We start from the raw sequence: 55601 nt of genomic DNA on the forward strand, positions 1-55601 counted from the left end.
CCTCCAGCATGTCGGGGTCGTTCCACCGCCCGGGACCGGCGTACTGCGTGAGCGGCAGGTTCTGCTTCATGATCGAGAGCATCGAGCCCCAGTTGTCACTGATGTCCCCGGTCGTACGCCACAGCTGGCCGACGTCCGCCGCCCACTCCCAGGGCTTGTTCTCGCCCCACTCGCAGATGCTGTAGACGATGGGGCGGCCGGTTGTCCCGGAGGCGGCCTTCAGGGCGTCGCGCATCGTCGTGTAGCGCTGCTTGGCGTCCACGCCCTGGTTGTTGCAGTTGTCGTACTTCAGGTAGTCGACACCCCAGTCCGCGAACTGCTGGGCGTCGCTGTACTCGTGGCCGAGCGAGCCGGGGAAACCCGCGTCGTTGCACGTCTTCGTGCCCGCGCTGGTGTAGATGCCGAGCTTGAGTCCCTTGGCGTGTACGTAGTCCGCGACCGCCTTGATCCCGCCCGGGAAGCGGGCCGGGTCCGGCACCAGCTTGCCGTTGGCGTCACGGGCGGGCAGCGCCCAGCAGTCGTCGAGGTTGACGTACTCGTACCCGGCGCTCTTGAGCCCCTTGTCGACGAAGATGTCCGCGATCCCCTTGACCATGTCCTCGTTGAACTCCGCACGGCAGTGCGTGGAGTTCCAGTTGTTGAAGCCCATGGGCGGGGTGAGGGCGAGGCTGTCGTCCGCGGCCGGTGCGGCCAGTGCCGCTGACGTGACGGTCGATGCTCCGGTCGGTGCTTCGGCGTTGGCGGTCAGGACCGGGCCGGTCAGCCCCAGGGCGCCGAGCAGCCCCGCGGTGAGCGCGCCGACCGCTCTTCGGCGAGTCGTGCGGGTGGGAAGGTGACGCATCGTTACGTTCCTCCGTACTCGCGAAAGGTTGGATGTCCGCATGTCCGCGTCATCCGTGCGCGGTTATGGTAGGAGGTGTTGCACTGTGGTGGAAGGGGTGCGGTAGTGGTTGTTCGATATCCCGTCAAAACCCTTGACCCTGCGCCAATTAGGGTGTGAGATCCAAGTCGCGCGTGCGGTTGTGTTGAGTTGGGCCAGGGGAGGGCTCTCGGCGTCGTCATCGTCCGAGGGCGGCCGTGGTGGCTGACAGTGCGTCAGGACATCGGATGTCGCTGGGCTCGGCGACAGGATGACGGTGGGGCCGGAAAGCTCGACCGTGACCCATGGGCGGCTCGGCAGTTGAACCGGGCATGAAGAAGCGCAGCATGCTCGCCATCGCCTCCCTCGCCGCCGGATTCGTGGTGGCGGCCGTCACGCCGTCCCACTCCGCGGAGACCGACGCCCTCGGCAGCCTCGACGTACAGGACACCCTCAGCGCCGTCGACCAGACGGTCAGTGACGGCAGTCCGGCCATGGACGACAAACCTCAGGAGGAGCGGGGCTGACCTACGGGCCCGTCTGTCCCGACCAGCAGCCCGGCCCTGCGAGGGCCGGGCTTTCGCATGCGTCCGACCCGTCGAACGCGACCTCTTCACGGCCTGGTTTCCGTGGCAGGGTGGAGCGGGCAAGCCTCAGGGGGCCAACAGCAGAGGGGGAACCGTGATCGTTTGGATCAACGGTGCGTTCGGTGCGGGGAAGACGACCACCGCACGGGAACTGATCGACCTGATCCCGAACAGCACAGTCTTCGACCCCGAGTTCATCGGTGCCGAGCTGACGCAGCTCCTGCCCGCCAAGCGCCTCGCCGAGGTCGGCGACTTCCAGGACCTGCCGATCTGGCGACGGCTCGTGGTCGACACCGCGGCCGCGATGCTCGCCGAACTCGGGGGCGTACTCGTGGTCCCCATGACACTGCTCCGTCAGGACTACCGCGACGAGATCTTCGGCGGACTGGCATCCCGCAGGATCGCGGTGCACCATGTGCTCCTCGCCCCGGCGGAAACGATCCTGCGGGCGCGAATAGCCGACCGGGAGATACCGCCCGACCTCCCCGACGGGGAGATACGGGTGCGGCAGTGGTCGTACGACCACATCGAGCCCTACCACGCCGCCCTGGCCGGCTGGCTCACCGCCGACGCCCACCCGGTCGACACCAGCGCGCTCACTCCCTACGAGGCTGCCGTGCGCATCGCCGAGGCCGTGAGCGGCGGAACCGTCCCCGTCTGCGACATCGTGCAGACCCCCGAGCCCACCTCGGAGACCGTCGCCGCGGGCGTACTCCTCTTCGACGAGCAGGACCGGGTGCTGCTCGTCGACCCGACCTACAAGGCCGGCTGGGAGTTCCCGGGCGGCGTCGTCGAATCCGGCGAGGCACCCGCGCGCGCGGGCATCCGCGAGGTCGCCGAGGAGACGGGCATCCAACTCGTCGACGTACCAAGCCTGTTGGTCGTCGACTGGGAGCCTCCCGTACCGCCCGCCTACGGCGGACTGCGCCTCCTCTACGACGGCGGCCGGCTCCAGGGCGATGAGGCCCGGCGGATGCTGCTGCCGGGCCCCGAACTGCGCGCCTGGCGCTTCGTCACCGAGGAGGAGGCCGCCGGACTGCTGCCGCCCGTCCGCTACGAGCGACTGCGCTGGGCGCTGCGCGCACGGGAACGGGGAGCCGCGCTGTACCTGGAAGCCGGGGTTCCCAAGGGGTAGCTCTGTCCCGGCGACGGTCAGGGACGTAGGGCGTACGAGAAACGCGGGGTGTACGAGGGACGCGCGGTGCAACGCGCGGTGTAAGGGGACGAGGGGCGGACGAAGGACGTAGGGCGTGCCCCGGTTGTGTTGTGGGGCGCGCCCGCCGGGTCAACTCGGTCAGCTCGCCGCGTAGTTGCGCAGGAACAGCGCCTCCGCGACGGACAGCCGCTCCAGTTCCTCGGGCGACACGCTCTCGTTCACGGCGTGGATCTGCGCCTCCGGCTCGCTCAGCCCGATGAGCAGGATCTCCGCCCGCGGATACAGGGACGCGAGGGTGTTGCACAGCGGGATGGAGCCGCCCTGACCGGCGTACTGCATCTCGGCACCGTCGTACGCGACGCTCATCGCCTTTGCCATCGCCCCGTACGCGGGGCTGGTGGTGTCGGCGCGGAACGGCTGGCCCTGGCCGATCTGCTCGGTGCGCACCCGCGCGCCCCACGGCGTGTGCGCCTCCAGGTGGGCGTGGAGCAGCTTGGTCGCCTCGACCGTGTCCACGCCCGGCGGCACCCGAAGGCTGACGAGCGCGCGGGCGCCCGCCTGCACGGACGGGGTGGCACCGACCACCGGCGGGCAGTCGATGCCGAGCACGGTCACGGCCGGACGCGCCCAGATGCGGTCGGCGACCGTGCCCGAGCCGATCAGCTCCACACCGTCGAGCACCTTCGCGTCCTTGCGGAACCGTTCCTCGTCGTACTGCAGGCCCTCCCACCGCGTATCGCTCGTGAGCCCGTCCACCGTCGTCGAGCCGTCCTCGGCACGCAGCGAGTCCAGTACGCGGATCAGCGCGCCCAGTGCGTCGGGGGCGGCGCCGCCGAACTGGCCGGAGTGCAGGTTGCCTTCGAGGGTGTCGACCCGGACGCGGACCAGGGTCATGCCGCGCAACGCGGTCGTCACCGTGGGGACGCCGACCCGGAAGTTGCCCGCGTCGCCGATGATGATCGTGTCGGCGGCCAGCAGCTCGGGGTGCTCCTCGGCGTACCGCTCCAGGCCGCCCGTGCCCTGCTCCTCCGAACCCTCCGCGATCACCTTGACGTGGACGGGGACGCCGCCGTTCGCCTTGAGCGCGCGCAGCGCCAGCAGGTGCATGACGAGGCCGCCCTTGCAGTCGGCGGACCCGCGCCCGTACCAGCGGCCGTCCCGCTCCGTCAGTTCGAACGGCGGTGTCACCCAGCCGGCCTCGTCGAGCGGCGGCTGCACGTCGTAGTGCGCGTACAGGAGGGCGGTCTTGGCGCCCTCGGGGCCGGGCAGGCAGCCATACACCGACTGGGTGCCGTCGGGGGTGTCGAGCAGTGCCACGTCCTGGAAGCCCTCGGTGCGCAGCGCGGCGGCCACCCAGTTCGCGGCGGCCTCGCTCTCGCTCCTGGGGAACTGGTCGAAGTCCGCCACCGACTTGAAGGCCACCAGCTCGGTGAGCTCCGCCTTCGCCCTGGGCATCAACGAGGCGACGGTCTCGGCGACCGGATTCGACGGCATGGGGCACGCTCCTCGTGGGTGCGACGTTGTGCGGATGGGTACGTCTGGGATGCACGCGCGTACGGGGGTGCGCGGTTGCATACGCTGCAGATCCTCCCACAGTGGTCCTCACCGGACGCGGCCGTAGGATGCGTGGAATAGGTGCGGCAGGCGGCTGGATCGGAGCAGCAGACCATCGTGAGCAGCGAGAACTCTTCGGACGACGCACAGCGGGTATGGGACGTCGTCGTGGTCGGCGCGGGGCCCGCGGGTGCCTCGGCCGCCTATGCGGCGGCGGTCGCGGGGCGCCGCGTCCTGGTGCTGGAGAAAGCGGAGTTGCCCCGCTACAAAACGTGCGGGGGCGGCATCATCGGACCCACCCGCGACGCGCTGCCGCCCGGTTTCGAGCTGCCGTTCCGGGACCGGGTGCACGCGGTGACGTTCTCGCTCGACGGCAGGTTCACGCGCACGCGTCGCTCCAAGCAGATGCTCTTCGGGCTCATCAACCGGCCCGAGTTCGACCAGCAACTCGTCGAGCACGCGCAGAAGGCGGGCGCCGAACTGCGTACGGGCGTCACGGTCGCGCGGGTCGAGCAGCACGGCTCGGCCGTCCCCGACCGGCGCACGGTGGCCGTCGTCCTCCAGGACGGCGAGACGGTGCTGGCCCGGTCCGTGGTCGGCGCGGACGGCAGCGCCAGCCGGATAGGGGCACACGTCGGGGTGAAGCTCGATCAGGTCGACCTCGGCCTTGAGGCGGAGATCCCGGTGCCGGACACGGTCGCGGAGGACTGGAAGGGGCGGGTCCTCATCGACTGGGGTCCCCTTCCCGGCAGCTACGGATGGGTGTTCCCCAAGGGCGACACGCTCACCGTCGGAGTGATCTCGGCGCGCGGTGAAGGCGCCGCCACCAAGCGGTACTTGGAGGACTTCATCGCCCGGCTGGGTCTCGCCGGGTTCGAGCCGAGCATCTCGTCCGGGCATCTGACGCGCTGCCGCGCCGACGACTCACCGCTGTCGCGGGGGCGGGTGCTGGTGTGCGGGGACGCGGCGGGGCTCCTGGAGCCGTGGACCCGCGAGGGCATCTCCTTCGCGCTGCGCTCGGGGCGGCTCGCGGGGGAGTGGGCCGTGCGGATCGCGGAGGCGCACGACGCGGTGGACGCGCGACGGCAGGCGCTGAACTACGCCTTCGCGATCAAGGCGGGTCTCGGCGTCGAGATGAGCGTCGGCAAGCGCCTGCTCACGATCTTCCAGCGGCGGCCCGGTATGTTCCACGCCGCGCTCACCGGTTTCCGGCCCGCCTGGAAGGCGTTCGCGGGCATCGCCCGCGGATCCACCTCGCTGGGCGAGATCGTGCGGACGCATCCGATGGCCGGGCGCGCTCTGACCGCGCTCGACCGGTGACGGCCCGAGCGCGGTGCGAAGGACCTGCGGGACGGACCTGAGGGGCCTGAGCGATCCAGGGGATCCGGGGGGTCCGGGGGATCCGGGGGATCCGGGGGGTCCGGGGGATCCGAGGGATCCGGGGGATCCGAACGAGACTGGCGGCTTCGGTTCAGCCCGCGGCGAAGGGCTTCACGCCGCGCGGCGAAGGGTCTGAGGCACGCCGAGGGTCTCGGCTCAGCTCTTGACGGTGATCCGGAAGACCGGGTGGTCGGGGGCGATGCGCCGCAGCTCCTCGTTGGACGAGTCGGGGCCGACGCCGTTGAAGAACACGCCGACCTCGGCCTTCCAGCGCTTGAGGTAGGCGCGCAGCAGCGGGACCTTGTCGTTGTCGGCGACCTCGACCGCGGTGAACGTGTCCACCTTCTTGCCGAGATGCAGCTCGCCGCCGCCCGCGGCCCGCATGTTGTGCGTCCACTGGACGTGGCCGCGCGGCGCGACCAGGTACTGCAGGCCGTCCACGGTCAGGAGGTTGACGGGGGTGGTGCGCCACTCGCCGCTCTTGCGGCCGCGGACGGCCAGGACCCGGGAGCCCCAGACGCTGAAACCGCGGCGGGTCAGCCAGGCCACGGTCCGGTTGAGGACGTTCACGGTGAACCAGCCGGGCTTCTTCACATGCGTGGACGTGGCCATGGTGACTTCCTCCTGGAAGCGGAAAGTGTGAGCACTGCTCTCGCTTGCGAGCAGTGTGCACGAGATCGGTGATCCAAAGCAAGAGCAGTGCTCTCGATTGAGTGCGGCGCTCATATTTGTGTGCGCCGCTCTTGTTTGTGTGCACTGCTCTGAAAACGTGGGACACTGCCTCGCATGAGTACCGCACGAGGAGCCCGCGCCCGAGCCCGGATCGAGGTCACCGCGGCCATCAAGGACGAGGCACGCAGGCAGCTCGCCGAGGAAGGCGCGGCCAAGCTCTCCCTGCGGGCCGTGGCCCGCGAGCTCGGCATGGTCTCCTCGGCGTTGTACCGCTACTTCCCCAGCCGCGACGACCTGCTGACCGCGCTCATCATCGACGCCTACGATTCGCTCGGCGCCTCCGCCGAGGCGGCGCACGCCAAGGTGGCCGACGCCCGCCCGATCCGCCGCTGGACCGTGGTGTGCGAGGCGGTACGCGAGTGGGCGCTTGCGCACCCGCACGAGTACGCGCTGATCTACGGCTCGCCCGTGCCCGGCTACACCGCACCCGACACCACCCTGCCGGCGGCGTCCCGCGTCGGGCTGCTCCTCATCGCCATCGTCCGCGACGCGCACCAGGGCGCAGGCGTCGCCCTTCCTCCGCTGCCCGCCGAACTCGGGCCCGAAGCGAAGAAGTTGGCCCAGGAGCTGGCCCCGGACCTGCCGCCCGCGGTGATCACCGCGCTCGTCGCAGCCTGGGCGCAGCTCTACGGGCTTGTCGGCTTCGAGCTGTTCGGACAGTTCAACCGCATGGTCGCGGACCGCGCGACGTTCTTCCGGCACGCCGCCGCCCAACTCGGCCATGGCGTGGGCCTCGTGCTCCCTCAGGACACCGGCACGGGCGGCACGAGCGGCCGGGGCAGCAGATCGGGATCCTGACGGAGCATCCGCGCGTGCAGTGACCGCAGCGGTGGCCCCGGGTCCGCGCCCAGCGCCTCGGCGAGCCGCTGCCGTGCGGCCTCGTAGGCGGTCAGCGCGTCCGAGGAGCGGCCCGTCCGGTACAGCGCGAGCATCAGCAGCTCCACGAGCCGTTCCCGCAGCGGGTGCGCGGCGACCAGCCTGACCAGCTCATGGACGTACCCGAAGGACCTGCCGAGTTCGATCGCGCCGGCCAGCCGGGCCTCCAGCACCGTGAGCCGCTTCTCGGCCCAGCGCAGCCGTTCCGCCGCCAGGTAGGGCGCCCGCAGGCCCTCCGCGAACTCGCCGCGCCACAACTCCTCGGCCCGCTCGACCAGTTCACCGGCGCGCCGCAAGTCACCCGCGTCGCGCGCGGCGAGCGCCTCGTCCACCCACCGCCGCCGTTCCCGAAGGTCGTCGGCGTCTGCGCCGGTGAGCCGGTAGCCGCTGCCCGTCCACACCAACTCCGCGGCGCCGCCCAGGGATCGGCGCAGCCCGGAGACGTACTTCTGCACGAGGTTGCGCACATACAGCGGCGGGGAGCCTCCCCACACGGCCTCGACCAGGGCGTCGTACGAGATCGGGCGCCCCTCCTGGAGGAGCAGTACGGCGAGTACGGCGCGCTGCTTCGGCGGGCCGAGCGGCACCTCGACTCCGTCGCGCAACGCCCTGAGCGGGCCGAGCAGTTCGAAGCGCAGGCCGTCGCGCGCTCGTCCTCGTCCGCCTCGAAGGCAGTGCCACCGAAGCGCGCGAACAACTCGCCACCCTCTCACCGCGGTTGACGCGCACGACCGACGAACTCACCGTCCAGGCCGGCGGTCAGGAGGAGATCTCACGCCAGGTCGGCGAACAGGCCCGCACCGACTTCCTGCGCGCCGGACTCTTCGCACTGCCCGCCGTCCTGCTCCTCCTCTTCCTGGTCTACCGGCGCACCACGGCCGCCCTGCTGACCGTCGCGGTCGGTGTGATGTCCGTACTCGGCACACTCGCCGGGCTGCGGGCGATCGCACAGTTCACCGAGGTGTCGACGTTCGCGGCGAACCTCGCCCTCGTCCTGGGCCTCGGACTCGGCATCGACTACGGCCTGTTCGTGATCAGCCGCTACCGCGAGGAACGAGCGGCCGCCCGCCCGCAGCCCGACGCCGTCGTGCGGGCGACCGCGGTCGCCGGGCGCACGGTGGTGTTCAGCGGAATGACGGTGGCGGTGTCGCTGTGCGCGCTGCTGGTGTTCCCGTTCTTCTTCCTCAGCTCGTTCGCGTACGCGGGTGTCCTGGTCGTGGTGACCGCGGTGGCCGGAGCGGTGGTCTTCCTGCCCGCGGCCCTGGCTCGCTGGGGCCACCGGGTCGAACGGCCCGCCGCACGCACGTCCGGCTTCTGGCACCGCACGGCACTCGCCGCGATGCGCCGCCCGCTGCTCGCCGGTGCCGGAGTGCTCACCGTGCTGTTCCTCGCCGCCTCGCCCCTCCCGGGGCTGCGCTTCGGACTCCCAGACGAGCGGACCCTCCCCGAAGGGACGTCTTCGCGGACCACCTCCGAGATCGTGCACGAGGAATTCCCTGCCGAGCCGACCGACACCATTCAGGTCGTCCTCACGAAACCGCCAACGACCACCAGTGCCACAACCACGGCCGCCACGCGCGCCTACGCAGCTGAACTCTCCTCGATCCCGGGCGTGTTCCAGGTCGACGCACCCTCCGGCACCTACCGCGACGGGCAGCGGACCGGTGCGCCGGAGGAGCGCTCGGCTTCACGCCGACCGGTTCCATCGAGCCGAGCATCCCGGTGCTGATGTTCTGCGTGGCGTACGGCCTCTCGATGGACTACGAGGTGTTCCTGCTGTCCCGTATCAAGGAGGAACACGACCGCACCGGTGACACCGGAATCGCGGTCGCCGAGGGCATCCGGCGCAGCGCCCCGCTGATCACGGCGGCGGCCGGCATCCTCGCGCTCTCCTTCCTGTCGTACGCCACCGGAGGCGTCGTCTTCCTGAAGGAGCTCGGCATCGGTACGGCCCTGACGATCCTTGTCGACGCGACCCTCATCCGGGTGGTCCTGCTGCCGGTGACGATGCGACTCGCGGGGCGCGCGAACTGGTGGGCGCCGAAGCCGCTGCGCCGCTTCCGGATCAGGGAAGCCACCGAGCCCGAGCCGGAGCGGGTACTCCGCGGGGAGTACGTGTGATCACCACGCTCGGCTGACGTCTCCGGCGGTCCGCGGCGTCTAGCGTGGCAGGCATGGAAGAGCAGTGCACACGCCGGTGGGGTGGACCCCCCTGGGCCGGGGGCGGCCCGCCGCGGGGCCGGTGGCCCGGGCCCCCGTGGTGGAACCGCCGCGACGAGGAGGAAGAGGGCGGCGGCCGTCCGCGTTGGCCGTGGCGTTCGACGCTGCTCCTCACCGTGTTCGTCCTCGCCGGCAGCAACTTCGCCGCGCAGGAACAGCCCGATCGGGAACAGCTCGGCGTCCTCGCGCTCCTGCTCCTCTTCGGGGGCGCCGCTCTGCTCCTGTGGCGGCAGCGGTATCCCGTGGCGGTGGTGTTCGGCACCGCGGCCACGGCCCTCGTCTACTTCAGCGCCGGATATCCGTACGGGCCGATTTTTCTGACGGTCGCGCTCTCCTGCTTCAGCGCGATCGTCGCCGGGTACCGCTGGGCGGCCTGGACCGCGCTCGGCACACTGTGGGTGGTCCATCTCCTGGTGGGGCACTGGCTCTACCGCTGGCTGCCGCCGAAGGGGGACCCGGTCTCCTCGTGGGGCGAGGAGGTCGCCATCGCCGCCTGGATGATCGCCATCCTCGCGGTCTCCGAACTCGCCCGCGTACGCCGTGAACAGTGGGACCGCGACCGGGCGGAACGCCGGCAGGCGGCCAAGCGGCGCGCCGACGAGGAGCGGCTGCGGATCGCCCGGGAACTGCACGACGTCCTGGCGCACAGCATCTCCGTCATCAACGTCCAGGCGGGTGTCGGCCTCGCGCTGCTCGACTCCGACCCGGAACAGGCACGTACCGCGCTCACCACCATCAAGGCCGCGAGCAAGGAGGCACTGGGGGAGGTGCGCCAGGTGCTCGACACGCTCCGTACGCCCGGAGACGCGCCGCGCGCGCCGGCCCCTGGCCTCGACCGGCTCCCCGAGCTCGTCGAGCAGGCGGCGGGCGCCGGACTGACGGTCGCCATCGAGACCCGGGGCGAGCGCAGGGCCCTGCCGCCCGGCGCCGACCTCGCCGCCTTCCGCGTCATCCAGGAGGCGCTGACCAATGTCGTACGGCACTCCGGATCGCGGCACGCACGCGTGCGGGTCGATTACGCGCGCGACGCGTTGACGCTCCGTATCGACGACGACGGACCCGCGACCGGCGAGGACGCGGGCGGCAGCGGCAACGGGCTGGCCGGAATGCGGGAGCGGGCCGCGGCCCTGGGTGGCACGATCGAGGCGGGCCCGCGCGAGGACGGCGGCTTCCGGGTCCTGGCCCTCCTGCCGCTCAGGAACACGCGTGGGCCGTCAGGCGCGCAGGCCGGGGCGTCCGGCGGGCCCGAGGAATCCCTCAAGCTCAAGGAGGACCGGTGATCCGCGTACTGCTCGCCGACGACCAGGCACTCGTCCGCGCAGGCTTCAAGGCACTCCTTGACGCCCAGCCGGACATCGAGGTGGCCGGAGAGGCCTCCGACGGCGAGCAGGCGCTGCGCGCGGTGCGCGAACTGCGGCCCGACGTCGTCCTGATGGACATCCGCATGCCCCTGCTCGACGGCCTCGCCGCGACCCGTCGTATCACCGACGCCCCGGACCTCGAGGACGTCAAGGTGGTCATGCTCACCACCTTCGAGCTGGACGAGTACGTCTTCGAGGCCATCCGCTCCGGAGCGTCCGGCTTCCTCGTCAAGGACACCGAACCGGAGGAACTCCTGCGCGCGGTGCGGGCGGTGGTCGAGGGCGATGCACTGCTCTCACCGGGCGTGACCCGTCGGCTGATCGCCGAGTTCGCGGCCCGCTCGAAGGAGCCCGCGGCCGCCGGAGCGCTCGCCGAACTCACCGAGCGGGAGCGGGAGGTGATGGCGCTGGTCGGCATCGGACTGTCGAACGACGAGATCGCGCGCCGACTCGTCGTCAGCCCGCTCACCGCCAAGACCCACGTCAGCCGGACCATGGTGAAGCTGGGCGCCCGCGACCGGGCCCAACTGGTCGTGCTCGCCTACGAGTCGGGGCTCGTGCGGCCGGGCTGGCTGGGCTGAGGCGCCTGCCGGAAACGGATCAGCACACTCACCACCCGGAAGACGAAGAGCACGGCCGCGACCGAGGTACCGGTGGCGAGCTGGACCTTCTCGACGGTGACCGGCAGTTCGAAGAGCAGTGCGGGACCGGCCAGCGCCCCGAACACCACCGCCGCGGCGAACGCGGCACTGAACAACGCGTATCCGATCTCGACGGTCATCGCGTCCCGTGCGGACTGAGTCCGCCGCCCCCTGTTCTGTTCCATACGCGGAGTGTCACAGGGGTACGCCCGGCGAGGCAAGGGAGCCCGCCGGGCGTACGTCGTCGTGAGGGAGGGGGTCGGTCGTGGTGACAGCCGCCGGGTCAGTCGTGGGTCGCCATCCGCTCGTCCATCCGCTCGTCCACTCGCTTGTCCTCCTGCTCCCGCTCGTTCTCCCGCCCGTCCTCGGACTTGGCGACCAGGATCGTCGTCTGCGGCGTACGCTGCCCGCGCAGCCCGGTGGCCGTGATGAGCAGGCCCAACACGCCGATCGCGGTGACGACGGCCAGACCGGGGCGGTAGCTGTCGAGGACCGCCTGGGGCGAGGAACTGTCGGAGGAGTTCGCGGTCACGACGGCCGTCACGATCGCGAGGAAGATCGCGCCGCCCACCTGCACCGAGGTGTTGAGCAGACCCGAGACCATGCCCTGCTCGTGGTCGTCCACGCCGTTGGTGGCCTGGATGTTGAGTGAGGGGAAGACCAGCGCGCAGGCCGCGCCGATGAGCAGCATCGACGGCAGGATCACCGCCGCGTACACGGGGTCCAGGTCGACCCGCAGGAACAGCGCGTAGCCGACGACCATCAGGGCGAAGCCGGCCACGAGCAGCCGCGGCGTCCCGAACCGGTCGACGAGCGCGCCCATTTTCGTCGAGGACAGCGCCACCAGTACGCCCGCGGGCAGGAAGGCGAGCGCGGTGTGCAGCGCCGACCAGCCGAGCAGCGACTGCATATAGAGCGTGACCAGGAACTGGAAGCTGACGTACGAGCCGAAGAACGCCATCGCCCCCAACTGTGCCCGGATCTGGTTGCCGGAGCGCAGTACGCCGAGCCGGATCAGCGGGCTCGGGCTGCGCAGTTCGACGCGTACGAACACCGCCAGCAGGACGGCCACCGCGAGGAACGACAGCAGCGTACGGGCCGTGGCCCAGCCCACCTCGGGTGCCTGGACGACGGTGAAGACGAGCAGCAGCATCGAGACGGTGCCGATGATGGCGCCCGGTATGTCGTAGCCGTGGTGGGTGCGGTCGCGCTCGCTGCGCGGGATGAGCTTCAGACCGGCGACCAGGGCGATGACCGCGATGGGCGCGGGCAGCAGCATCGTCAGCCGCCAGCTCGCCTCGGTGAGCAGCCCGGACAGGACGAGGCCCATCGAGAAACCGGTCGCGGCACAGGTGACGTAGATGGAGAGCGCGCGGTTGCGCAGCGGGCCCTCCGGGAACGTCGTGGTGATGATCGACAGGCCCGCGGGAGCGGTGAACGCGGCGCTCAGGCCCTTGATGAACCGGCTCGCGATGAGCAGCGGGCCCGAGTCGACGAGTCCGCCGAGCAGCGAGGCGAGCGCGAAGACGCCGAGCGCCACCAGGAAGACCTGGCGGCGGCCGAGGAGGTCGGCGGTGCGTCCGCCGAGGAGCAACAGGCCGCCGTAGCCGAGGATGTAGCCGCTGACGATCCACTGCAGGGTCGAGGTGGAGAGGTCTAGTTCGGAACCGATGGACGGCAGCGCGACGCCGACCATCGACACGTCCAGCGCGTCCAGGAACATCGCGGCGCAGAGCACCACGAGGGTGCCCCACAGGCGAGGCGTCCAGCTTCCCTGGGACGCGGAGGTGGTGAGCGGAGAGGTCATGCGCCACACGGTACATGCACATGCATTCAATGCAACCGCATTTAATGTAGATGCAACAAAGTCGGTTTTTTGCTAAAGTGCGGGCCATGGCGGCTGTCGAGAAGGCCGAGCAGGGCCTCGTGGACCAGTGGCGCGACATCCTCGCGGTGCATGCGCGCACGTTGTGCGAACTCGACCGTGCCCTTCACCAACACGGCCTGGGCGCAAGCGACTTCGAGGTCCTCGACGTGCTGGCCGCGACCACGCCGGACGGCGACGGCGGCCTCTCGTATCGCGTCCAGGAGATCGCCGAGCGGGTGCATCTGAGCCAGAGCGCGCTGTCCCGCCTGATCGGCCGCCTGGAGAAGGACGGCCTCGTGGAGCGGTGCATGTGCCCGGAGGACCGGCGCGGTGTACGGGTCGCCCTCACGCCGAAGGGGCGCGGGCTGCACGGCGAGGTGCTGCCGGTCCAGCGCGCGGTGCTGGGGCGGATGTTGGCGGGTGGCTCCGCCGGGTGAACGGCGTCCCCGGGGCCGGGGCCGGGGATGGTCCGGGCCGGTGAGTGGCCGGTCCGGCGTGCCGCCCGTCCGCTGTTGTCGGCTGTCGCTCAGCTTCAGGTGACCCCGGACTTCTCCCGCCACAGTGTCGCGATCGACGAGTCTCCCGTCACGCTCGGGAACGGGCGGCGGTTCCACAGCGCCAGGTAGAGCTGAGCGGCCGGCCCCGCGAACTCGCAGTCAGCGTCGGCCACTTCGGCGCGCTCACCGGCCGGGGGCGCGGGCGACAGCCGTACGCTCCACACGGTGTCCGAGTCCGACGCCCGCACCCTCAGGACGCGCGGCTCGTCCGTCCGTACCCCGCTCCTGCCGCGGGCGTGGAAACCGAGCAGCAGTTCGTCGATGCCGTCGACCGCGAAGTCGACGGGGATCGCGCTCGGGGCACCGCCGCGCGCGGACTCCGCGTCGACCCGGTGCACGGTCGTCTCGTGGGCCTGGCGCCGCGCCCAGAAGGCGAGCGGCGAAGGGGCGGGCAGGAAACTCCAGCACTCCACGTCGGGAGGGGCGGCTGCGAGCGCGTCGACGAGCCTGAGATGCCCGTCCCGGAACCAGGTCAGCAACTCCGGGCCGTCCAGCTCGGGCAGGCCGCCGTCGGGATGGTACGAGGTGTGCCCCTCGGCGATGAACGCCGTGGCCCAGCGGTGGACCATGCCGGTGTGCCGCACCAGGTCCCGCACCTGCCAGTCCGGGCAGGTCGGCACCTTGGCGTCGGTCCCGGCCTCCGCCGCGGCCTCGACCAGCAGCTTGCCTTCCCGGTCCAGGGTTCGAATGAACTCGGCAATCTCCATGTGGGGAGTGTGCCGGATGCCGAACGTGTAGAAGTGCGGCTTCAAGTATTGCTGGCGCGGTGTTGGTGATGTCGTCACGTCGTCACGTGGTGACGTGGTGACGTGGTGACGTGTCCGTGAGCAGGGGCGCAACTGATCAAGGGCGTGGCGATGGGTGCGGTGCGGCAGGTGCTGGACGCCATCGCCCCCCCGCGCCGTACTGCGGCTCGGCGAGGCCGACATGGGCGGTCGCGAGCCTGACGAGGGCGACTGGGAGAACGGGTTCGCCGCGCGCGCCGCCCTGTGGATCCGCCACCTCGCCGACCGGGGTCACACCTGCATCGCCATGGCGCTGCCGGACCACGAGTTCCCGCTGACGAGGCGCGCCTGCGCTTCGCCCGCGAGACCGCGCGGCGGCTGGGACATCCGGCGCCGGCCCCCCTCGTCGTACCGCGGCCGAGGGCGGCCGGCACCGAGGCCGTTCGCGTGTTCCTCGCCGCGCACGACACCGTGACGACGGTCGCCGCCTTCGACGACGACGTGGCGCTGCGCACCCTGACCGCCCTTCAGGACCCCGGCGTCGTCGTACCGATGACGTGGCGGTCATCGGGTACGACGACACCGAGTAAGGCGCCCTGGTCACGCCCGCGCTCACCACGGTCCACCTCGACGCCGAGGCCCGCGGCCGCCGTGAGGCGCGGGCCGTGCGCGGCCGCGACGCCTCGGACATCGCCATCCATGACGCCGGGGCGGGTCGTCGTGCGCGACTCGACGTGATCCGCACGGCGATTCGCACGGCGATTCGCCACCGCTGGGCCCGCGGCGCCCGGGGACGGCCGCTTCCTGGCCCGCTCGTACGCGCGCGCAGCGGCCCGCGTCGTCAGCCCTCGGTCTTCTCGTCGAAGCTCGCGAAGTAGGCGGCGGCCATGTCCTCGTCGGCGTGGCCCTGGGCGGCGGCGCGGGCGAAGCGTTCGGCGCTCGCGGCGGCGACGTCGAGCCGGACGCCGTACCGCTCGCCCGCCTCGACGATCAGCCGGGCGTCCTTGGCGGCGGTGGACACGGCGAAGGAGGCCGGTGACAGCTGGTCGTTGAGGATGATCCCGGCCTTGGCGCGCAGATAGCCCATGTCCAGCGGGCCGCCCGCGATGGTGTCGAAGAAGCTCTGCGGGTCCACGCCCAGGGCCTTGGCCAGGGCCAGGACCTCGCCGGTCGCGTTGGTGGCGGCGAGGACCCAGCTGTTGGCCACGAGCTTGAGGCGGGTCGCGGTGCCCGCCGCGCCGTCCTCGCCGGTCCACACCGTACGGGCTCCGACGGCGTCGAAGACCGGCGTCACGGTTTCCCGTCCGGCGCTCGGGCCGGCGGCCAGGACGAGCAGCTGACCGGCCTCGGCGGGCTGTCGGGTGCCGAGAACGGGCGCGTCGTAGAAGACGAGGCCCTTCTCACGGGCGAAGTCGGCCAGCTCGCCGACGGCCTCGATCCCGGCGGTCGTCGACTGCACCCACGCGGCGCCGGCGCGCAGGGCGGGCGCGGCCTGCCGCATCACGTCCAGCGCGGCGGGGCCGTCGTACAGGATGGTGAGGACGACATCGGCGCCCTCGACCGCCTCCGCCGGGGTGTCGGCGACGTGCGCGCCGTCGGCGGTGAGGGGTTCGGCCTTGTCGCGGCTGCGGTTCCAGGCCCGGACGGTGTGTCCGGCGCGGGCGAGGTTACGGGCCATCGCGGCGCCCATGATCCCGGTGCCCAGGACACTGACGGTGAGCTTGTCGGTCATGACATCAACTTCCTGATCCGTGCGGTGCGTTGGTTACCACTGTGCCGTGATGTGTCGGGAAGGGCACAACCGGGGCTCCTCGCCTCGCGGGTTTCACCCGATGGCGGCGATGGCGGCTCCGGCGGGGCCGCCGAGCCGCTCTCCCGGCTTGCCGTCCTGCTTGCCGCTCTGTTTGTCGTCCTGTTTGTCGTCCTGCTTGGCGTGCGGTGGCGTGGTCGTCAGTCGGCCGTTGCCCGCCGTGTCCCGTATCCGATGACGGCGGCCACCGCGGCCAGCGTCGCCACGCTGGTGAGGGCGGCGGGCAGGGAGTACCAGTCGGCCATGAAGCCGATGGCGGGGGGACCGAGGAGCATGCCGCCGTAGCCGAAGGTGGAGGCGATGGCGACGCCGCTGGGGCCGGCGAGGGCACCGGCCCGTTCGACGGCGATCGGGAAGATGTTGGCGAGGCCGAGCCCGGTGACGGCGAAGCCGAGCAGGGCCGCCCACATGGAGGGGGCGAGCGAGCCGAGAAGCATGCCGACGGCGGCCATGGCGCCGCCCGCGACGACCGTCCGGGTCCGCCCGAGCCGTTCCAGGAGCGTGGTTCCGCCGAGTCGGCCGATCGTCATGGCGAGCGCGAAACACGAGTAGCCCGCCGCCGCGAGGCCCGGGTCGGCGTCCAGGTCCTGCTCCAGGTGCAAGGCGCCCCAGTCGGCCAGGGTCCCTTCGCCGTAGGCGGTGCAGAGGGCGATGAGACCGAAGGTGATGACGAGACCGCGGGTACGGGCGTCCAGGCGGCGTGGCGCGGTCTTCTCCTCTGGTGCGTTCTCGGGCGGTGCCGGGGGCTGGAGGCGCAGCAGGGTACGGCCGGCCACGGCGGTGACGAGCAGGCCGATCACCGTGAGGCCGAGCAGGTGCCGCGTCGGCGACAGCACGCCGGCGACGAGTCCGCCGAGTCCGGCGCCGATCATGCCGCCGAGGCTGAACGCGGCGTGGAAGCTGGGCATGATGGGCCGTTGCAAGGCCCTGACCAGGTCGACCGCCGCGCTGTTGAACGCGACGTTGATTCCGCCGTAGGCCGCGCCGAAGATCAACAGGACGGCGCCGAGGGTGAGTGGCGAGTGGGTGAACGGGGGGAGTGCGACGCTCAGGGACAGGAGTACGGCGCAGACGACGGTGATGCGGTGGTTGCCGTAGCGGTGGCAGAGCCGTCCGGTGAGCATCATCGTGACGACGGCACCGGCGGACACGCCGAGGAGCGCGAGGCCCAGGGTGCTGGCGGAGGCGCCGGTCTGCTCCTTGATGGCGGGGATACGGACGACCCACCCGGCGAAGACGAAGCCGTCGAGGGCGAAGAAGACGGTGAGGGCGATACGGAGCCGGGTGAGGTCGCTGCTGCTGCCCGGCACGGCGTTGTGCGATCGGGTTTTGTTTATGAGCGGCACAAAGTCAGGTTAGGTGGGTGCCGGTGGCTGGGCAAGGGAGCCTTCGTGGCGCTCACCGACGCGGGTCCGGCCGTAGGCCGGGACGTACCCGGCGAGCGCGGGGTTGGCGCCCCCGTAGGGCGAGGCAATTGTCGCGAGAGTCCCAGCGACACGCCGGGTTCACGGCGTGTCGCTGGGACTCACAACCCACTTGCCGGGGATCTGGCGGGATTCGCCGACGGCGTCAGTGCGGTCCCGGGGACTGCCAGGGCTGGGGCACGTCAGCCCGGTCGGCCAGCCCCGATCAGTCAGTCCAGTCAGTCCAGTCAGCCCAGTCGCCTTGCGGCTCGCTGGAGGAGTGTCCGCAACAGGGCCGTCTCTTCGGCGCCGAGGGCGGTCACGATGTGTTCCTGTTCGCGTTCGACCGCTGCCGTCCAGCGGGTCAGCGCTTCGCTGCCCCGCTCGGACACGAAAGCCAGTACCCGCCGTCGGTCCGCGTCGTCCACCCGGCGCAGGACGAGGTTGAGGGACACCATGCGGTCGACGACCTTGGTCAGGGTCGGCGCCGTCAGCAGGGCGAACTCGGCGATCTCGGTCATGGGGCGGCCCACGCCGTCGCCGAGGAACGACAGCACCCGCCACTCCTCAAGCGTCGCCCCCTCCTCTTTGAGGGCCCCGCCGAGCCTTTGGACGACGCTCCGCTCGGCGAGCGTGAGGGCTCGTGCCAGGTCGAGATCGGATACGGCCGCCGCGGTCGTCGTGGTCATCGCCCTGCCCGGTGTCGTCGTGATCGTGGGGGTGTACCGCCGCGGTCGCGGTCGTGCGGGCTTGCACGGCGGACGAGGATCGCGGAGAAGTGGGTTCCACGATACAGTCATTTCCTTATCGCCGTGAAATATTTTCGTAGCAACCAATCGCTAGTGTGAGCGCCTATGATCGAGAAGGCGTCTGTCCGGCTCGGCTCTCCGGCAGGCCGGACCCGTGACGCGTTGGATGTCGCCCTTGTGGTCCCGCTCCAGGGCCCCGCCGGGATCTTCGGCCCGTCCTGCGAGTGCTGCGCCCAGCTCGCGGCCGAGGAGGTCAACGCCGAGTCGGGTGTGCTGGGCAGGGAGCTGCGGCTGGTGCTCGTCGACGGCGGAGCGCCGCCCGAGCAGGTGGCGACGGAGATCGACGCGTTGATCTCCGGTGGTGTCATCGACGCGGTGGCCGGCTGGCACATCTCCGCCGTCCGCGAGGTCGTCGCCCCGCGAATCGACGGCCGCGTGCCGTACGTCTACACCGCCCTCTACGAAGGCGGTGAGCGGTCCCCGGGCGTGTTCCTCACCGGCGAGACCCCGAACCGCCAACTGCGGCCCGCGCTGCGGTGGTTCGCCGGCGAACTGGGCATCCGGCGCTGGACGATCGTCGGCGACGACTACGTCTGGCCCCGCTCCTCCGCCCGTGCCGCCCATCGCTACCTGCGCGAACTCGGCGGCGAGGTCTGCGACGAGATGTACGTGCCCCTCGGCACCGAGGACTTCGGCCCGGTCCTGGCCCGGGTCGCGGCCAGTGGGTGCGAGGCCGTCCTCATGCTGCTGATCGGTGACGACGCCGTGCTCTTCAACCGCGCGTTCACCGCGGCCGGGCTCGACCGCGACCACATCCGGTTCAGCTCGCTGATCGAGGAGAACGTTCTGCTGGCGACCGGGCCGGAGAACACCCGGGGCCTGATGACCTCGGCCGGCTACTTCGAGGACCTGCCGACCGCGTCCGGCCTCGACTTCGCCGCCGTCTACGGACGCCGGTTCGGGCCCCGGGCGCCGGTGCTCAACAGCCTCGGCGAGTCCTGCTACGAGGGCGTCCGTATGCTCACCGAGCTGCTGCGCAGGGCCGGAGACGTGGACGTGCCCCGGATCCAGGCGGCCGCCGAGGGGCTGGAGTACGAGACCCCGCGCGGCACGGTCCAGATACGGGACCGTCATCTCCATCAGCGTGTGTTCCTCGCCGCGGCCGACGGACTGCAGTGGGACGTGCTCCAGCAGCTGCCGTAGCCGGCTTCTGGTCGAGAGACCCCTTTTACCTGCATGTAACACGCCTACCTCTGGTCAATTGCTTCGGTTGGAAATACTTTTTTCTCGAAGCTTTTGGAGGTTGATTGTCCATGGCCACCTACCAGTACCGCTGCACGAACTGCGGAGCCTTCGACGTGATCCGTCCGATCGGCCGCGCCCTCCCCGAAGAGCCCTGCGCCGCATGCGGCGACCAGGCCCGCCGGGTCTTCACCGCCCCGCTGCTCAGCCGCACCCCGGCTCCGCTGGCCCGCGCCCTGCACGCCCAGGAGGCCAGCGCCCACGAACCGCGCGTCGTCACCGGGGTGCCTCCCATCCGCCGCCGGCCGACCCCGGCCGCCGATCCCCGGCACGCCCAACTACCCAAACCCTGAGCCCAGTTGTTCGGCCCCGAGCCCCATTGCCACACCCCTGACACGAAAGGCCGCCCCATGCCCGATGTCGTCTTCAGCGTCGACCAGGCCATGTCCATGCGCGATCAGAAGGTCCCCGGCCACAACCGCTGGCACCCCGACATCCCGCCCGCCGTCACGGTGAAGCCGGGCACCGACCTCCGTATCGAGTGCCGGGACTGGACCGACAACCAGATCGGCAACAACGACTCGGCCAACGACGTCCGCGATGTCGACCTCACCCACGCCCACATGCTCAGCGGCCCCATAGCGGTCGAGGGAGCAGAACCCGGCGACCTCCTCGTCGTCGACATCCTCGACCTGGGACCCGTGCCGCAGTCGGTGGGCGAGGGCTCCGGGCAGGGCTGGGGCTATACCGGCGTCTTCGCCAAGAACAACGGTGGCGGCTTCCTCACCGACCGTTTTCCCGACTCGTACAAGGCGGTCTGGGACTTCCACGGCCAGCAGGCCACCTCGCGTCACATCCCCGGCGTCCGCTACACCGGCATCACCCACCCCGGTCTCTTCGGTACCGCACCCTCCGCCGAGCTGCTGGCTCGCTGGAACGCTCGCGAGCAGGCCCTCATCGACACCGACCCGCACCGGGTGCCCGCGCTCGCCCTGCCCCCGCTCGCCGACAACGCGCTGGCCGGGACGGCGACCGGCGAGGCAGCCGCCCGCATCGCCGCCGAGGGCGCCCGCACGGTCCCGGCCCGGGAGAACGGCGGCAACCACGACATCAAGAACTTCACCCGCGGCTCACGGGTCTTCTACCCCGTCCTCGTCCCGGGCGCCCTGCTCTCCGGCGGCGACCTGCACTTCAGCCAGGGCGACGGCGAGATCACCTTCTGCGGCGCCATCGAAATGGGCGGCTTCATCGACCTGCACGTCGACCTGATCAAGGGCGGCATGGAGAAGTACGGCGTCACGACCAACCCGATCTTCATGCCCGGCAACGTCGCACCGCAGTACACGGAGTTCATCTCGTTCGTCGGCATCTCCGTCGACCACGAAACCGACACCAACCACTACCTCGACGCGACGATGGCCTACCGCAACGCCTGCCTCAACGCCGTCGACTACCTCACGACCTTCGGCTACAGCGGCGAGCAGGCCTACCTCCTGCTCGGTTCCGCCCCGATCGAAGGCCGGATCAGCGGCGTCGTCGACATCCCGAACGCGTGCAGCACCCTCTACCTCCCCACGGCGATCTTCGACTTCGACATCCGGCCGACGGCCGAAGGACCGAGGAAAGCCGATCGCGGTCAGTGCGCCGTCACGTCCTGAGGGTTCCGAAATAACCCTGAAGGTTTATAAATCACCTGAAAGTTCTGAAAGGCAAGACCATGAGCGACCATCTCACCTTCCAACTGGGCGACTTCACCACCCAGGGCGGCGCCACGCTGCGCGGCGCACACCTCGCCTACACGACGTACGGCGAACTCAACGCGGACAAGTCCAACGCGATCGTGTACCCCACCTGGTACTCCGGTCGGCACTGGGACAACGAGTGGCTCATCGGCTCCGGCATGGCCCTCGACCCGGAGCGGTACTTCATCATCGTCCCGAACATGCTCGGCAACGGTCTGTCCACCTCGTCGAGCAACACCCCGCCGCCGTACGACCGCGCCCGCTTCCCGGACATCACGGTGTACGACCAGATCGAAGCTCAGCACCGCCTGGTGACCGAGGAGTTCGGCATCGAGCGGCTCGCGCTGGTGACCGGCTGGTCGATGGGCGCGGGGCAGACCTACCAGTGGGCCGTCAGCCACCCGGAGATGGTCGAGCGGATCGCCCCCTTCTGCGGCTCCCCGCGTACCAGCTTCCACAACAAGGTCTTCCTGGAGGGCGTCAAGGCCGCGCTGACCGCCGACGCGGTGTACAACGGCGGCTGGTACGACGAGAAGTGGCCGACCACCGGACTGCGGGCGCTCGCCCGGGTGTACGCGGGCTGGGGCTTCTCGCAGGCCTTCTACTGGGAGAAGGAGTACGAGAAGCTCGGCTACACCTCCCTCGAAGACTTCCTCGTCGGCTTCTGGGAGGGCTTCTTCCTCGACGGCCGGGACCCCAACAACCTGCTCACCATGCTCTGGACCTGGCAGAACGGCGACGTCGGGCTCACCCCCGGCTTCGACGGGGACACGGAGGCGGCACTGAGCTCCATCAAGGCGACCACGCTCGACATGCCCGCCGAGAAGGACCTCTACTTCCCGCCGGAGGACGAGGCCTGGGCCGTCAGCCACATACCCGGCGCCGAAGTCCGCGTGATCCCCGGCATCTGGGGCCACTTCGCCGGACACGGCAGCAACCCCGAGGACACCGAGTTCATCGACACGGGCCTGAAGGAACTGCTGGCCAAGCCGGGCGGGTTGGCGTAGCCATGACCAACGGAAGCGCAAGACGTACAGGATCCGTAAGGCGTACTGGAGCCGCAGGATCCACAGGACGCGCGGGACGGATCAGGCTGCCGCACGAGGTCAGTGCCTCGATCGTCGCCTTCGCCACCGTTTTCCTGCTGATGAGCCCGCTCAAGATGCCGACTTGGGCGATCTTCATCACCTGGGCCGGCACATTCCTTCAGGGCGGTCCGAGCCGCTCCCACGCGACCGCGATGGTCACCGCCACGACCACGGGGGCGGGGTTCGGGGCCGTGGCCGTGCTCCTCAACCGGGAGACAGGCACGATGTTCGGCACCGGCGCCTTCGCCCAGGCCCTCGCCCTGGCCGTGGTGATCTTCGTCGTCAACGGCACACTGCTGGCGACCGGCCGACTGAAGCCGTTCGCGCTCATCCCGGGCATGTTCTTCGGTTTCGCGTCGCTCTTCGCCACGTATTTCGGCGGTTTCGGCTACGACGCCGGTCATCTCGGCGCCGCCTTTGTCAGCGCGGCCGCGATGTGTGCCCTCGGCCCGCTCTGCGCCACCCTCGGACTACGGCTGATGTTCGCCCCACCGGCCCGCGGATCAGCGGATCCGATCCCAGTCCGACAGGAATGACGTGAGGGTGCGCATGTAGTCCTCCCGGTCCTCCCACATCGCCATGTGTGCGCTGTTCGGGAATTCGACCCTCTCGGTGAAAGGGAGATGCTGTTCCAGCGTGTCCGTGGAGTCCACGGCGAACTCGTCGTAGCGCCCGCGAGTCAGCAGAACGGGCTTCCTGATCCGGGGCAACTGTGAAGTGCGGTCCCAGGAAGAGAGGTTGCCGGTCATCACGAACTCGTTCGGCCCGTTCATCGTGGCGTACACCTGGTTGCCGTCGACATTCGCGGCGCTGCGCAGCAGGGCTTCGGGGTACGGGTCCAGACGGCAGAAGTAGTTCGCGTAGAAGACGTTCACCGCGTCCAGATATTCGGGCGCGGTGTAGTCGCCCTTCGCCTCGTATTCGTCCAGGACGCGCTGCACATCGGCCGGGAGGAGCGTGCGCAGATACCGGGTGCCCGCGACGAACTGCGGCGCGCTGGACGAGGTGCTGGCCAGTACGACGGCGCCCACCTCGCGGGGCCGGCGCAGCAGGTACTCGATGGCGAGCCAGCCGCCCCACGAGTGTCCGTACAGGTGAAAGTGGTGCAAGTTGAGCGCGCGCCTGACCGCCTCCAACTCGGCGACGAACCGGTCGATCCGCCAGAGTGCGGTGTTGTCCGGCTTCTCCGAGCGTCCGCAGCCGAGTTGGTCGTAGAACACGACCGGCCGGTCGGTGGCCAGGTCACCGAGGGACTCGAGGTAGTCGTGACCCGCCCCCGGTCCGCCGTGGAGCACGAGCAGCGCCGGACGCCGTCCACTGCCGACGACGTTCACCCAGACCCGGCCGCCGGGGACATCGACGTACCGCTCGCCGGGCCGGAGCCCGGACGCGCCACCGGAATGGGCCATGGCCGGAGTGGCCGTGGACACAAGGCCGCCGACCGCCAAGGCGCCGGATGTCTTGAGAACGTTGCGACGGTTGATCATCGTCATGGACTCTCTGCTCTCATGTTCGGCCCGCCGCATGGATGGACGGTTGCCAGCGTCCCCGAGGTGTCCAACTAACCTTCCGCCAGCCTAACTTGATGGTGCATCGGCCACTTGACCTATCACCGCCGGGACGTTGGTCACAGAACAGCCACTTATTTCACATGGCCTCCGCTTTTGCTCCCCTTGGGCACTACGGTCACTTCACCCGAAAACGCCCTGGGGGACGAAATGGCCAACCCGTACACCACACCCACTCCGCCGACGCCACGCCCGCCCGACACCCGTCCCCTTCGCAAGCGCGCTCAGGTGTGGATCGGCGGCTCTGGCCTGTTCATCGCGGGTGCGCTCATCGCGGCGACCGGGAACGGCGGGCAAGAACCCGTCGAGGCCAGAGTCGAGCCCGCAACGACCATTACCGCGACCGTGACGGCAACTCCCGAGCCCGGCCCGACAGTTACTGAAACCGTCAAGGCCAAGGCGCAGCCCCGCCCCACGGTCACCGTCACCACGACCGCGGCCGCCGTGGCCGCCGACAGCGGCAGCGACAGTGACAGCGACGGTGGTGGCCAGGACAGCACCGGCACGTGCTCGATCGTCTCCAACTCGGGGAACTGCTACTCGGCGGGACAGTTCTGCCGGAACAGCGACCACGGGGCCGACACCACCACCGCCGACGGTACGAAGATCAAGTGCGCGTACAGCTCGAACGCTTGGCGCTGGACGTACATCTGACGGGACAGGGCCGCCACGACTCAGCCTTGCCGCCCTGCTCCGGGTCTGGCACGATCGCTGCGCCTGTCGCCCACAGTGACAGGTGGCGCTCGTCAAGGAGGTCCGGTGCACAGACGGTGGCTGTTCATCGCGGCGGCCTCGGCGCTCATCGTCGTCTCCTTGGTCGTGGGATTCCTCCTTGACCACGAGGCCGACTCCGGGCCCGCCGAGGCCGCGCCCGTCGGCGGCACCCAGGCGGGTGTCCCGCCCGCGACGGGGCCGTCCCCGACTACGTCCCTCAGCGCGACCGACGGCACGGCGACTCCGTCGGCCAAAGGCACCCCGCGCAGAGAGTCCGCTCGTGCGACCACCGCGCCGGCGAAGTCTTCGGCCGCGGACACCCCGCAATCCGGGTCTGCCGCCGCGCCGTTGGCGGGACGTATACGGCCCGGCGTCACCTACCGAGGAGTCGCCACCTTCTACGACTCGGACGGTACGGGCGCCTGCCTGTACGACGCGAGCGGTGACGTCATGACCGCGGCGATGAACCACACGGACTACGAATCCGCCAAGGCGTGCGGGGCGTACGTACGCGTTCGCGCGGCCAACGGGGCCTCCATCACGGTCCGCATCACCAACGAATGCCCAGGAGAATGCGCACCCGGTCACATCGACCTCAGCGCACAGGCCTTCGCGAAACTCGCCCCGCCCTCGCTCGGCGAGATCCCGATCACCTGGACGCTGCTGAGCCCCAGTGCCGCCGACACGATCTCGGTCCGGTACAAGTCCGGGTCCTCGCGCTATTGGTGCGGCGTCCAGGTGATCGGCCACCGTAATCCGGTGGCCCGGCTCGAAGTCCGCGCCGGTAGCGGTTGGCGTCAACTGCCGCGCACCGACTACAACTACTTCATCTCCGACGGCGGCAGCGGGTGCGGCGGCGAGATCAGGATCACCGACATCTTCGGCGAACAGCTCACGGTCACAGGGATCGCGCTGACGCCGGACGCCGTGCAGTCGACCCGGGTCCAGTTCGCCAAGCGCTGACCCTGGGAAGGGCCATATTCCGGGTTCCGGATTCCGTGTTCGTCGGTCCGGTCTACGTGGACGATGCGCGGGCGCCGACCATCCAACAGGCCGCGGTGAAGCGGACTTCCGTGCCCTGTACGAAGCGGTCGAAGGCGGCGCGGACCGTTTCGATGATCTGCGCGCGTGTCTGCTCGTCCGCCTCGCGCAGGACCAGGCCGAGTGGACCGAGCCGGGTGAAGTAGCCGACCAGTTCCCGCTCGGGGAGGGTGCAGGCCACGTCGATCGGGCGGATGTCGATCCCGGCCCAGCCGCTCTCCGCCAGGATGCGCTCGATCCTGTCCGGGTCGGCGAAGGCGAACTGCCCCGGCTCGTCCGGTCGGCGGGCGGGAAGGTTCGGCAGGAACGGCGCCGCGGCGCGTTCGGCCGTCGTCATGAACGGATTCTCCGCGGGGCCGCGCCACACGAGGAACCGCAGCTCGCCCTCGTCCTTCGCGGCACGCCGTAGGTTCGAGAAGGCTCGGACGGAGTCGTTGAAGAACATGACGCCGAAGCGCGAAATGATGGCGTCGAAGGCGGCGGGCCCGAGCGGCTCATCCTGCGCGTCGGCACAGATGAACTCGGCCCGCGTGCCTTCCCGCTCGGCGCGTGCCCGGGCGGCGGCGATCATCGGTTCCGAAATGTCGATGCCCACGCAGCTGCCCGCCGGACCGAGCCGCCGCGCGACGGCCAGTGTGGTGCTGCCCGTGCCACAGCCGACGTCGAGCACATGGCCTCCGCTCTCGGCGGACACCTCTTCGACGAGAAGGTCTTCGAAGGGCCGCAACAACTCGTCCAGTACTGGCTGGGCCTCGACCCAGGCATGGGCGGCGGGTCCGTTCCAACGGGCCGCCTGTTCGTCGTCGGTCTTGCGGGTGGCGTCCATGTCCGTCTCCTGTGCTTGCCTTCGTCGGTCCCAGGTGAAAGCGTGCTACTTCAAGTCGACTTGAGGTCAAGAGAATGACAGACCTGGACATCTCCGAGGTGGCGCACCGCGCCGGGGTTCCCGCTTCGACGCTGCGGTTCTACGAGGAAAAGGGGCTGATCGCCCCGATCGGCAGGCGGGGGCTGCGCCGTCAGTACGATCCCGGCGTACTTGAACGTCTGGCGCTGATCGCGTTGGGGCGTACCGCCGGATTCTCGCTGGAGGAGATCGCGCGCATGTTCGCGCCGGACGGGCAGCCGCGCATAGACCGGCAAGTGCTTGTGTCCAAGGCGGAGGAGTTGGACAGGACCATCCGCGAACTCGGCGTCCTGCGCGACTCCCTGCGGCATGCCGCCGCGTGCCCCGCGCCGAGCCACATGGAATGCTCCACCTTTCGCCGCCTCCTCAAGGCCGCCGCGTCCGGCGGTGTCGCGGTCCCGCCCCGTCACCGGCCCCGGACGGGCCCCGGTTTGTAGGATGCTTCCCATGTCAGACGCCCCGCCCCGCCCCGAACCGTTCGCGTCACAGACAGAGCCGGCGGTGCTTGCGGACCTCCGGGCGCGGTTGCGCGCGACGCGCTGGCCGGATGCGCCCGAGGACGCCGGGTGGTCCCTCGGGACCGACGTCGCCTACCTGCGCGAGCTCGTCGCCTACTGGGCGGACGGGTTCGACTGGCCGGCGCAGGAGGCGGCGCTCGCCCGGCTGCCCCGTTTCCGCGTCCCGCTCGGTGGCCTGGGTATCCACTTCGTACACGCCCGGGCCGTCGCGCCGACCGGGCCAGTCCTGCCGCTCGTCCTCAGCCACGGCTGGCCGGACTCGTTCTGGCGCTACACGAAGGTCATCCCGCTCCTCACCGATCCCGGCGCGCACGGTGCCGACCCCGCCGACGCGTTCGACGTGGTCGTGCCCGACATGCCGGGCTACGGGTACTCCGACCGCCCCACCGGCGCGCCACTCGACTCCATCGCCGTCGCCGGACTGTGGGCCGAGCTCATGCATGTCCTCGGCTACGCGCGGTTCGGTGCGGCGGGCGGGGACATGGGCAGCCACGTGAGCCGCTACCTCGCACTCGACCACCCCGACCGGGTCGTGGCCGTCCACCGCATGGACGCGGGCCTGCCCGTCCTCACCGGCGATCCGGCGGACCTCGCGCCGGAGGAACGCGCATGGATCGAGGACGTCACGGCCTGGGGCGCGGCCGAAGGTGCCTACGGTGCCATGCACCGCACAAAGCCCCAGACCGCCGCCTTCGGGCTCACCGACTCGCCGGCCGGCCTCGCCGCGTGGATCGTCGAGAAGCTCCGGGCGTGGAGCGACTGCGACGGCGACATCGAGCGGAGCTTCACGAAGGACGAGATCCTCACGAACGTGATGCTCTACTGGCTCACGGGGACGATCGGCTCGTCGATGCGCATGTACCGCGCGAACGCGGCGATCCCGCCCGGGCAACTCGCCCGCCGGGTCGAGGTGCCGTCCGGATTCTCGCTCTTCCGCGGCGACGTCGTCCGCCCACCGCGGGCCTGGCTCGAACGCACGACGAACGCCGTACGCGTGACCGAACCCCCGCGCGGCGGCCACTTCGCACCGTTCGAGGAACCCGAGCTCTACGCGGAAGAGGTGCGTGCGTTCTTCCGCCCCTTCCGCACGGCGGCAACGGACTGAGGGCGAGGCCACGAGGCCACCGGGCCAAGCGGCCTCGCGGGCCCGGCAGGGAGGTCTCGTACTCGGTCTGTCTTGATCGGCGTTCGGACGAACCCGAGCCCCCGGGGCTCTCGGCCTACCGGGCGCCGACCAGCACCTCCGCGGCGGCCACTCCGGAGGCGGCGGTGGCGCCGTGCGTGAAGATCTGTACTGCTGCCGGGACAGCGGCGCCCGGCAGACCCATCTCCACGACGATCGCGTCGGGACGCGCCGCGAGGAGGTCTCCGAGGGCGCGGGCCATCCACTCGTGCCGGGAGGCGTCCCGGACGACGAGGACCAAGGGCCGTCCTGTGGCCGGTTCCAGCACGCAGGCCTCCAGGGCGGCGCTGCGCGAGTGCAGTTCGTGGTTCTGCACCCGGACGGTGGTCGTGCCGGGCAGTCGCTCGCTCAGCGGGGCGGCGACGCCCCACGGGGTCTCCTTGCCGATGGCCAGGTTGGTGGCGGCCACGAACTCCACCACGTGCGGCGCGGCGGACAGGGGCAGGGCGTCCCGAACCGCTCCGGCCAGCCGGATCGCGCGGCGGGCGGCCGCGAAGCCGATGTCACCGCTGATCGTGTCGACACTGTCTGCCTGGGCCAGACCGGCCGACCAGGCCGCGAACGACCGTACGCGCCCGGCCGCCTCCTCAAGTCGCTCCCGCGTGAGGCCTCCGCGGGCCACGGCGTCGACGAGAGCGCCGGCGAGCAGGCCGACGGTGGCCTCCTCGGCGTTCTCGCCGCCGACGCAGACCGCGTCGGCACCGGCGATGACGGCCTTCACCGTGGCGCCGTCGATTCCGTAGCGGTCGGCGACGGCACCCATCTCGATGGCGTCGGTGACGGTCATGCCCTCGAACCCGAGCTCCCCTCGGAGCAGATCGCCCAGGATGCGCGGGCTGAGCGTGGCGGGCAGCTCGGGATCGTACGCGGGGACCAGGAGGTGGCCGCTCATCACCGCGCGAACCCCCGCGTCCACGGCGGCTCGGAACGGCGGCAGGGCCTGGGCGGCGATCTCCTCACGGTCGGCACCGTAGGTGGGCAGGCCGTGGTGGGAGTCGACGGCGACATCGCCGTGGCCGGGGAAGTGCTTGGCACAGGCGGCGACCCCGGCCGACTGAAGCCCGCGGATCCACGCCGCGGTGTGCCGGGACACCACCTTCGGGTCGACGCCGAAGGACCTGACCCCGATGATCGGGTTGTCGGGGTTGGAGTTGACGTCCGCGCTGGGCGCGTAGTCGAGGCTCACGCCGACGGCGCGCAGCTGGCGGCCCAGGTCGGCGGCGACGGACTCGGTCAGTTCCGTGTCGTCGACGGTTCCGAGGGCGAAGTTGCCCGGCCGGGTGGAGCCGGTCGCGGACTCGATACGGGTGACGTCGCCGGCCTCCTCGTCGATGGCGATGATCAACTCAGGGTTTTCCGCGCGCAGTTGGCCGGTCAGCCGGGCGACCTGGTCCAGCGAGACGATGTTGCGGGAGAAGAGGACCACGGATGCGAGTCCGTCGCCGATCTCGCGCAGAACCCAGTCCGGTGCCTCGGTGCCCACGAACCCCGGCTGCAGGACGGAGAGCGCCAGCCGGTGCGACTCCTTGCTGTGCTTGCTGGAGACCATCGCGTGCGTCCGCCTTTCGGGTAGGGCCCCGCGTTTCCGCGCCGCCGACGCGGCGCACCGACACACGGCACCGATTTGGTACAGACCACGGTAAAGACTTGGTTCAGACCAATGGGTTTTCGCTCAGGCTAGCCGCCCGTGTCAAGGGGGCGCGGGTCGGCGCCAGTCGTGCCCTGAGGTCCGTTGTGCGAGGTGACCGCGTTTTCGCTCGCTCTCAACCGGCCCTGGATGTAGGTGCTTTGGGGGCGACATGCGGGCAACGACCTGTTTGACATGGCGAGTTGGTCTAGTCCAAGTTAGGCCCACGCGAGTTCAGGGGGGGACTGGCGCGGCACTCGATGCAGTGACCCTGTAGGCCGACCTTCTCTCTTCCTGCCGTGTGACGTGCGCCGCTTGTGGCGCCTGCGCACGGCGCCGGTGCGCGTCCGGACGGGCGGTGCGCAGACCGCCGCCCGTCCGGATCCACGCGATTCACGTGCCGCAAGCCACCGGTGACCGCGTTTCCGTCCCCGTCGACACGTCCGTCGACGGCGCAGCCCGAGGCCCGGAGCAACTGCATGCCCATGCCCGACCACTATCTCCATCGAGCCGCTTCTCGCGTGCCCTACTTCAGCGCGGACGGCGAGACCTATCTGGCGCAGACCCCGCTGCGCGACCTGAAGAAGACCGTCCCGCTCAGGGTGCTGTCCGAAGAGGACTTCGCCTCATGGCAGACCTACGGCTACGTCGTGGTGAAGCAGGCCGTCCCCGCCTCGGCTGCCCGCAGCCTGCTGGACTTCACCTGGGACTTCCAAGGGCTCGACCCCGATCGCCCGGACACCTGGTACGAGGACCGCGAGTACCGCTCGGATCTGGACCGGGACCTGCACATCTACGGCTTCGTCGAGGCCTACCATCACCAACTCCTCTGGGACAGCCGCCAGATGCGGCGGGTCTACGACGCGTTCGTCGACGTGTGGGACTGCGAAGAGCTGTGGGTGACCCTCGACCGGCTCAACCTGAACCCGCCCAACATCAAGAACCGCGACCGGGCCCTGATCCCTCGTACGGACGAAGGGTTCGACATCGAGCTGCACTGGGATGTCGACACCACGTTCGGCATACCGCCGCAGCGGGTCCAGGGGATCATCGCGCTCAACGACACCAGTCCGGAACTCGGCGGCTTCCAGTGCTGCCCCGAGCTGTTCCGCGGGCTGGACCGGTGGAAGGCGCTCCAGCCGGACGACCGTGACCCGATCCGGCCCAGGATCGACAGGGCCGAGTTCCCCGTCGTACGACCGGAGCTCCAGGCCGGTGACCTGCTGATCTTCAACGGCCTGCTGGCACACGGAGTCGCCCCCAACACCTCCGACCGGAACGGCGTGCGGGCGGTGCAGTACCTGTCGATGATGCCGGCGCTGGAGACGCACGAGGCACTCCGACGTTCACGGGTCGACTCGTGGCGCACGCTCAGTACTCCGGACTGGAACGCGACCCTGCTCGGCGACGCCGTGCGGCACGAATCCCTGAGGTACGGCAGGGCCGAACTCAGCGACCTGGGCGCCAAGTTGCTGGGCCTCGCGTCCTGGAACGGTGCGGACGCGGCGGACCTGGCAGACGTGGCGGACCTGGTGGAACTGGCGGAATCGGACGAGCCGGTCGGAGAAGCGGCATGCGCAGAATATGTCTGACCCTTCCCACCAACAGGCCGTGCTCCGCGACGATCGAGGCCATCGGTGAGGAAGCGGCCTACGCGGCCGAGCACTTCGACACCGAGGTCCATCTGCTGATCCTCGACTCCTGCGACCCGCCCGCCTACGCGGAACACGCTGAGACCGTGCGGCGGCTGCCCGCCGGCGCGCGCATCGTCGTACACCACCTCGACGAGGCGCGGCAGCGGGACTTCCTCCAACGGGCGATCGGCCGGGCCGATACGACTAAACCCGACCTCCTGCTGGAACTGATGCTCCCCGCGGGCCTTTCCTACGGCGCCTGCACCAACCGCGCCTTTCTCATAGGCATCGCGCTCGGCTGCGAGTCCGTGCACCGCAGGGACTCCGACAGCCGGTACCAGGTCGTGAACGGCGAGACCGTCTTCCCCATTCACCACGAACTCACGGCGCTCGGCAGACGCGCGGCCGACGTCGCGCACGACGTCACCGAGAACGCGCTGGCCGCGCGACACGCGGACAAACGGGTCGCGATGGTGGGCAGCTCCTTCGTGGGTGAACTGTCCGTGGACATCGGCGAGATCCTCCGGATCGACCCAGACGTCTACTACGACGTGGTCAGCCTGTGGGCGCCCGTCCACTGGTCCGACGAGGAGAAGAAGCAGCTCGTCGACGAGTCGTTCAAGGGGGCGGGCGCGGACACGTTCGTCCGGGACCGCTCGACGCTGGCCCTGGTCGACCCCATGCGCGTGGACATGTGCAACATCAGCTTCCACGGCGTGCACGAACACGCGCCGCTGCCACCCGCCACCGACACGATCGGCAGCGACTACTTCCTGATCCACCTGGTCCACGACGCCGCGCTGCCCGGTGTGCTGCACAACCGGAACATCGTGAACTTCTACACCGGCGAACGCCGCACCGACTCCGGCTTCACGGCGTACCAGACGCGCTACGTCAAATTCCTGCTGTCGATGCTCTACTTCAACGTCGTCTACGACGGGCTGGCCGAGGCGGGCCCGGCGCTGCTCGACGACCGGGGACAGGTGCGCGCGCCCGTCGTCGCGCGGCTGGTGCGAGAGAGCACGGGGCTCGACCGCGGTGAGAACGTCCAGCGGTTGGACATCCTCGACGCCGCGTACCGGAAACTGGGCGGTGCGTACGCCGAGTTCGCCGACTTCCTGGCGACCCGCCGCGAACGTCTCCTCGACGAAGCGCGCAGCGACATCGAGGACTTCGCCCTCCTGGTCGAGGCATGGGAGCCGCTGGTGGGCGCGGCCCGGCGCACCCCCGTACACGTATCTGCGGGGCGGCCGGGGTGAGAGCGGCCACAACGCACGAGTCCGCAACGCACGAGTCCGCAACACATGGGTCGGCAACACATGGGTCGGCACCACATGGGTCCGCAACGCACGTGTCGGCAATGCACGGGTCGGCGACACATGGGTCTCCACCACATGGGTCCGCAACACATGAGTCCGCGGCCCTGCTCGCCGCGCTGGCCGCCGCCGACGAGGACCGGATCGTCTTCGACCTGACCGGGATCGAGAACGGCTACGAGACGCTGCGGCGCGAACTGCCCGGAGTCCACGTGCGGTTCGCGATGAAGGCATGCCCGGTGGACGAGGTGCTCAGGTGCCTGGCGCGGAGGGGCGCCGGAGTGGACGGGGCGAGCCCGCGTGAACTGGAGCAGGCGCTGCGGGCGGGGGTTCCGGTCGAGCGCGTGCACTACGGCAACACCATCAAGTCCGACCGGGACATCGCCGAGGCCCATCGTCTCGGCGTCAGGGACTTCGTGACCGACAGTCTGGAGGACGTGGCGGCGATCGCGGCCCACGCGCCGGGAGCCCGGGTGTTCTGCAGGCTGACGACCAGCGGCGAAGGGGCCCTGTGGGGCCTCAGCAACAAGTTCGGCTGCCCGCCCGCCGACGCGGTACGGGTGCTGGAGGCGGCGCGTGACCTGGGACTGACACCCTCGGGCCTGTCCGTGCACGTCGGTTCCCAGCAGATGACGGCGGACGCCTGGCACAGCGCCGTCGATTCGCTGGCGGACGTCCTCACCCTCCTGGGCCGGCGCGGGATGACCCTGGACCACGTCAACCTCGGCGGCGGTCTTCCGGCGCTCGGCTGTCTCGACAGGTTCGGCAACCCCCTGGATCCGCCGATGGACAAGATCTTCGCCGTGATCCGCGAGGGAATGCGGTACCTCCGAGATGTTCACGGCGACCACCTTCAGTTCGTCATGGAGCCCGGGCGTCATCTGGTCGCCGACCACGGAGCCATCCGGGCCCATGTGGCCCGGCTGTCCGAGCGGCGGGGACCGAGCGGCGAGCGCCAGCACTGGCTCTACCTGAGCTGCGGCAAGTTCAACGGCCTCTACGAGATGGACGCGCTGCAGTACCGGCTCGTGTTCCCCACGCACCGCGATGCCGAGTGCGTCCCCGCCGTCGTGGCGGGTCCCACCTGCGACAGCGACGACGCGTACCTCCACGAACACGGCGGTCTCGTCCAGGTACCCAAGGACCTGGCGTCGGGGGATCCGGTCTGGGTGATGTCCAGCGGTGCCTACGCGATCAGTTACATGACCCGCGGCTTCAACGGTTTCGATCCGCTCCCGTACACCTGGACGAAGGCGGGTCGCCCGTGAGTGACGTCGTACACATACGCCACATCACCGACGCCGACTGGGACGGCATCGTGGCCATCGAGTCCCGCGCCTACGCCGGACTCGGCCTGTCGGAGGGGCGTACGGCGCTGCGGTCCAGGGCGGACGTCTCACCGAGTACGTGCTTCGTCGTGGACGTCGGGTCCGGTCCGGCCGGGTACCTGCTGGCGTTGCCCTGTCCCGCCTTCCGGTACCCGGACCTGGCGCGGCCCGAGGAGGCGATGAACCCGCCGGACCCCGCGCCCGACCCTCGCAATCTGCACCTGCACGACATCGCCGTCACCGAGGGCCTGCGCGGCAGGGGACTGGCGAAGAGGCTTCTTCACCACCTCACCCTGACGGCCCGGTCGCGCGGGTACCAACGGATCTCGCTGATCGCCGTCGGCCGCAGCGACTCGTTCTGGTCGGCGCGCGGGTTCACCGCGTACCCGGGGATCTCTCCCGGCGGTTACGGCACGAACGCCGTCTACATGTCCAAGGCGGTGCCGACCGACCTGGGCGCACAGCCTGAGCCGACCGGCGTGGTGCCGGGCGGCCCCTCCGTCCCCACGAAGCGAGCTGATGTGCGTGTCCCATGTCCATGACCCCTTTGTCCGCGGCCAGTTGGCCATCGCCGCACTGTTCTGCTCCCTCGGTTTCCAGTACGCCACCTGGGCCGCGCGGATCCCCGCCATCAAGGCGGACCTCGCCCTGACCGCGGCCGAGGTGGGTGTGCTGCTGATGGCGGCGGGGATCGGCGCGGTGGCCTCGTTCCCCCTGGTCCCGGTGCTCCTGAAGCGGTTGGGTTCGGCGCGGCTCGCACTCCTGTCGGCCCTCTGCCTGACGCTCCTGCTCCTGGCACTGGCCGCGGCGCCGAACTATCCGGTCGCCCTGCTGGTCATGTGTGTCGACGGCGTCTTCGTGGGATGCCTGAACGTCGCCATGAACGCGCAGGGAGCAGCACTTGAGACACGGCACGAACGCAACGCCATGGCCAGGCTGCACGCGACCTTCAGCGCCGGCTCCCTGCTCGCGGCGCTGCTCGCCTCCGGCATGAACGCGGCGACCTCGTCGGTCATGGCGCACTTCGGCGTGGCGGCCGTGGTCCTCGTCCTGCTGGCCGCCGCCGCGCGGCCCGGTCTCCTCACCGACGACGAGCCTGCCACGGAGAAGGAACGCAAGACCGGCGGCGGATGGAACCTTCCGTCGCGCATGACGCTGTGGATGTGCTGCGCCATGGCGTTCGGCACCGTGACCGAGGGTGCCATGAACGACTGGTCCGCCCTCTACATGAAGGACGTGGCCAAGGCGTCGGCGGAACTGGCGCCCATGGGTATCGCCGTGGTGTCGGGAATGATGGTCGTGGCCCGCCTCTTCGCCGACGGCTGGCGCAGCCGCTACGGCGACGGACGCGTGGTTCTCCTCGGCAGCGCACTGGCCGCCGCCGGACTGGCGTTCGCCCTGGTGAGCGGGGGAGTGGTGCCTGCCCTCATCGGGTTCGCCTGTGTCGGACTCGGATGTGCGGCCGTGACGCCGTGCGTCTACGTGGCCGCGGCCAAACAGGGCCCGGACGCGCTGGCTCTCGTCGCCGCCACGGGAACGACGGGTCTGCTGGCCGGCCCGCCGTTCATCGGTTTCGTGGCGAATGCCAGCAGCCTGGTGTGGGGGCTGGGAGTGGTCGCCGCCGCGGCGGTAGCCGTGTCCCTGTGCAGCACGCAGATCCGCTGGACACCGGTGAACGGCTGAACCGTGCCGTGCCGTGCAGCCTTGCTCGGCCGCCGGGTCACTGCCCCGGGAGCCATTCGCCGAGGGCGTCGATGAGGCGGTCGAGTGGGGGCCGGACGGTGGAGCGGTCCGTCTTGACCGTGCGGCCGTCGAACCGCAGCGTGTACTGGAACAGGTCGGACGCCCCCGTGTCGATCGTGACGTCGGGGACGTCGTCGAGTGCCGAATCTCCGAGCAGCGTGCGCAGTTCCGTGAACTGGGCCGCGCTCGTACGGCGCACCACGGGCTCGCCCTTGTCGACCGCTTGGACTCTGCCGTCGCCCCGGAGAATCACCTGCTGGTCGACCCCCGCGAAACCGCCGCTGACCGTCATGGTCACCAGCTTCTGATCCGGCCCGGTGACGGGCACCGGCGATGGGCTCCTCGAACCCGAAGCCGAACCTGAGCCCGAAGCCGACACCGACGGGGAGGGCGTGGGCGAGACCGGCTGCGACGACGACGTGGAGGTAGGGGTCGTGGTGCTGCTCGCCGTTCCCGTCGCATCCGGTGGATCCGCCGAATCGTCGCCCGACCCGGAGGCGCAGCCGGTCAGAACCAGTACCCCGATCGCGAACACCGACGCCGCCCTCGCGGCTGTACGCCCACCGAACACCGTGTACCCGCCTGTCGCCTGTCGTCCGTCGATTGCGGCCCGGGTGCCATGCTGTCAGTTCCGCGTCGTGTCAGGAGGCCTTCATGCCCGAGCCGTCCGTCCTCGCTTCGCTGGTGTCCGCGCTGCGCAGCGGGTCGATCGAAGTCGTCGACCTCACGTCGCCGTTGTCGTCGTCGACACCTGTGCTCCCGTTGCCGCCCGAGTTCGGCCAGACGGCGGTGTTCGAACTGGAGGAGATCAGCAGATACGACGACCGGGGGCCTGCCTGGTACTGGAACAACTTCCGCAGCGGCGAGCACACCGGCACCCACTTCGACGCCCCGAATCACTGGGTGACCGGCAAGGACCTCGCCGACGTGGCGTCCGTACCGGTGAACCGGCTGGTCGGACCGGGCGCCGTGCTGGACTTCACCGCGGAGGCGGCTCAGAACCCCGACTTCCTCGTGGAGGTGGATCACGTGAAGGCGTGGGAGGCGGAGCACGGGCCGCTGCCCGACGGCGGCTGGCTGTTGCTGCGTACCGGCTGGGACGCGCGCTCGCAGACGCGGGAGACGTTTCTCAACGAGGACGAGAACGGCTCGCACACCCCTGGCCTGTCGGCGGAATGCGCCCGTTGGGTGGCGAAGGAGTCGCCCGTCGTGGGCCTCGGCGTCGAGACGGTGGGCACCGACGCCGGTGGGGCGCACTCGTTCGACCCGGTCTTCCCGTGTCACTCCTACCTCATGGGCAGCGACAAGTACGGGCTGACCCAGTTGCGGAACCTGGCGGCACTGCCGGCGACCGGCTGCGTCGTCATCGCGGGACCGTTGCCGATCGTCACGGGGTCCGGCTCACCCGCCCGGGTGCTGGCACTGGTGGAACGTTCGTGAAGGTCGCCGAGGCCGTCGGGCGGGCGCTGTCCGCGGCCGGGGTCGGCCAGGTCTTCGGCGTGGTCGGCTCGGGCAACTTCCATCTCACCAACGCCATGGTCGCGGCGGGTTCGCGGTTCGTGGCCGCACGTCATGAAGGCGGCGCGGCGACCATGGCCGACGCGTACGCCCGGACCAGCGGCACGGTGGCCGCGCTGAGCGTCCACCAGGGCCCCGGCCTGACGAACGCCATGACCGGCATCGCCGAGGCGGCCAAGAGCCGTACGCCGCTGCTCGTGCTGGCGGCCGAGGTGACCGAGCCGCGGTCCAACTTCTACGTCGACCAGGAGGCGTTGGCGCGCTCGGTGGGCGCGGTGACGGCACGCGTGACGTCGGCGGAGGACGCGGTCACGCAAGCCCTCGACGCCGTTCGACGAGCCGTGTGCGAGCGGCGGACGGTACTGCTCAACCTCCCGCTGGGTGTACAAGCCCTCGACGCACCCGATGACGAGTGGATGCTCGCCGTGGCGCCGCCCCAACGGGCCCCGGTGGAGCCGGAGTTGGCCGACGTGGAGGCGCTGGCGCGGGTGCTGGAGAGGTCCCGGCGGCCGGTCTTCGTGGCAGGCCGGGGAGCGCGCTCGCCCGGCTGCCGTGACGCCCTGACGGCGCTCGCCGAACGCCACGGAGCGCTGCTGGCGACCTCGGCCGTCGCCTGCGGCCTGTTCCACGGCGATCCGTGGTCGCTCGACGTGTCCGGAGGCTTCGCGTCACCCCTGGCGGCCGAACTGATCCAGGGCGCCGACCTGATCGTCGGCTGGGGCTGCGCGCTCAACATGTGGACCATGCGGCACGGCCGGCTGATCGGTCCGGACACCACCGTCGTTCAGGTCGACGACGAGTCGTCGGCGCTCGGCGCGCATCGGGAGGTGGCACTCGGGGTCACCGGCGACGTGGAACTCACGGCCCGGCGTGTACGGGAGAGGGCAGGTGCGGCGAGGCAGGACGACCAGCAGGGCTGGCGGACTCCCGACCTCGCCGCCGCCATCGCCGCACGAGTGCGCTGGCGGGATGTGCCGTACGAGGACACGAGCAGCGGCGATCGGATCGACCCGCGCACCCTGAGCATCGCGCTCGACGACCTCCTCCCCGCGGAGCGGGTGATCGGCGTGGACTCCGGGAACTTCATGGGCTACCCGAGCATGTACCTGTCGGTGCCGGACGAGAACGGCCTGTGCTTCACCCAGGCGTTCCAGTCGATCGGCCTGGGCCTTGCGACCGCGATCGGCGCGGCACTGGCGCGGCCGGACCGGCTCCCCGTGGCCGCGCTCGGGGACGGCGGCGCCATGATGGGCGCCGCGGAACTCGACACCGTACGCAGGCTCGGGCTGCCGATGGTGGTCGTCGTGTACAACGACGACGCCTACGGGGCGGAGGTGCACCACTTCGGGCCGGACGGACACCCGCTGGACACGGTCGAGTTCCCGCCGACGGACATCGCCGCCGTGGCCAGGGGGTACGGCTTCGAGGCGGCGACCGTACGCACGCGTGCGGATCTGAAGGCCGTCGAGGCCTGGCTCGCGGGGCCCCGGTCCGCGCCCCTGCTCATCGACGCCAAGGTGGTCGCGGACCGAGGAGCCTGGTGGCTGGAGGAGGCGTTCCGGGGACATTGAGCGAGGGCGAGGGAAGGAGGTTCCCGGTGCCGCGACAGGCACCGGGAACCGATCAGGCCTCCGCTCGGTCGCGTGTCCGTGTCACCAGCTTCTTGACGAGCGGCCAGGTCAGCAGCAGCACGATCACCGCGTACACGGTCACCGCGAACGGGGTGTTGACCAGTCCCGTGACGCTGCCGTCGCTGATCTGCAGGGCGCGCCGGAGCTGCTGCTCGGCGTTCGGGCCGAGGATGACGCCGATGACGGCGGGCAGCACCGGCAGTCCGTAGCGCCGCATGCCGAAGCCGATCAGGCCGATGATCAGGAGGATCACCAGGTCGATGACCTCGCCGCCGACCGCGTACGCGCCGACCGCCGCGAAGAACATGATCCCCGCGTACAGGTACGGCCGCGGGATGCGCAGCAGCTTCGCCCACACCGGCGCGAGCGGCAGGTTGAGCGCGAGCAGCAGCACCATGCCCACGAAGAGGGAGGCGATCAGGCCCCACACCAGGTCGGGTTCGCGTTCGAAGAGGAGCGGGCCCGGCTGGATGCCGTACTGCTGGAAGGCGGCCAGCATGACCGCCGCGACCGCCGTGGTCGGCAGCCCCAGGGTCAGCATGGACACCAGCGTGCCCGCCGCCGAGGCCGACGCCGCCGACTCCGGTCCCGCCACGCCCTCGATCGCGCCCTTGCCCCAGTCGTCCTTGTGCTTCGACAGGCGCTTCTCCGTGACGTACGACAGGAAGGTCGGGATCTCGGCGCCGCCCGCCGGGATCGCGCCGAACGGGAAGCCGATGAACGGCCCGCGCAGCCACGACTTCCAGGTCCGCCGCACATCGGCCTTGCCCAGCCAGGGCCGCCCCACCGGGATCGGCTCGCCCGGACTGCGCCGCAGATGCGCCGCCACCCACAGGGCCTCGCCGATCGCGAAGAGGCCGACCGCCACGATCACCACGTCGATACCGTCGGCGAGTTGGAGGGAACCGAAGGTCAGACGCTGCTGCCCGGTCATCTGGTCGAGACCGACCAGCCCCAGCGTCAGGCCGATCAGCAGGGACGCGAGCCCGCGGATCCGGGACGAGCCCAGCACGGACGTCACGGCGATGAACGCGAGCACCATGATGGCGAAGTAGTCGGGCGCGCCGATGTCCACCGCCAGTTCGGCGACCGTCGGCGCGAGCATGACCAGCAGGATCGTGCCGATCAGGCCGCCCGCGAAGTGGCCGATGGCGGCGGCCGCGAGCGCCTGCGCGCCGCGCCCCGACTTGGCCATCGGGTTGCCCTCCATGGCCGCGACCACGGCCGCGCTCTCGCCCGGCGTGTTCAGCAGGATCGAGGTGGTCGAGCCGCCGAACATCGCGCCGTAGTAGATGCCGGCGAACATGATGAACGCGCCGATCGGGTTCAGGCCGTACGTCACCGGGAGCAGCAGCGCGACCGCCATCGCGGGTCCGATACCGGGCAGTACGCCGATCGCCGTGCCGAGCAGCACGCCGATGGCGGCCCACAGCAGGTTGATCGGGGTGAGCGCCGTGCCGAACCCGGCCATCAGGGAGTTGAGGGCGTCCATGTCACAGCACTCCCATCAGTGGGCCGCCGGGCAGCGGTACTCCGAGCAGGTTGTTGAAGATCACGTACGTGGCGAGGGAGAGCACGGCCGCGATGAGCGGGTCCCGGTCGAGGCGGCGGCTGCCGAGCGCGAAGGCCGCTCCCCAGAAGAGAAGCGCGCCCGCTATGGGGAAGCCGACGGGTTCGATGAGGACGGCGGAGCCGAGGAACACCCCGGCGAGCAGCAGCACCGTACGCCAGTCGGCGGGTTCGGACAGATCGATGTCCTCGCCGCCCTCCGCCTCGCCATGGCCGCCGCGCAGCACGTCGACCGCGAGCAGGGCGGCGATGACGAGCAGCCCGATGCCGACGACGATCGGCACCGTCTTCGGTCCGACGGGACCGCGCTGGGTGATCTCGACGTCCATGGTGAGCGCGTCGGTCAGGACCAGCAGGCCGAGCGCCAACAGCAGGACGCAGACGCCCAGTTCGGAGTGGTCGCGCAGCCACGAGCGCCGTTCTTCGGCGGGCGTCGCGGGCAGGTCGGTGGTCGGCGTCGTCACAGTCCCAGCTCCTTCAGTACCGAAACCACGCGCTTGTCCTGGGCGTCGAGGAAGTCACCGAACTTCGCGCCGGTGAGGAAGGCGTCGTCCCAGCCGTTCTGCTGCATGGACTTCTGCCACTCGGGGGAGTCGTGGAGTGCCTCGACGAGGCGTACGAGCTTGTCGCGCTCGGCGTCGGACAGGCCGGGCGGCGCCACGATGCCCCGCCAGTTGGTGAAGTCCACGTCGTAGCCGGACTCCTTCAGCGTGGGCGCCTCGGCGAGTTCGTCGACCCGCTCGGGTCCGGTGACCGCGAGAATCCGCAGCTCGCCCGCCTTGATCTGGTCGAGGTACTCACCGACGCCGGACACCCCGAAGGCGACCTTGTTGCCGAGGATCGAGGCAAGCAGTTCGCCACCGCCGTCGAACGGAATGTAGTTGACGTCCTTCGGGGCGATACCCGCGGCCTTCGCCATCAGCATGGGCGCGAGATGGTCGGGCCCGCCGGGCGAGGAACCGCCGCCCACCGGGAGCTTGCCCGGGTCCTTCTTCCAGGCGTCGACGAGCTGGTCGATCGTCTTGTACGGGGAGTCCTTGCCGACCACGACGACGTCCTGCTCCTCGGTGAGCCGGGCGATCGGTGTGGTGTCGGCCAGCGTCTTCGGCGCGTCGTTGGAGCGGACGGCGCCCACCACACCCAGGCCCATCGACATGGCGAGCTTGCCGTTGCCGTGCTCGCTCACCAGCCGGCTCAGTCCGACGGTGCCGCCGGCGCCGGGCAGGTTGAACACCTCGATGTTGTGCGTGAGTTCGGCGTCCTCGGCGTTCTTCGCGGCCGTACGGGCCGTGATGTCGTAGCCGCCGCCGGGCGTGTTGGGGACCATGAGCCGCAGGCCCGGGATCTGTGTGCCCGTCGCGGAGTCGCTGCCCGCCGTGAGCAACGGAGGGCCCACGAGCAGGAGCACGGCGGCCCCGAACAGGGCGAGGAGGGTGCGCAGGCGCACGAATGCCACCACCTGTCGGTACGTCGATGAGGTCGGGGGAAGCCCTGTGGGGAGGGTGACGTGGGCCACATGGTGCCCGTACGTCGAACGTCTGTCTCGCTTCCGGAACCAACGGAGATTGTGGTCTTTTCGGTCACCGGCGCCGTACGCGTGCACGGATCGTACGGCGTCTCTCCTGCCCCGGCTCCCTGCTCACCCCTTTTCCCGGCCACGGGAGGGGGCCATGATGGGGCGATCCCCCAGACGAGCCGCCCAACGCCGTGTCGGCCCGAGAGATTGAGTACGTCGTGGTCGCCACCTTCCGCCGTCAGACCCTCGCGGGCGAGATGCTGGTGCTCCAGCTCGCCATCGTCGTGGTGGTGCTGCTGGCGGTCGCCGCGGTCTCCCTCGCCCAGTCGGAGACGACCTTCAACCGCGTCGAGGGCCGCCGGGTCGGCGCGCTGGCCGAGCAGCTGGCCGCCAACCCCCTGGTCCGCAGCCAGCTCGTACGGCCCGCGCCGCTGGAGGCCCTGGCCCCGCTGGTGAACTCCACGCAGACCCAGTCCGGGGTCACCTCCGTGACCGTGGCCGACGCCGACGGCCGGATCGTCAGCTCCACCAACCCCACGGCGATCGGCGCTCGCATGGCGCTCGGCGAGGGCGCCGCCGAGGGCCGCGGCTGGTCCGGCTCGCAGACCCTGGACGGCAGCCGCCAGCTCGTGGCCCAGGTGCCGGTACTCGGCGCGACGCAGGAGAACCTCGGCCAGTATCTGGGCACGGTGATGATCGGCGAGGCCGACCCGACGGTGTGGCAGCGCCTCAACGGCGCGTCCTCGTACCTGCTCGCCTACCTGGGCATCGCCAGCGGACTCGGACTGGCCGGATCCCTGCTGCTGGCCAGGCGCGTCAAACGGCAGACCCTCGGCCTGGAACCCCGCGAGATCGCCGGCCTCGCCGAACACCGCGAGGCGATGCTGTACGGGATCGCCGAGGGCGTGATCGCGCTGGATCCGCAGCACCGGCTCACCCTCGCCAACGACATGGGCCGGCGTCTGCTCGACCTCCCCGAGGACTGCGTGGGCCAGAGCCTGGCCGAACTCGGCATCGAGGGACGGCTGCGGGACGTCCTGGTGGGAGTCCGCAAGGGCGCGGCCGACGAACGCGACGAGGTCGTCATCCGCAACGGCCGGGTGCTGGTGATGAACCGGATGACCGTCACCAAGGACGGCCGCCCGCTCGGCTCGGTCACCACCCTGCGCGACCGCACCGAACTGGCCCGGCTGGAGCGGGAGATCGGCTCCTTCCGCAGCTCGTCCGAGCTGCTGCGCGCCCAGGCCCACGAGTTCGCCAACCAGCTGCACACCATCTCCGGGCTGATCGAGATCGGAGAGGAGGACGAAGTCGTGTGCTACATCCGCGCGTTGAACCAGCGCCGCCAGTCGCTGGACATCACCCTCAGCCGCCGCGTCCGCGACACCGCCGTCGCCGCCCTGCTCATGGCGAAGGCCTCCCTGGCCGCCGAGCGGAAGGTCAGCCTGCGGATCTCCGACAGCACGGCGCTCGACCGGCTCACCCCCAAGGACGCCGCCGACGTGGCGACCGTGGTCGGCAACCTCGTCGACAACGCCGTGGACGCCGCGTCCGTCGTCGCGGTCACGGGCGAGGCCGATGGCCACGAGGCCTGGGTCGAGGTCGAACTGCGGCAGGACGCCTCCAGCGTGGAGATAGTGGTCCGCGACTCCGGACCCGGCGTCGCCCCGGAACTCGCCCGCGAGGTCTTCTCGCACGGCTTCACCACCAAGGCCGCCCAGGAGGGCGAGCGCGGTATCGGCCTGGCGCTGACCCGGCTGGTCTGCGAGCGTCACGGTGGTGAGATCTCGGTGACCAACACCCCCGAGGGGGCCATGTTCACCGCACGCATGACCGTCAGCCACCTCACCGACGCGGTGGCGGAAGGAGCGGCCCGATGAAAGGGATGAAAGGCACGTCCGGCACGCCGGCCACGCCCCGTGGGCCGGGCACGTCCGTCACGACCGGCACGATCGACGTGCTCGTGGTCGACGACGACTTCATGGTGGCCCGGGTCCACCGCACCTTCGTCGAACGCGTCGAGCCGTTCCGGGTCGTCGGCGTCGCCAGCACCGGCGAGCAAGCGGCCCACGCGGTCGACGAACTGCACCCGGACCTGGTCCTGCTGGACCTGTATCTGCCGGACGTCTTCGGCCTCGACGTCATTCCCCGGCTGCGTACCGCGGGACACGACTGCGACGTCATGGTCATCAGCGCCGCACGGGAGGCCGACACGGTCCGCGGCGCCGTCCGCCACGGCGTCGTCGACTACCTCCTCAAACCGTTCGAGTTCGAGGACCTGCGTGCCCGACTGGAGCGCTACGCCGTCCAGCGGGGCCGCCTGCTCGCCACCGTCGTGCACGGCCAGGCCGATGTGGACCGGGTCCTGGCCGGAGCGACGGTACCGGCGTCGGCCGTCGGCTCACTGCCCAAGGGCATGAGCGTGGAGACCGCCGAACTGATCGAACGCACGCTCCGCACCGCGGAGGGCACCCTGTCCGCCGCCGAGTGCGCGACCCTGGCCGGCATCTCCCGCGTCAGCGCCCGCCGCTACCTGGAGCACTTCCACACCATCGGCAACGCGGACGTGACCTTGCGATACGGGGCGGCGGGGCGGCCCGAGCGGCGGTATCGGTTCCAGGGGTAGGACACGGTCCGGATCCACGGGTGGCACGCGCTTCGGCAACGTGGTCAGGCAAAGCGGTCAGGCAATGCGGTCAGGCAAAGCGGTCGTCAGACGGCGACGACCGTGACCCCTGCCTCCTCGAACCGCCGCACCATCTCTTCGCTCACCGCCACGTCCGTGACCAGCGTGTCCACCGACTCGGCGGCGCAGATCCGGGCGAAGGCCCGCTGCCCGAGCTTGCTGGAGTCGGCGGCGACGATCACGCGCTCGGCCCGCTCACAGAGCAACCGGTTGATCGCCGCCTCCGCCTCGTCGGTGGCCGCCGCCCCATGGGTCACGTCCAGGGCGACCACGCCGAGGACGGCCACGTCCAGGGTGATCTGGCCGAGCACGCCGTCGGCGAGGGGACCGACGAGCTCGTACGACTGGGCGCGGGCGACGCCACCGGTCAGCACGATCTTGAACTGGGGCCGCACCGCCAGCTCGTTCGCGATGTTGAGGGCGTTCGTGACGATCGTCAGGGCGGGCGAGCCGGACGCGAGATCACCCCGTACGGCCAACGCGCGGGCCACCTCCGTGGTGGTCGTGCCGCCGGTCAGGCCGACCGCCTCGCCGGGGACCACGAGGTCCGCCACCGCCTTCGCGATGCGCTGCTTCTCGGAGGCGTGGCGGGCCGTCTTGTAGCGCAGCGGCAGCTCGTACGAGACCCCGTGCACGACCGCGCCGCCCCGGGTGCGCACGAGCATCTGCTGCTCGGCGAGCTGGTCGAAGTCGCGCCTGATCGTCGCCGCCGAGACCGCCAGCTCGGCCGCCGCCTCCTCGACATCCAGCCGGCCCCGCTCCACGAGCAGCTCCAGCAGCGCCTGCCAGCGGGCGTCGCGCGACATCCGCACTCTCCGTCCCTCGATTTCGTGCACAGATCCGTTCTCTGAATCTTTCGGCGACGACCCTAACGCACGCTGTTCACCGCAAGAATGCTTGATTATGCTCGAAATCTCGCTATAACTTGCAAGAGCAGTCATTCCGGCGGGGAGGTCGCGGCGTGAGCCATGTCGAGGACGAGCTGAGAAGTCAGCCCGAATGCTGGGTCCGGGCCGCCGGGGAAGCTGCGCGGCACGGCGACGTACTACCCGCCGCGGGGGAGCGGGTAGCCGTCGTCGGCTGCGGCACGTCGTGGTTCATGGCACAGGCCGCCGCGGTGCTGCGCGAGCGGGCGGGACAGGGCGAGACGGACGCCTTCGCCGCCTCCGAGTTCCCGCACGGCCGCTCGTACGACCGGGTGGTCGCCCTGACCCGCTCCGGCACGACCACCGAGGTGCTCGACCTGCTCGGCCGGCTGAAGGGGCCTACGCGCACGGTCGCGATCACCGCGGATCCGCGAACTCCCGTGATGGAGGCGGCGGATGACGTCGTCGTGCTCGACTACGCCGATGAGAAGTCCGTGGTGCAGACGCGGTTCGCGACCACCGCGCTCACCCTGCTGCGCGCCCATTTCGGGCTGCACGGCGACGCCGTCGTGACCGACGCCCGTACCGCGCTGGCGGAGCCGCTGCCCGAAGGGCTCGTCGACTGCACGCAGTTCACGTTTCTGGGGCGCGGCTGGAGCGTGGGTCTCGCGAACGAGGCCGGGCTCAAGATGCGCGAGGCCTCGCTGGCGTGGACCGAGGCCTACCCGGCGATGGAGTACCGGCACGGGCCGATCAGCGTGAGCACCGAGGGGACGGCGACCTGGATGCTGGGCGAGGCACCCGAAGGGCTGGCCCAACAGGTGCGTGACACCGGCGCGTTGTGGGTCGGCGGCAGTCTCGACCCGCTCGCCGAACTCGTCCGTGCCCAGCGCCTCGCCGTGGCCGTCGCCGCGGCCCGCGGCCTCGATCCCGACCAGCCCCGCCACCTCACCCGCTCGGTCATTCTCGCCACGCCCTGAAGGGAGAGCCCGTGCCTCTCGCAGCCGCCGGAGAACTGGTCGCCCGGGCGGCCGCCTCCCGCACCGCCGTCGCGGCGTTCAACGTCATCACGCTGGAGCACGTCGAGGCCGTCGTCGCCGGAGCAGAGACGGCGGACTCGCCCGTCATCCTCCAAGTCAGTGAGAACGCGGTGAAGTTCCGCTGCGGACGGCTGCTCCCGCTGGCCCGCGCCGCGACCGCCGCCGCCGAACACGCCTCCGTACCCGTCGCGTTGCACCTCGACCATGTCCAGAGCGACGAACTACTGCGGCAGGCACCGGGCGCCGGATTCAGCTCCGTCATGTTCGACGCGGCCCGCCTCCCGTACGCCGAGAACCTCGCGGCCACCCGGGCCGCCGCCGACTGGGCGCATGCCCAAGGGCTGTGGATCGAGGCCGAGTTGGGCGAAGTCGGCGGCAAGACCGGGCAGCCTCCGCTGGACGCCCACGCGGCGGGTGCCCGTACCGATCCGGCCGAGGCGCGGGCCTTCGTCGCGAACTCCGGCGTGGACGCCCTGGCCGTGGCCGTCGGCAGTACGCACGCCATGACCACCCGCACCGCCGCCCTCGACCACGACCTTCTCAAGCGCCTCGCCGCGGCCCTGGATGTGCCGCTCGTGCTGCACGGCTCGTCCGGAGTGCCGGACGACGAACTGCGGGCGGCCGTCGCGGGCGGCATCACCAAGGTGAACGTCGGCACCGCTCTGAACATCGCGATGACCGGCGCGATCAGGGACCACCTCACCGCCCGCCCCGAGGCGGTCGACTCCCGCACGTACCTGACCGCGGGACGCGCGGCGATGGCGGAGACGGTGACCCGCATCATCCGAGTCCTGAGCGCCACCGGCTGATGCGCGAGGAGGGCACCGAGTTCCGGAGACTCCCTCAGGAGACCTCAGGAGACCTCAGGACACCTCAGGACTCCTTGACGGCCTTCAGGATCACGAACTTCGCGTCGCTCGCGACCAGTTGACTGTTGCCGAACAGCCGCCGCAGCTTCACGTGGTAGCCGAGATGACGGTTGCCGACCACCCACAGCTCGCCGCCCGGCCGCAGCGCCCGGCGCGCCCCGGTGAACATCCGCCAGGCCATGGCGTCCGTCGTCGCCTGGTGCGAGTGGAAGGGCGGATTGTTCAGTACGAGGTCCACGCTCGCGTCCGGGACGCCGTCCATCCCGTCGCCGACGCGGAACTCTGCCTTGCCGTACTCCGCCGTGTCATCGGTGTTCGCCCGGTACGTGGCCTCCGCCGAGGTCACCGCCTGGTACGACTCGTCCACGAACAGTGCCTCGGCCCGCGGGCGTGCCAGAGCCATCGCCGTACCGACGACGCCGTTGCCGCAGCCCAGGTCCACGACGCGCTCGGCCCCGCCCTCGTACGGCAGGTGCTGGAGGAAGAACCTGGTGCCGATGTCGAGGCGCTCGGCGCAGAAGACGCCCGCGTGGTTGACGACGGTGCGGCCGGCGGCGGGACCGATGCCGTCCGGCAGCGTGTAGCTGTGCGGCCACGGGTTGGCCGGTCGCGAGAGACCCGGATTCGGTGTGCAGAAGATGAGGCGGGCCTTCTTCTCGGCCAGCGAGGTCCGGGTCGGGCCGAGGATCCGCTCGAACAGCTTCAGCGTGGAGGTGTGGATCTCCTTCACCATGCCCGTGCCGATGACGACCGTCCCCACGTGCGCGGCAGGTGCCAGGCGCAGGAGCTGGTCCTCCAGGAGCGCGAGGCTCTTCGGCACGCGCACCAGCAGCACGTCGACATGGTCGACCGGCGGGTCCTGGGTGGTGAGGAGACGTACGGAATCCTGGTCGGCGCCGTTGCGCGCCAGATTGGCCCGGGTCGCCTCCCGGGTCAGGAACGAGTCGGTGATCTGCACCGGCCGGTGCGCCCGCAGGGCAGTGGTGAGCGCTCCCCAGCGGTCGCCGACCACGACCACCGATCCGTCGAGCGACTGGTCGCCGGACGCGAGATGCTTCAGCAGATACTCGTCGGAGGCGTCCCACGCACGGAGCTGGTCACGGGAGTCCTCGGGGAAGCGGGCCAGCGTCAGCTCGGCCGAGGGGGTCGTCATACGGTCGGTCATTGGGGCCAGGCTATCCGAGGCGCAGCTCAGGGGGTTTCCGGCGTCCCTCCGACAGCGGTGCGCGAGGATGGGAGCCATGGACGCCGAGCTGTTTCCCCGGGCCCGTACGGAGGTCGTGCCGGGCGCCGTGCACCTGCCGGACTGGCTGACACCCGAGCGCCAACGTGGGCTCCTCGACGCCTGCCGTGCCTGGGCACGCCCGCCCGCCGGGCTGCGTACGGTCCGCACACCCGGCGGCGGCACGATGACGTCCCGGCAGGTCTGCCTCGGCTGGCACTGGTACCCGTACGGGTATGCGCGCACCGTCGCGGACGGGGACGGGGCGCCGGTCAAGGCCTTCCCCGAGTGGCTCGGCGAACTGGGCCGCCGCGCGGTCACCGACGCGCTGGGCCCGGCGGCGGCCGAGGCGGCGGCGTACGACATCGCGCTGGTCAACTTCTACGACGCCGACGCCCGGATGGGCATGCACCGCGACAGCGACGAGAAGTCCGGCGCCCCGGTCGTGTCGCTGAGCCTCGGCGACACCTGCGTCTTCCGTTTCGGCAACACCGAGTCGCGGGCCCGTCCCTACACGGACGTGGAACTGCGCAGCGGTGACCTGTTCGTGTTCGGCGGGGACGCCCGTCTCGCGTACCACGGGGTGCCGCGTGTGTACGCGGGCACGGCGCCGCCCGAGTTGGGACTGACCGGCCGTCTGAACGTGACCCTGCGGGTGAGCGGACTCTAGGCCGTCCGTTTCATCTGGGGCATCCGGTTCGTCCCTGCCGTTGTCCTGGTCGCCGGACGACCGGATCATGGGAGACTCGCCCTCATGAGCGGTAATGCGGCCCCCAGAGCGGCGGGAGAAGGAACCACCAGGACACGCCTGGACCGGGGGCGGGGTGCGCTCGGGCCTGCGCTGGAGCTCGTGCACACCGGACGAGCGCCCACGCGGGCCGTGCTCACCGCCGAGCTCGGCGTGACACGTGCCACGGCCGGTGCGGTCGCCGCGGAGCTCGAAGCGCTCGGACTGATCCACGTCGACGCGCGCCCCGGCGCCGCCGCCGGCTCGCAGGGCCGCCCCTCGCACCGGCTCGACCTCGCGGAGGACGGCCCCGTGGCCCTCGCCGCCCAGGTGCATGCCGACGGCTTCCGCGCGGCCCTGGTCGGCCTCGGTGGCCGTCTCGTCGCGACCGCGCCGGGCTGCGAGGCCGTCGACGCCGACCCGGCCAAGGTGCTCGGCTCGGTCGTCGAGGCGGGCGCCGAACTGCTCCGCGAGACGGGCCGCCGCTGCGTGGGCGCGGGCCTCGCCGTACCGTCGGCCGTCGCCGAACCCGAGGGCACCGCCCTCAACCCCCTCCACCTGGCCTGGCCGGCGGGCGCTCCCGTACGGGAGATCTTCGCGGAGCGCGTCCGCGCGGCCGGGATCACCGGACCGGCGTTCGCCGCCAACGACGTCAACCTCGCCGCGCTCGCCGAACACCGGCACGGCGCCGGCCGCGGCTCCCGCGACCTGCTGTGCGTGGCCACCGGGCACCGGGGAGTGGGCGGCGCGCTCGTCCTCGACGGCCGTCTGCACACCGGCAGTTCGGGCCTCGCGCTCGAAGTCGGACACCTCACCGTCAACCCGGAGGGGCGCCCCTGCCACTGCGGCAGCCGCGGCTGCCTCGACGTCGAGGCGGACCCCCTGGCGTTCCTGACCGCGGCGGGCCGTGACCCCGGCCCCGAGGTGTCACTGCTCCAGCAGTCCAACGACCTGATCCGCGACCAGTACGCCGACCCGACCGTACGCACGGCCGTCGAGGCGCTGATCGACCGGCTGGGCCTCGGCCTCGCGGGCCTGGTCAACATCCTCAACCCGGACCGCATCATCCTCGGCGGACTGCACCGCACGCTCCTCGACGCGGACCCGGAGCGGCTGCGTGCCGTGGTGGCAGACCGGAGCCTGTGGGGACAGAGCGGCGGCGTACCGATCCTCCCCTGCACGCTGGACCACAACAGCCTGGTCGGAGCGGCCGAGTTGGCGTGGCAGCCGGTCCTCGACGATCCGATCGCGGCGCTGGCTCAGGCCTGAGCGCCGGAAGCGGTGGGGGCGACGGTGGCGCCGGGCTCCGCCGTCACCACTGCCGCCCTCGCGGCAGCCTGTCGCGCGCCGGCGCCGACAGATGCAGCACCCGGTACACCTCACCGGTCGCCTTGGGCGCGTCGTGGGCCCAGAGGGAGAAGTACACGAGCTCCCAGTGGCGCGGGTCGACGGCGACAGCGGCGCCCACGACCCCGTCCAGCGCGGCCAGCCGCCCCGTCTCCCGTACGGCCTCCTCCGTCATCTCGGCGAGTTGCGCTCCCTCCGGAATGCTCACGCGCCGACGCACCGCGACCTCGGGCGGGGCAGCCGCGGCGCCCCCGTCCTCGTACGCGAGGCCCGTCCAGTGCTGCACCACCGGGCGCCCGAAGTCGTTCACGAGGCCCTGGAATCCGGGCCCCCAGAGGAAGGAGTTCATGCCTTCTGGGGTGTGCCAGAGGTAGAACGGCGCGTACTGGTTCACCGGGGAGCCGTCCACTCCGCGCTCGCGCAGCAGGAAGGCCTTGAGACCGAGCCCGTCCCAGTCGTCCAGCAGGTGTCCGAGGCGGGCCACCCGGTCGCGGACGATGCCCATGTCGTAGTCGGCGGGCAGGCAGCAGGGACACCACTGCATGTACGAATTCTGTGCCTAGTACTCCAGCAGTACTTCGTGGCTTGACCTGGGGAAACGTCGAGCGGTGGGAGTGTAGCGGGCGGGAAGTCGTCACGGACGGCTTCGGCCCGCACGCCCCTCGAAGGAGTGCCCCCGATGGCAAGGTCGCCCCGGGCCTGGGAAGCCTCGGGTCGTGATCACCGAACAGGCAGCCGAGACCTGGGACCGCGACCTGGACCACCTCTTCACCACCATCGGGCGCCACTTCGGCCGTGTCGAACCACGCCGCCGCATGCGGGACTACGTGCGCGCACTGCTCGCCCCGGTGGCCCGAAAAAACAGCTGGCAACTTGCCGAACACGCCGGCCACGCCACCCCAGACGGACTGCAGCACCTGCTCTCCCGAGCCCGCTGGAACCCCGACGACATCCGCGACGACCTGCAGACCTACGTCGCCGAACACCTCGGCCGCCCCGACGGTGTACTGATCATCGACGACACCGGGTTCCTGAAGAAGGGCACTACATCCGCCGGAGTCCAAAGGCAGTACTCCGGCACCGCCGGCCGCACCGAGAACTGCCAGATCGGCGTCTTCGCCGCCTACACCAGCACAGCCGGCCGCGCCCTGGTGGACCGGGAGCTCTACCTGCCCAAGTCCTGGACGGACGACCGTGACCGCTGCCGCGCCGCCAAGGTCCCCGACGAGCGGGAGTTCGCCACCAAGAACACCCTCGCGGCGACGATCGTCCGCAGGGCGCTGGCCTCGCCGCTGCCGGTCGCCTGGGTCACGGCGGACGCCGCCTACGGACAGGACAACCGCTTCCGCCGGATGCTGGAAACATCCGGCGTCGGCTACGTCCTCGCCGTCCCCAAGTCCCAGTTCTCCCTGGCCGGCCCACGCATCGACAAGGCCTTCGAGCAGGCCCCCGACCAGGCATGGGAACGCCGTTCCTGCGGCGCGGGCGCGAAGGGACAGCGCGAATACGACTGGGCAGCCGTCCAGTTGCGCCCAGTGTCCGAGTACGACCACCAGGACGGCGTGTTGATCCGTCGACGGTGGGCGCTGGCACGGCGCAGCTTGAGTCGTCCGGACGAGATCGCCTACTACCTCGGCTACGCACCGCTGGATGTCGGCGTGGACGAACTGGTGCGCGTCGCCGGCGCCCGGTGGGCGATCGAAGAGTGTTTCCAGGCAGCGAAGAACGAGTGCGGCCTGGACGAGTACGAAGTCCGCCGCTACGTCGGCTGGTACCGGCACATCACCCTGGCCATGCTCGCCCACACCTTCCTCGTTGCGATGAGCTCGCGAGCAGCCGAAAAAGGGGATCCTCCGGTGAGGATGCCGTGGTCATCGAGCTCACCGTGGCAGAAGTGCGGCGACTCCTGGCAGCTCACACACCCCGAGACCTTCACACCCTCACTCACGTGTTGAGCTGGTCGCACTGGCGCCGACGACGCCAAGCGGTGGCCCGCCGCTGCCACTACCGACGTCGGGGGCACTCCTTCGAGGGGCGTGCGGGCCGAAGCCGTCCGTGACGACTTCCCGCCCGCTACACTCCCACCGCTCGACGTTCCCCCAGGTCAAGCCACGAAGTACTGCTGGAGTACTAGTACTCCAGCCGTAGATCGTGATCACGAGACGCTGTGGCGGGCTCGTCAGTCACTACGGGGAGGGCTTACTGTCCGCCGAGTTGGAGCACAACAACCACGTACAGGCTCCCGGCCACGGTCAGAAGCAGAAAAGAGAGAACCGTATGGGCGACGAGCCCTCGCCCTGGAGCAAGGCCCAGATGCGCCCGGGCCGCACGGCTCACATGGGGCCCGGTGACACCTCGCGCGGCGTTCGCGTCCGCCTTCTCGATCGCTCGGCGTAGTTTCCTGCGGCTTCTCTCAGTCGTGATACCAAGGCGCACACCGTCGGCGTCGCGCACCCACAGCGTCCGGTACGCGCTGCCGTACGAGAAGGTCGTCAGCAGTCGGACGGAGGTGATCTGGTTGAGATCGACGGACCGCTCGCCGGTCAAGGTGCGCGCAGTCAGGTGCGACGATGAGTGCCGGAACGGGGCTCGCTCCTCGCACAACGCGGGTAGGAGGACGAAGCCGACGATCACGGACAGCAGGCCAAGCACGATGGGTGCGCCGTTCGGGGCTACCCCCGCCCTGGCCAGCCCGTAGCCACCGAGAGGCAGCAGAAGAACCGTCACCGCCAGGCCCGATCCGATGCGGGCACGTGCCACGCTGCGGGTTGTGGTTGCTTCCACTGACGCCCCCGTTTCTGTCGGCGGACATCAGCATGCATGTACGGCGGACCTTCGCACATTGCCAGCGTCCGGCAATCTTCTGCTCGGGATCCGCCGGGGCCGGGCCCAAGTATCAGGACGACTCCGTGATCTCGTCGTTCGCCGCGGGAACAGGACGGCCACCGTGATCTGGGTCTGTACGGTGAGCGGTGTAACTCCCGAGCTGGAAGCGACAGTTGATGACTGACGTGACGAGTGACACCGAGGCCGGGAAGGCCGCTGTGAGTGGGGCGAGCGCCGTGGATGACGGGCTGGTCGCCGAGCTGGTGGCCCGGGCTCAAGCCAGTGGCGTGAAGCTCACCGGGGATGGCGGCCTGCTGCAGCAGCTGACCAAGCGGGTGCTGGAGTCCGCGCTGGAGGGCGAGCTCACTGATCATCTGGGGCACGAGCCCGGAGAACGGGCCGAGGGTGGCCGCGACAACTACCGAAACGGGCACCGCTCCAAGACGGTGATCACCGAGTCGGGGCCGGTCGAGATCGCGGTGCCGCGGGACCGGGCCGGGTCGTTCGAGCCGCAGCTGGTCAAGAAGCGGCAGCGGCGTCTGGGCGGGGTGGACGAGATGGTCCTGTCGCTGTCGGCGAAGGGGCTGACGCACGGGGAGATCTCCGCGCATTTCGCCGAGGTGTACGGCGCGGAGATCTCCAAGTCCACGATCTCCACGATCACCGACAGCGTGATGGCCGGCATGTCGGAATGGCAGAACCGTCCGCTGGACAGCGTCTACCCGGTCGTCTTCATCGATTGTGTGAACGTGAAGGTCAGGGACGGTCAGGTCGCCAACCGGCCCGTCTACATGGCGGTGGCGGTCACCGCCGAGGGCCACCGGGACATTCTGGGTCTGTGGATCGGCGATGGCGGGGAGGGCGCAAAGTACTGGCTCCAGGTCCTGACCGAGATCAAGAACCGTGGCGCGGCCGATGTCCTGATGCTGGTCTGTGACGGCCTGACCGGCCTCCCGGACGCCGTGAATACCGTCTGGCCTGCGACGATCGTCCAGACCTGCGTCGTTCACCTATTACGGAACAGCTTTCGTTACGCGGCCCGGCAGGACTGGGAGAAGATCGCGAAGGCGCTCAGGCCCGTTTACACCGCCCCGACTGAAGAGGCTGCGCTGGAGCGGTTCGTGGAGTTCACCGACGCCTGGGGCGGGAAGTATCCGGCGATCGTCCGGCTCTGGGAGGCGGCCTGGGCGGAGTTCGTGCCCTTCCTCCGGTTCGACGTGGAGATCCGCAGGATCGTCTGCACCACCAACGCGATCGAGAGCATCAACGCACGGATCCGCAAGGCCGTCCGGGCCCGGGGACACTTCCCCACCGACCAGGCCGCCCTCAAGTGCGTCTACCTGGCCGTCATGAGCCTGGACCCGACCGGCACCGGACGCAAACGCTGGACCATGCGCTGGAAGGCCGCACTCCAAGCCTTTGACATCACCTTCGACGGCCGGCTCGCCGCCGGACGACGCTGAAGAAACCGACCGAGTTCCACCGTTCGCTACACAGACCCGGGCTAGGAGCACCTGCGTCGGCACCCCACCCACGACCGGTTCAGGATCGTCAGCATGACCGCATGGCGTCTCGCGCCCGGAAGTGCCGAGCAGGAGGTAGACCAGCCATGATCGATGACGAGCTGGACGACAGCCTGACAGTGGTAGATCTTGCGAT

The 55601-nt window shown here is 70.4% G+C and carries 55 protein-coding genes and 1 pseudogene (2 of these 56 running past the window's edge); 34 read left to right on the forward strand and 22 right to left on the reverse strand.

Features of this window, described 5'->3' with window-relative positions:
• A protein-coding gene (locus OHA11_RS42960) for an NPCBM/NEW2 domain-containing protein (protein ID WP_266506296.1) crosses the window boundary here: on the reverse strand, nucleotides 1-841 show its 5' end (the start). 1226 nt of this gene lie to the left of the window's left edge; the window shows 841 of its 2067 coding nt (coding positions 1-841); its start codon is at nucleotides 839-841; its stop codon lies off the left edge, out of view.
• Nucleotides 842-1191: 350 nt separating this feature from the next.
• Between OHA11_RS42960 and OHA11_RS42965 the strand changes: the two genes are divergently transcribed.
• Complete coding sequence (locus OHA11_RS42965; protein WP_266506298.1) at nucleotides 1192-1386, forward strand: hypothetical protein; 195 nt, start codon at nucleotides 1192-1194, stop codon at nucleotides 1384-1386.
• Nucleotides 1387-1540: 154 nt separating this feature from the next.
• Nucleotides 1541-2581 (forward strand): NUDIX hydrolase, encoded by a 1041-nt coding sequence (locus tag OHA11_RS42970; RefSeq protein WP_266506300.1) that lies wholly within the window; start codon nucleotides 1541-1543, stop codon nucleotides 2579-2581.
• Nucleotides 2582-2740: 159 nt separating this feature from the next.
• Here the strand turns inward: OHA11_RS42970 and OHA11_RS42975 are convergent, their stop codons facing one another.
• Nucleotides 2741-4096: a dipeptidase gene (locus OHA11_RS42975; RefSeq protein WP_266506301.1), complete on the reverse strand. Its 1356-nt coding sequence runs from the start codon at nucleotides 4094-4096 to the stop codon at nucleotides 2741-2743.
• 177 nt (nucleotides 4097-4273) lie between these two features.
• Here OHA11_RS42975 and OHA11_RS42980 point away from each other — a divergent pair, with 177 nt between their 5' ends.
• Nucleotides 4274-5476 carry a geranylgeranyl reductase family protein gene (locus OHA11_RS42980; RefSeq protein ID WP_266506303.1) on the forward strand — a complete coding sequence of 401 codons (1203 nt, stop codon included), beginning with the start codon at nucleotides 4274-4276 and terminating at the stop codon, nucleotides 5474-5476.
• Nucleotides 5477-5692: 216 nt separating this feature from the next.
• Here OHA11_RS42980 and OHA11_RS42985 read toward each other — a convergent pair whose 3' ends face one another.
• Nucleotides 5693-6148 carry a nitroreductase family deazaflavin-dependent oxidoreductase gene (locus OHA11_RS42985; RefSeq protein ID WP_266506304.1) on the reverse strand — a complete coding sequence of 152 codons (456 nt, stop codon included), beginning with the start codon at nucleotides 6146-6148 and terminating at the stop codon, nucleotides 5693-5695.
• A gap of 174 nt (nucleotides 6149-6322) precedes the next feature.
• Between OHA11_RS42985 and OHA11_RS42990 the strand changes: the two genes are divergently transcribed.
• Nucleotides 6323-7066, forward strand: a complete 744-nt coding sequence (locus OHA11_RS42990; RefSeq protein ID WP_266506305.1) for a TetR/AcrR family transcriptional regulator — start codon at nucleotides 6323-6325, stop codon at nucleotides 7064-7066.
• On the opposite strand, the gene OHA11_RS42995 is transcribed toward OHA11_RS42990, so the two are convergent.
• Nucleotides 7012-7749, reverse strand: coding sequence for an AfsR/SARP family transcriptional regulator (locus tag OHA11_RS42995; protein WP_266506307.1), 738 nt, complete (start codon nucleotides 7747-7749; stop codon nucleotides 7012-7014). The two genes, OHA11_RS42990 and OHA11_RS42995, sit on opposite strands and share 55 nt — an antisense overlap.
• 92 nt (nucleotides 7750-7841) lie before the next feature.
• Here OHA11_RS42995 and OHA11_RS43000 point away from each other — a divergent pair.
• The 4 genes and pseudogenes from OHA11_RS43000 to OHA11_RS43015 form a co-directional block, all read left to right on the forward strand.
• A pseudogene (locus OHA11_RS43000) lies at nucleotides 7842-8873 on the forward strand (MMPL family transporter); the annotation flags it as partial.
• Nucleotides 8873-9265: an MMPL family transporter gene (locus tag OHA11_RS43005; RefSeq protein ID WP_266506309.1), complete on the forward strand. Its 393-nt coding sequence runs from the start codon at nucleotides 8873-8875 to the stop codon at nucleotides 9263-9265. The pseudogene OHA11_RS43000 and the gene OHA11_RS43005, both read left to right, overlap by 1 nt.
• A 53-nt stretch (nucleotides 9266-9318) precedes the next feature.
• Nucleotides 9319-10644, forward strand: coding sequence for a sensor histidine kinase (locus OHA11_RS43010; protein WP_266506311.1), 1326 nt, complete (start codon nucleotides 9319-9321; stop codon nucleotides 10642-10644).
• Complete coding sequence (locus OHA11_RS43015; RefSeq protein ID WP_266506313.1) at nucleotides 10641-11306, forward strand: response regulator transcription factor; 666 nt, start codon at nucleotides 10641-10643, stop codon at nucleotides 11304-11306. Before OHA11_RS43010 ends, OHA11_RS43015 begins: the two co-directional genes overlap by 4 nt.
• Here OHA11_RS43015 and OHA11_RS43020 read toward each other — a convergent pair.
• The gene (locus OHA11_RS43020; protein WP_266506314.1) at nucleotides 11267-11551 is read right to left on the reverse strand and encodes a DUF6332 family protein; all 285 of its coding nucleotides are present in this window, start codon (nucleotides 11549-11551) and stop codon (nucleotides 11267-11269) included. The genes OHA11_RS43015 and OHA11_RS43020 overlap by 40 nt on opposite strands.
• 98 nt (nucleotides 11552-11649) lie before the next feature.
• Entirely contained in the window at nucleotides 11650-13173 is a 1524-nt protein-coding gene (locus tag OHA11_RS43025; protein ID WP_266506316.1) for an MFS transporter, read from the reverse strand.
• Nucleotides 13174-13259: 86 nt separating this feature from the next.
• On the opposite strand from OHA11_RS43025, the gene OHA11_RS43030 reads away from it, so the two are divergent.
• Complete coding sequence (locus OHA11_RS43030; protein ID WP_266506317.1) at nucleotides 13260-13670, forward strand: MarR family winged helix-turn-helix transcriptional regulator; 411 nt, start codon at nucleotides 13260-13262, stop codon at nucleotides 13668-13670.
• Between the two features lie 95 nt (nucleotides 13671-13765).
• On the opposite strand, the gene OHA11_RS43035 is transcribed toward OHA11_RS43030, so the two are convergent.
• The 5 genes from OHA11_RS43035 to OHA11_RS43055 all read right to left on the reverse strand — a co-directional run bounded on the left by OHA11_RS43035 (nucleotide 13766) and on the right by OHA11_RS43055 (nucleotide 18417).
• On the reverse strand, nucleotides 13766-14497 hold the full coding sequence (locus OHA11_RS43035) for a maleylpyruvate isomerase family mycothiol-dependent enzyme (protein ID WP_266506319.1): 732 nt from the start codon (nucleotides 14495-14497) through the stop codon (nucleotides 13766-13768).
• 545 nt (nucleotides 14498-15042) lie between these two features.
• The gene (locus OHA11_RS43040; protein ID WP_266506321.1) at nucleotides 15043-15216 is read right to left on the reverse strand and encodes a hypothetical protein; all 174 of its coding nucleotides are present in this window, start codon (nucleotides 15214-15216) and stop codon (nucleotides 15043-15045) included.
• Nucleotides 15217-15356: 140 nt separating this feature from the next.
• On the reverse strand, nucleotides 15357-16247 hold the full coding sequence (locus OHA11_RS43045; protein WP_266506323.1) for an NAD(P)-dependent oxidoreductase: 891 nt from the start codon (nucleotides 16245-16247) through the stop codon (nucleotides 15357-15359).
• Nucleotides 16248-16465: 218 nt separating this feature from the next.
• Nucleotides 16466-17635 carry an MFS transporter gene (locus tag OHA11_RS43050; protein ID WP_266507829.1) on the reverse strand — a complete coding sequence of 390 codons (1170 nt, stop codon included), beginning with the start codon at nucleotides 17633-17635 and terminating at the stop codon, nucleotides 16466-16468.
• A gap of 341 nt (nucleotides 17636-17976) precedes the next feature.
• Nucleotides 17977-18417: a MarR family winged helix-turn-helix transcriptional regulator gene (locus OHA11_RS43055; protein ID WP_266506324.1), complete on the reverse strand. Its 441-nt coding sequence runs from the start codon at nucleotides 18415-18417 to the stop codon at nucleotides 17977-17979.
• 165 nt (nucleotides 18418-18582) lie between these two features.
• Between OHA11_RS43055 and OHA11_RS43060 the strand changes: the two genes are divergently transcribed.
• The 5 genes from OHA11_RS43060 (at nucleotide 18583) to OHA11_RS43080 (ending at nucleotide 23085) form a co-directional block, all read left to right on the forward strand.
• Entirely contained in the window at nucleotides 18583-19680 is a 1098-nt protein-coding gene (locus OHA11_RS43060) for a substrate-binding domain-containing protein (protein ID WP_266506325.1), read from the forward strand.
• 110 nt (nucleotides 19681-19790) lie between these two features.
• Complete coding sequence (locus tag OHA11_RS43065; RefSeq protein ID WP_266506327.1) at nucleotides 19791-20072, forward strand: FmdB family zinc ribbon protein; 282 nt, start codon at nucleotides 19791-19793, stop codon at nucleotides 20070-20072.
• 57 nt (nucleotides 20073-20129) lie between these two features.
• Entirely contained in the window at nucleotides 20130-21377 is a 1248-nt protein-coding gene (gene fmdA / locus OHA11_RS43070) for a formamidase (protein WP_266506329.1), read from the forward strand.
• Between the two features lie 59 nt (nucleotides 21378-21436).
• The gene (locus tag OHA11_RS43075; protein ID WP_266506330.1) at nucleotides 21437-22468 is read left to right on the forward strand and encodes an alpha/beta fold hydrolase; all 1032 of its coding nucleotides are present in this window, start codon (nucleotides 21437-21439) and stop codon (nucleotides 22466-22468) included.
• Nucleotides 22469-22470: 2 nt separating this feature from the next.
• The gene (locus OHA11_RS43080) at nucleotides 22471-23085 is read left to right on the forward strand and encodes a DUF1097 domain-containing protein (protein WP_266506331.1); all 615 of its coding nucleotides are present in this window, start codon (nucleotides 22471-22473) and stop codon (nucleotides 23083-23085) included.
• On the opposite strand, the gene OHA11_RS43085 is transcribed toward OHA11_RS43080, so the two are convergent.
• The gene (locus tag OHA11_RS43085; protein ID WP_266506332.1) at nucleotides 23053-24042 is read right to left on the reverse strand and encodes a proline iminopeptidase-family hydrolase; all 990 of its coding nucleotides are present in this window, start codon (nucleotides 24040-24042) and stop codon (nucleotides 23053-23055) included. The two genes, OHA11_RS43080 and OHA11_RS43085, sit on opposite strands and share 33 nt — an antisense overlap.
• A gap of 225 nt (nucleotides 24043-24267) precedes the next feature.
• Between OHA11_RS43085 and OHA11_RS43090 the strand changes: the two genes are divergently transcribed.
• Both OHA11_RS43090 and OHA11_RS43095 read left to right on the forward strand, forming a co-directional pair.
• The gene (locus OHA11_RS43090; protein ID WP_266506334.1) at nucleotides 24268-24771 is read left to right on the forward strand and encodes a hypothetical protein; all 504 of its coding nucleotides are present in this window, start codon (nucleotides 24268-24270) and stop codon (nucleotides 24769-24771) included.
• Between the two features lie 105 nt (nucleotides 24772-24876).
• Nucleotides 24877-25794: an expansin EXLX1 family cellulose-binding protein gene (locus OHA11_RS43095; RefSeq protein WP_266506335.1), complete on the forward strand. Its 918-nt coding sequence runs from the start codon at nucleotides 24877-24879 to the stop codon at nucleotides 25792-25794.
• Nucleotides 25795-25846: 52 nt separating this feature from the next.
• On the opposite strand, the gene OHA11_RS43100 is transcribed toward OHA11_RS43095, so the two are convergent.
• Nucleotides 25847-26698, reverse strand: a complete 852-nt coding sequence (locus OHA11_RS43100) for a class I SAM-dependent methyltransferase (protein WP_266506336.1) — start codon at nucleotides 26696-26698, stop codon at nucleotides 25847-25849.
• 74 nt (nucleotides 26699-26772) lie between these two features.
• On the opposite strand from OHA11_RS43100, the gene OHA11_RS43105 reads away from it, so the two are divergent.
• Together OHA11_RS43105 and OHA11_RS43110 are read left to right on the forward strand one after the other, a co-directional pair.
• Nucleotides 26773-27213 (forward strand): helix-turn-helix domain-containing protein, encoded by a 441-nt coding sequence (locus OHA11_RS43105; RefSeq protein ID WP_266506338.1) that lies wholly within the window; start codon nucleotides 26773-26775, stop codon nucleotides 27211-27213.
• 10 nt (nucleotides 27214-27223) lie between these two features.
• Nucleotides 27224-28399 (forward strand): epoxide hydrolase family protein, encoded by a 1176-nt coding sequence (locus OHA11_RS43110; RefSeq protein WP_266506340.1) that lies wholly within the window; start codon nucleotides 27224-27226, stop codon nucleotides 28397-28399.
• A 115-nt stretch (nucleotides 28400-28514) separates the two neighbouring features.
• Here the strand turns inward: OHA11_RS43110 and OHA11_RS43115 are convergent, their stop codons facing one another.
• Complete coding sequence (locus OHA11_RS43115; RefSeq protein ID WP_266506341.1) at nucleotides 28515-30026, reverse strand: glycoside hydrolase family 3 N-terminal domain-containing protein; 1512 nt, start codon at nucleotides 30024-30026, stop codon at nucleotides 28515-28517.
• Between the two features lie 557 nt (nucleotides 30027-30583).
• On the opposite strand from OHA11_RS43115, the gene OHA11_RS43120 reads away from it, so the two are divergent.
• From OHA11_RS43120 to OHA11_RS43140, 5 genes are all read left to right on the forward strand, one after another.
• Nucleotides 30584-31696 carry a phytanoyl-CoA dioxygenase family protein gene (locus tag OHA11_RS43120; RefSeq protein ID WP_266506342.1) on the forward strand — a complete coding sequence of 371 codons (1113 nt, stop codon included), beginning with the start codon at nucleotides 30584-30586 and terminating at the stop codon, nucleotides 31694-31696.
• Nucleotides 31678-32997 (forward strand): DUF6271 family protein, encoded by a 1320-nt coding sequence (locus tag OHA11_RS43125; protein WP_266506344.1) that lies wholly within the window; start codon nucleotides 31678-31680, stop codon nucleotides 32995-32997. The genes OHA11_RS43120 and OHA11_RS43125 overlap by 19 nt, the downstream gene beginning before the upstream one ends.
• A gap of 101 nt (nucleotides 32998-33098) precedes the next feature.
• The gene (locus OHA11_RS43130) at nucleotides 33099-34322 is read left to right on the forward strand and encodes a type III PLP-dependent enzyme (protein ID WP_266507831.1); all 1224 of its coding nucleotides are present in this window, start codon (nucleotides 33099-33101) and stop codon (nucleotides 34320-34322) included.
• A complete protein-coding gene (locus tag OHA11_RS43135) occupies nucleotides 34319-34924 on the forward strand; it encodes a GNAT family N-acetyltransferase (protein ID WP_266506346.1) in 606 nt (201 codons plus the stop codon). Before OHA11_RS43130 ends, OHA11_RS43135 begins: the two co-directional genes overlap by 4 nt.
• Entirely contained in the window at nucleotides 34902-36065 is a 1164-nt protein-coding gene (locus tag OHA11_RS43140; RefSeq protein WP_266506348.1) for an MFS transporter, read from the forward strand. Before OHA11_RS43135 ends, OHA11_RS43140 begins: the two co-directional genes overlap by 23 nt.
• Before the next feature lie 37 nt (nucleotides 36066-36102).
• Here the strand turns inward: OHA11_RS43140 and OHA11_RS43145 are convergent, their stop codons facing one another.
• Nucleotides 36103-36453, reverse strand: coding sequence for a hypothetical protein (locus OHA11_RS43145; protein WP_266506350.1), 351 nt, complete (start codon nucleotides 36451-36453; stop codon nucleotides 36103-36105).
• A gap of 326 nt (nucleotides 36454-36779) precedes the next feature.
• Here OHA11_RS43145 and OHA11_RS43150 point away from each other — a divergent pair, with 326 nt between their 5' ends.
• Complete coding sequence (locus tag OHA11_RS43150; RefSeq protein ID WP_266506351.1) at nucleotides 36780-37565, forward strand: cyclase family protein; 786 nt, start codon at nucleotides 36780-36782, stop codon at nucleotides 37563-37565.
• Nucleotides 37562-39214 carry a thiamine pyrophosphate-binding protein gene (locus OHA11_RS43155; RefSeq protein ID WP_266506353.1) on the forward strand — a complete coding sequence of 551 codons (1653 nt, stop codon included), beginning with the start codon at nucleotides 37562-37564 and terminating at the stop codon, nucleotides 39212-39214. The genes OHA11_RS43150 and OHA11_RS43155 overlap by 4 nt, the downstream gene beginning before the upstream one ends.
• Nucleotides 39215-39266: 52 nt before the next feature.
• Here the strand turns inward: OHA11_RS43155 and OHA11_RS43160 are convergent, their stop codons facing one another.
• The 3 genes from OHA11_RS43160 to OHA11_RS43170 are packed head-to-tail and all read right to left on the reverse strand — an operon-like array spanning nucleotide 39267 to nucleotide 42290.
• A complete protein-coding gene (locus tag OHA11_RS43160) occupies nucleotides 39267-40766 on the reverse strand; it encodes a tripartite tricarboxylate transporter permease (RefSeq protein ID WP_266506355.1) in 1500 nt (499 codons plus the stop codon).
• A gap of 1 nt (nucleotide 40767) precedes the next feature.
• Complete coding sequence (locus OHA11_RS43165) at nucleotides 40768-41307, reverse strand: tripartite tricarboxylate transporter TctB family protein (protein ID WP_266506357.1); 540 nt, start codon at nucleotides 41305-41307, stop codon at nucleotides 40768-40770.
• Complete coding sequence (locus OHA11_RS43170) at nucleotides 41304-42290, reverse strand: tripartite tricarboxylate transporter substrate binding protein (protein WP_266507833.1); 987 nt, start codon at nucleotides 42288-42290, stop codon at nucleotides 41304-41306. Before OHA11_RS43170 ends, OHA11_RS43165 begins: the two co-directional genes overlap by 4 nt.
• Nucleotides 42291-42577: 287 nt before the next feature.
• Between OHA11_RS43170 and OHA11_RS43175 the strand changes: the two genes are divergently transcribed.
• Together OHA11_RS43175 and OHA11_RS43180 are read left to right on the forward strand one after the other, a co-directional pair.
• Nucleotides 42578-44239, forward strand: a complete 1662-nt coding sequence (locus OHA11_RS43175; RefSeq protein ID WP_266506359.1) for an ATP-binding protein — start codon at nucleotides 42578-42580, stop codon at nucleotides 44237-44239.
• 5 nt (nucleotides 44240-44244) lie between these two features.
• Nucleotides 44245-44985 (forward strand): response regulator, encoded by a 741-nt coding sequence (locus OHA11_RS43180; protein WP_266507835.1) that lies wholly within the window; start codon nucleotides 44245-44247, stop codon nucleotides 44983-44985.
• Between the two features lie 86 nt (nucleotides 44986-45071).
• Here OHA11_RS43180 and OHA11_RS43185 read toward each other — a convergent pair whose 3' ends face one another.
• Nucleotides 45072-45851 (reverse strand): DeoR/GlpR family DNA-binding transcription regulator, encoded by a 780-nt coding sequence (locus OHA11_RS43185; RefSeq protein ID WP_266506360.1) that lies wholly within the window; start codon nucleotides 45849-45851, stop codon nucleotides 45072-45074.
• Between the two features lie 155 nt (nucleotides 45852-46006).
• Here OHA11_RS43185 and OHA11_RS43190 point away from each other — a divergent pair, with 155 nt between their 5' ends.
• On the forward strand, nucleotides 46007-46891 hold the full coding sequence (locus OHA11_RS43190; RefSeq protein WP_266506362.1) for an SIS domain-containing protein: 885 nt from the start codon (nucleotides 46007-46009) through the stop codon (nucleotides 46889-46891).
• An 11-nt stretch (nucleotides 46892-46902) separates the two neighbouring features.
• Nucleotides 46903-47760 (forward strand): class II fructose-bisphosphate aldolase, encoded by an 858-nt coding sequence (locus tag OHA11_RS43195; protein ID WP_266506363.1) that lies wholly within the window; start codon nucleotides 46903-46905, stop codon nucleotides 47758-47760.
• A 64-nt stretch (nucleotides 47761-47824) separates the two neighbouring features.
• On the opposite strand, the gene OHA11_RS43200 is transcribed toward OHA11_RS43195, so the two are convergent.
• Nucleotides 47825-48985: a methyltransferase gene (locus tag OHA11_RS43200; RefSeq protein WP_266506365.1), complete on the reverse strand. Its 1161-nt coding sequence runs from the start codon at nucleotides 48983-48985 to the stop codon at nucleotides 47825-47827.
• 76 nt (nucleotides 48986-49061) lie between these two features.
• On the opposite strand from OHA11_RS43200, the gene OHA11_RS43205 reads away from it, so the two are divergent.
• On the forward strand, nucleotides 49062-49712 hold the full coding sequence (locus OHA11_RS43205) for an alpha-ketoglutarate-dependent dioxygenase AlkB (protein ID WP_266506367.1): 651 nt from the start codon (nucleotides 49062-49064) through the stop codon (nucleotides 49710-49712).
• An 84-nt stretch (nucleotides 49713-49796) separates the two neighbouring features.
• A complete protein-coding gene (locus tag OHA11_RS43210; RefSeq protein ID WP_266506368.1) occupies nucleotides 49797-51038 on the forward strand; it encodes an ROK family protein in 1242 nt (413 codons plus the stop codon).
• Between the two features lie 43 nt (nucleotides 51039-51081).
• Here OHA11_RS43210 and OHA11_RS43215 read toward each other — a convergent pair whose 3' ends face one another.
• On the reverse strand, nucleotides 51082-51660 hold the full coding sequence (locus OHA11_RS43215; RefSeq protein ID WP_266506370.1) for a DUF4865 family protein: 579 nt from the start codon (nucleotides 51658-51660) through the stop codon (nucleotides 51082-51084).
• A gap of 211 nt (nucleotides 51661-51871) precedes the next feature.
• Between OHA11_RS43215 and OHA11_RS43220 the strand changes: the two genes are divergently transcribed.
• Nucleotides 51872-53071, forward strand: coding sequence for an IS701 family transposase (locus OHA11_RS43220; RefSeq protein WP_266507837.1), 1200 nt, complete (start codon nucleotides 51872-51874; stop codon nucleotides 53069-53071).
• Nucleotides 53072-53315: 244 nt separating this feature from the next.
• Here OHA11_RS43220 and OHA11_RS43225 read toward each other — a convergent pair whose 3' ends face one another.
• Nucleotides 53316-53876: a hypothetical protein gene (locus OHA11_RS43225; RefSeq protein ID WP_266506371.1), complete on the reverse strand. Its 561-nt coding sequence runs from the start codon at nucleotides 53874-53876 to the stop codon at nucleotides 53316-53318.
• Between the two features lie 242 nt (nucleotides 53877-54118).
• On the opposite strand from OHA11_RS43225, the gene OHA11_RS43230 reads away from it, so the two are divergent.
• Together OHA11_RS43230 and OHA11_RS43235 are read left to right on the forward strand one after the other, a co-directional pair.
• Nucleotides 54119-55405 carry an IS256 family transposase gene (locus tag OHA11_RS43230; RefSeq protein WP_266506373.1) on the forward strand — a complete coding sequence of 429 codons (1287 nt, stop codon included), beginning with the start codon at nucleotides 54119-54121 and terminating at the stop codon, nucleotides 55403-55405.
• Between the two features lie 146 nt (nucleotides 55406-55551).
• Nucleotides 55552-55601, forward strand: the 5' portion of a protein-coding gene (locus OHA11_RS43235) for a hypothetical protein (RefSeq protein ID WP_266506374.1). It continues 478 nt past the right edge of the window; 50 of the gene's 528 nt are visible here — the first part of the coding sequence; it begins with the start codon at nucleotides 55552-55554; its stop codon lies off the right edge, out of view.

The organism is Streptomyces sp. NBC_00878, from assembly GCF_026341515.1.
Lineage (GTDB): Bacteria > Actinomycetota > Actinomycetes > Streptomycetales > Streptomycetaceae > Streptomyces.

Coding starts and splice junctions, on each gene's coding strand:
- OHA11_RS43150 (WP_266506351.1), top strand. CDS start 36,780: ATGCCCGAGCCGTCCGTCCTCGCTTCGCTGGTGTCCGCGCTGCGCAGC.
- OHA11_RS42985 (WP_266506304.1), bottom strand. CDS start 6,148: ATGGCCACGTCCACGCATGTGAAGAAGCCCGGCTGGTTCACCGTGAAC.
- OHA11_RS43010 (WP_266506311.1), top strand. CDS start 9,319: ATGGAAGAGCAGTGCACACGCCGGTGGGGTGGACCCCCCTGGGCCGGG.
- OHA11_RS43055 (WP_266506324.1), bottom strand. CDS start 18,417: ATGACCACGACGACCGCGGCGGCCGTATCCGATCTCGACCTGGCACGA.
- OHA11_RS43030 (WP_266506317.1), top strand. CDS start 13,260: ATGGCGGCTGTCGAGAAGGCCGAGCAGGGCCTCGTGGACCAGTGGCGC.
- OHA11_RS43120 (WP_266506342.1), top strand. CDS start 30,584: ATGCCCATGCCCGACCACTATCTCCATCGAGCCGCTTCTCGCGTGCCC.
- OHA11_RS43105 (WP_266506338.1), top strand. CDS start 26,773: ATGACAGACCTGGACATCTCCGAGGTGGCGCACCGCGCCGGGGTTCCC.
- OHA11_RS43140 (WP_266506348.1), top strand. CDS start 34,902: ATGTGCGTGTCCCATGTCCATGACCCCTTTGTCCGCGGCCAGTTGGCC.
- OHA11_RS42990 (WP_266506305.1), top strand. CDS start 6,323: ATGAGTACCGCACGAGGAGCCCGCGCCCGAGCCCGGATCGAGGTCACC.
- OHA11_RS43090 (WP_266506334.1), top strand. CDS start 24,268: ATGGCCAACCCGTACACCACACCCACTCCGCCGACGCCACGCCCGCCC.
- OHA11_RS43200 (WP_266506365.1), bottom strand. CDS start 48,985: ATGACCGACCGTATGACGACCCCCTCGGCCGAGCTGACGCTGGCCCGC.
- OHA11_RS43100 (WP_266506336.1), bottom strand. CDS start 26,698: ATGGACGCCACCCGCAAGACCGACGACGAACAGGCGGCCCGTTGGAAC.
- OHA11_RS43180 (WP_266507835.1), top strand. CDS start 44,245: ATGAAAGGCACGTCCGGCACGCCGGCCACGCCCCGTGGGCCGGGCACG.
- OHA11_RS43080 (WP_266506331.1), top strand. CDS start 22,471: ATGACCAACGGAAGCGCAAGACGTACAGGATCCGTAAGGCGTACTGGA.
- OHA11_RS43230 (WP_266506373.1), top strand. CDS start 54,119: ATGACTGACGTGACGAGTGACACCGAGGCCGGGAAGGCCGCTGTGAGT.
- OHA11_RS43060 (WP_266506325.1), top strand. CDS start 18,583: ATGATCGAGAAGGCGTCTGTCCGGCTCGGCTCTCCGGCAGGCCGGACC.
- OHA11_RS43130 (WP_266507831.1), top strand. CDS start 33,099: ATGCACGGGTCGGCGACACATGGGTCTCCACCACATGGGTCCGCAACA.
- OHA11_RS43045 (WP_266506323.1), bottom strand. CDS start 16,247: ATGACCGACAAGCTCACCGTCAGTGTCCTGGGCACCGGGATCATGGGC.
- fmdA (WP_266506329.1), top strand. CDS start 20,130: ATGCCCGATGTCGTCTTCAGCGTCGACCAGGCCATGTCCATGCGCGAT.
- OHA11_RS43210 (WP_266506368.1), top strand. CDS start 49,797: ATGAGCGGTAATGCGGCCCCCAGAGCGGCGGGAGAAGGAACCACCAGG.
- OHA11_RS43125 (WP_266506344.1), top strand. CDS start 31,678: ATGCGCAGAATATGTCTGACCCTTCCCACCAACAGGCCGTGCTCCGCG.
- OHA11_RS43115 (WP_266506341.1), bottom strand. CDS start 30,026: ATGGTCTCCAGCAAGCACAGCAAGGAGTCGCACCGGCTGGCGCTCTCC.
- OHA11_RS43185 (WP_266506360.1), bottom strand. CDS start 45,851: ATGTCGCGCGACGCCCGCTGGCAGGCGCTGCTGGAGCTGCTCGTGGAG.
- OHA11_RS43020 (WP_266506314.1), bottom strand. CDS start 11,551: ATGGAACAGAACAGGGGGCGGCGGACTCAGTCCGCACGGGACGCGATG.
- OHA11_RS43040 (WP_266506321.1), bottom strand. CDS start 15,216: ATGGATGGCGATGTCCGAGGCGTCGCGGCCGCGCACGGCCCGCGCCTC.
- OHA11_RS42975 (WP_266506301.1), bottom strand. CDS start 4,096: ATGCCGTCGAATCCGGTCGCCGAGACCGTCGCCTCGTTGATGCCCAGG.
- OHA11_RS42965 (WP_266506298.1), top strand. CDS start 1,192: ATGAAGAAGCGCAGCATGCTCGCCATCGCCTCCCTCGCCGCCGGATTC.
- OHA11_RS43205 (WP_266506367.1), top strand. CDS start 49,062: ATGGACGCCGAGCTGTTTCCCCGGGCCCGTACGGAGGTCGTGCCGGGC.
- OHA11_RS43005 (WP_266506309.1), top strand. CDS start 8,873: ATGTTCTGCGTGGCGTACGGCCTCTCGATGGACTACGAGGTGTTCCTG.
- OHA11_RS43215 (WP_266506370.1), bottom strand. CDS start 51,660: ATGCAGTGGTGTCCCTGCTGCCTGCCCGCCGACTACGACATGGGCATC.
- OHA11_RS43025 (WP_266506316.1), bottom strand. CDS start 13,173: ATGACCTCTCCGCTCACCACCTCCGCGTCCCAGGGAAGCTGGACGCCT.
- OHA11_RS43110 (WP_266506340.1), top strand. CDS start 27,224: ATGTCAGACGCCCCGCCCCGCCCCGAACCGTTCGCGTCACAGACAGAG.
- OHA11_RS43085 (WP_266506332.1), bottom strand. CDS start 24,042: ATGACGATGATCAACCGTCGCAACGTTCTCAAGACATCCGGCGCCTTG.
- OHA11_RS43160 (WP_266506355.1), bottom strand. CDS start 40,766: ATGGACGCCCTCAACTCCCTGATGGCCGGGTTCGGCACGGCGCTCACC.
- OHA11_RS43075 (WP_266506330.1), top strand. CDS start 21,437: ATGAGCGACCATCTCACCTTCCAACTGGGCGACTTCACCACCCAGGGC.
- OHA11_RS43065 (WP_266506327.1), top strand. CDS start 19,791: ATGGCCACCTACCAGTACCGCTGCACGAACTGCGGAGCCTTCGACGTG.
- OHA11_RS43035 (WP_266506319.1), bottom strand. CDS start 14,497: ATGGAGATTGCCGAGTTCATTCGAACCCTGGACCGGGAAGGCAAGCTG.